Consider the following 55,583-nt stretch of genomic DNA (forward strand, 5'->3'; position numbering starts at 1 on the left):
ACGCCTCTACGACGACCTGGTCGCCGCCGACAAGGGCAAGTCCGGGCTGTTCGGCAAACTGCTGGGCAAGAAGTCCCAGGAGCCGGTGAAGGGCCTGTATTTCTGGGGCGGTGTCGGCCGCGGCAAGACCTACCTGGTGGACACCTTCTTCGAAGCGCTGCCCTTCAAGCAGAAGATGCGCACGCACTTCCACCGCTTCATGAAGCGCGTCCACGAGGAAATGAAAACCCTCAAGGGCGAGAAGAACCCGCTGACCATCATCGGCAAGCGATTCGCCGACGAGGCCCGGGTGATCTGCTTCGACGAATTCTTCGTCTCCGATATCACCGACGCGATGATCCTCGCGACCCTGCTGGAAGAGCTGTTCAAGAACGGCGTCAGCCTGGTGGCGACCTCCAACATCGTGCCGGATGGCCTTTACAAGGACGGCCTGCAGCGCGCCCGCTTCCTGCCGGCCATCGCGCTGGTCAAGAAGTACACCGAAGTGGTCAACGTCGACAGCGGCGTGGACTACCGCCTGCGCGCCCTGGAACAGGCCGAGCTGTATCACTGGCCGCTGTCCGAGCAGGCCGACCAGGCCATGACCCGCGACTTCAAGGCGCTGACCCCGGAGTGCGCTGCAGCGACCCGCGATGACGCGTTGATGATCGAGAACCGCGAAATCCGCGCGCGCATCACCTGCGATGACGTGGCCTGGTTCGAGTTCCGCGAGCTGTGCGATGGCCCGCGCAGCCAGAACGACTACATCGAGCTGGCGAAGATCTTCCACGCGATCCTGATTTCCAACGTCGAGCAGATGGGCGTGGCCAAGGACGACATGGCGCGCCGCTTCATCAACCTGGTGGACGAGTTCTACGACCGCAACGTCAAGCTGATCCTCTCCGCCGAGGTGGAGCTCAAGGACCTGTACACCGGTGGCCGCCTGGAGTTCGAGTTCCAGCGCACCCTGAGCCGCCTGCTGGAAATGCAGTCCCACGAATACCTGAGTCGCCCGCACCGTCCCTGACGGCTCGATGAATGAAAAAGGCTGCCTTTGGGCAGCCTTTTTTGTTCTGGTTCTTCTGTGGGAGCGAGCTTGCTCGCGAACATTTTGCCGGTAGCACGGAAGCTGGGCGGTTCGCGAGCAGGCCGGCTTCTACAAAACCAGTCAGCGCTGGGCCATCTCCTGCTGCGCTTTCTTCAGTAGTTGCTGGGCGTGGGCGACTTCCAGCGCCTCCATGGCATTGATCGGCTTGATTGCCACCGCTTTCTTCAGCTGCTCCAGCGCCTTCTGCTGTTCATCTTCGCCGTACACATAACCCAGCGCGTTGGCGTACTCGTAGTGACCGATAGGCAGGTCGTCGGCGGCGCGGAAGGAGCGGGCGAAGTACTGCTCCATTTTGTCCGCGCTGACGCCGTAGGTCATCTTGCCCACCAGCTTGCCGACCTTGCGGATCACGCCGGCTTCGTAGCCACCGTAGAGTGCCAGGGCGAACGGCTGGTTCGGCTGCTTCGCCAGCAGGGCGTCCAGTTCCTTGGGAATCTCGCTGGTGTAGCCGCGCTTGAGCACCACCGGCACCGGCAGGTCCTCTGCCAGGCGAGCCTTGGCGTAGGCGCGGCCGAACTGGGCGATGGGGTCGGCGTTGAGCAGCGGGCCGGCTTCGTCGGTGTAGCTGATCACTTCTTCCAGCAGGCGTTGCTTATCGTCCTGGTTCGGTGCGAGGAACATGGCGTAGAGCACCTGGGCGAACATCCCCGGCACCTGGCCGCCGACACCCAATGCCAGGCCGTCCTTCTTGGCCTGGGCGAAGTCGCCGCGGAACACCTTGCGCCACACGTCCTGCAGCTTCTCGGCGTAGACCTGTGCTTCTTCCGGCTTGCCGCTGAAACCGGTGCCGGCGGCGACAGTCTTCTCCAGGGCTTCGGGATGCCGGGTGGCCATGGTCACTACCCAGTCCGCGTCCGGGAACGGGTAGTTGGCGCCGAAGCCTCGGGTCAGTCGCGGCCAAGCCTCGCGCAGCTTGTCGCCGCTGTAGTCGAAGGCTTTCTGGTCGTAGGGGAAGGGTTTCCAGGTGTCGTCCGCCACAGCGTTGAGGCTGAAGACGGTCAGGAGGGCAAGCAGAAAGCGGCGCATGGCGATATCCCGTGAAGTTCTTGTTGTCGGAAGCTGCCCCGATCATAGGGCCGCCCCCGAGTCCGTGAACCCATCCTAGGGATGGCCTGTTTCAGCCTTCCTTCTGCTCGTACTGGCGCCGGTAATGATTCGGCGACAGCCCGGTGTGCTGGCGGAAAAGCCGAGCGAAAAAGCTGGCGTCGTCGTAGCCGACCTCGTAACTGATGGTCTTGATGCTCTTGCGGGTCGTGGACAGCAGGTTGCGCGCGGTCTCGATACGCAGACGCTGCAGGTAGTGCAGTGGCTTGTCGCCGGTCGCCGCCTGGAAGCGCCGCATGAAGTTGCGGATGCTCATGCCGTGCTCGCGGGCCACATCCTCGAAGCGGAACTTGTCGGAGAAGTGCTCCTCCAGCCAGTGCTGGATCTGCAGGATCGCCGGGTCGTGGTGCAGTTTCTGTCCGCCGAAGCCCAGGCGCCCTGGCGTGTAGTTGCGCTGCACCTCGTAGAGAATGTCGCGGGCCACGCCCTGGGCGACGGTGGCGCCGCAGAAGCGTTCGATCAGGTAGATGTACAGGTCGCGCACCGACGTCAGGCCACCAGCGCTGTAGATGTTGTCAGCGTCGGCGATGTGCTTGTCCTGGTTGAGCAGTACCTTGGGGTAGCGCTCGGCGAACTCGCGGAAGAAGCGCCAGTAGGTGGTGGCTTCCTTGCCGTCCAGCAGGCCCGCCTCGGCGAGCCAGAACACCCCCGAGACCTCACCGCAGAGCACGCAGCCGGCGGCGTGACGCTCGCGCAGCCAGGCCGTTACCTGTGGGTAGAGGGTCAGCAGTTCGTCGAAGTCGCCCCAGAAGGCGGGGAGAATGATCAGTTCCGGCTCGTCCAGGGCGCCGTGCACCGGTAGCAGGTCGCCGCTGAAGCTCATTACCGGCTGGCCGTCGGGGCTGACGATGCGGGTCTCGAAGCTGGGCTGCAGGCCGAGGCCCTGTTGGCGGCCGTGGCGCAGGGCGGCCATGTGGAAGAAGTCCTTGGCCTGCATCAGGGTGGAGCCGAAGACGCCATGGGTGGCGAGGATGCTGACGCGGCGCAGCACCTGGGAAACTGAATTGGGCATCGATTCTTGTACTTCTTATGGATGTCTTTGCATGACGCTAAAGCGGTCATGATGCGGCTGGATCGTCTTATTTTTTGGCGAAAGTGTCCAGTGCAGAGCGGTTCGGGCTGGCCTACAGTCGGCCTTCCAATAATTCCTACAACCGATTCGCAGGTGCACCGCATGATTCCCAGAACCCTGTTCAGTTCCGATCACGAACTGTTTCGCGACAGCGTCCGCAAGTTCCTCGAACAGGAGGCGGTGCCCTTTCACGCCCAGTGGGAAAAGGACGGCCATATCGACCGTCAACTGTGGAACAAGGCCGGGGAGGCCGGAATGCTCTGCTCGCACCTGCCCGAGGCGTATGGCGGCATGGCGGCGGACTTCCTCTACAGCGCGGTGGTGATCGAGGAGATCGGCCGTCTCGGGCTGACCGGCATTGGCTTCTCGTTGCACTCGGACATTGTCGCTCCGTACATCCTTCATTACGGCAGCGAGGAATTGAAGCAGCGCTACCTGCCCAGGCTGATCTCCGGCGAGATGGTCTCTGCGATCGCCATGACCGAGCCGGGTGCCGGCTCCGACCTGCAGGGCGTGAAGACCACCGCTGTACTGGACGGCGACGAGTACGTGATCAATGGGTCGAAGACCTTCATCACCAACGGCTGGCTGGCCGATCTGGTGATCGTGGTCGCCAAGACCGATCCGAAGGCCGGCGCCAAGGGCACCAGCCTGTTCCTGGTGGAAGCCGGCACACCGGGCTTCAGCAAGGGCAAGCGCCTGGAAAAGGTGGGCATGAAGGCTCAGGACACCTCCGAGCTGTTCTTCCAGGACGTGCGTATCCCCAAGGAGAACCTGCTGGGCAAGGAAGGACAGGGCTTCATCTACCTGATGCAGGAGCTACCCCAGGAACGCCTGACGGTCGCCCTCGGCGCCCTGGCATCGGCCGAGGCAGCGTTGAAGTGGACGCTGGAATACACCCGCGAGCGCAAGGCTTTCGGCAAGTCCGTGGCGGACTTCCAGAACACCCGTTTCAAGCTGGCCGAGATCGCCACCGAGGTGCAGGTGGGGCGTGTCTTCGTCGATCGCTGCCTGGAGCAGCACCTGGAAGGCAAGCTGGATGTGCCGACAGCGGCCATGGCCAAATACTGGACCACCGACCTGCAGTGCAAGGTGCTCGATGAATGCGTACAGCTGCATGGCGGTTATGGCTACATGTGGGAATACCCGATCGCCCGCGCCTGGGCGGATGCGCGCGTGCAGCGCATCTATGCAGGCACCAACGAGATCATGAAGGAAATCATCGCTCGCGCGCTGTAAGCGGCAGCGGCAAGAGAAAAGCCCGGCGATTGCCGGGCTTTTTTCTTTGCGCGCGGTCAGGGTGCCGGATTCGGCTGATCCTTGTGGATCGCCTCGATGCTGGCCAGTATCTCGTCAGAGAGCTTGAGGTCGAAGCTGCCGAGGTTGGCCTCCAGTTGCTCCAGGTTGGTCGCGCCAATGATGTTGCTGGTCACGAACGGTCGGCTGGTGACGAAGGCCAGAGCCATCTGTGCCGGGTCCAGGCCATGCTCGCGGGCCAGGGTTACATAGCGGTCGCAGGCGCTGGCGGTCTGCGGATTGGTATAGCGGGTGAAGCGGCTGAACAGGGTGATCCGCGCATTGGCCGGGCGCGCGCCGCCGAAGTACTTGCCCGAGAGCATGCCGAAGGCCAGGGGCGAGTACGCCAGCAGACCGATCTGCTCGCGGATGGCGATTTCCGCCAGGCCCACCTCGAAGCTGCGGTTGAGCAGGTTGTAGGGGTTCTGGATCGACACTGCGCGTGGCCAGCCTCGCTCCTGGGCGATCTGCAGGAAGCGCATGGTGCCCCAGGGCGTTTCGTTGGACAGGCCGATATGGCGGATCTTGCCGGCGCGGACCTGCTCGTCGAGTGCTTCCAGGGTGTCTTCCAGCGCGGTGAAGCTCTCTTCCTTGTGCTGGTAGCCCAGTTGGCCGAAGAAATTGGTGCTGCGCTCGGGCCAGTGCAGTTGGTAGAGGTCGATCCAGTCGGTCTGCAGGCGCTTGAGGCTGCCATCCAGTGCCGCCACGATGTTCTTGCGATCGAGTTTTGGCTGGCCGTCCCGGATGTGGCTGATGGAGTTGCCGGGGCCGGCAACCTTGCTGGCCAGTACCCAATCGGTGCGATCACCGCGCTGGGCGAACCAGTTGCCGATGATCTGCTCGGTGCGGGTGTAGGTTTCCGCACGTGGCGGGACGGGGTACATCTCGGCGGTATCGATGAAATTCAGACCGGCGGCCTTGGCCCGCTCGATCTGGGCGAAAGCCTCGTCCTGCGTATTCTGCTCGCCCCAGGTCATGGTTCCCAGGCAGAGGGCGCTGACTTTCAATTCGGTGCGGCCGAGCGGGCGGTACTCCATGCGGGTCTCCTCATGAAAACAAGTGCGTCATACAGTTGAAAATTCTGCCGGAATCTGCATAATTCCGCAGCCTTTCATCGGTGGGGGATGCCAAAGCCTGCCGATTGATACATCTAGTCGTTACGGACGCACACCGACCCGAGCCCCAATTCGTGTCTGTCTTCGGCTGTCCTTGACTTGTCAAGGCAACCACTGTCCAGTAAGATTCGCCGTCTTATTTTCAGGCGGCCCCTGAGGCTATAACGAATGAAAACTTATACCGCGAAACCAGAAACTGTTAAGCGCGACTGGTTCGTCGTCGACGCTGCTGGCCTGACCCTGGGTCGTCTGGCTACCGAGATTGCTACCCGCCTGCGCGGCAAGCACAAGCCGGAATACACCCCGCACGTTGACACCGGCGACTACATCGTCGTGATCAACGCCGAGCAGGTTCGTGTCACTGGCGCCAAAGCTACCGACAAGATGTACTACCATCACTCGGGCTTCCCGGGCGGTATCAAGTCGATCAACTTCGAGAAGCTGATCGCCAAGGCTCCTGAGCGTGTTATCGAGACTGCCGTCAAAGGCATGCTGCCGAAGAACCCGCTGGGCCGCGACATGTACCGCAAGCTGAAAGTGTACAAGGGTGCCAACCACCCGCACACCGCTCAGCAGCCTCAAGAACTGAAGATTTAACGGGATAGCTCATTATGTCGGCGACTCAAAATTACGGCACTGGCCGTCGTAAGACCGCTACCGCTCGCGTCTTCCTGCGTCCGGGCACTGGCAAGATCTCCATCAACAACCGCTCCATCGAGCAGTTCTTCGGTCGTGAGACCGCTCGCATGGTTGTTCGTCAGCCGCTCGAGCTGACCGAGAACACCGAGAAGTTCGATATCTACGTGACCGTCGTTGGCGGTGGCGTAAGCGGTCAAGCTGGTGCAATCCGCCACGGTATCACCCGCGCACTGATCGAGTACGACGAGACCCTGCGCAGTCCGCTGCGTAAAGCCGGCTACGTCACTCGCGATGCCCGCGAAGTTGAACGTAAGAAAGTCGGTCTGCGTAAAGCGCGTAAGCGTCCGCAGTACTCCAAGCGTTAATACGACGCTTCGAAAAAAACGCCCAGATCCTTTGGACTGGGCGTTTTTTTATGTCTTCAATAAGTTCGTGCGGCAAGGTGTCGCATCCGCGCAGGCCGCGTCGTTCAAGGGTTTCAGGGGTTGTGTGACAGGCTATTACCTTGTCATCACAAGGGCTTTTCTTTACCATTTGGCGAATTTTTTGCGCGGCTCGAATTTTTACTTAAAAGCCTGATTTGAACAGGCTTGAAGCTGATGGGAGACGACTGAATGAGTAATGACGGCGTGAATGCAGGCCGGCGTCGCTTCCTTGTCGCGGCCACTTCGGTGGTAGGTGCGGCAGGAGCGGTCGGAGCTGCGGTCCCGTTCGTGGGGTCATGGTTCCCCAGTGCCAAGGCGAAGGCCGCTGGCGCGCCGGTTAAGGTCAACGTAGGGAAGATCGAGCCGGGCCAGCAAGTCGTGGCCGAATGGCGCGGCAAGCCGGTGTTCCTGGTGCACCGCACCAAGGAAATGCTGGACGCGCTGCCGACGCTCGAAGGGCAACTGGCCGACCCCGAGTCGAAGGCTTCGGAGCAGCCCGCTTACGTCGATCCCAAGGTTCGCTCGATCAAGCCTGAGCTGGCGGTGATCGTCGGTATCTGCACCCACTTGGGCTGCTCGCCGACTTTCCGCCCGGAAGTCGCCCCTGCTGACCTCGGTCCGGACTGGAAGGGTGGCTATTTCTGCCCCTGCCACGGCTCCCATTACGACCTCGCCGGCCGCGTTTACAAGGGGCAGCCTGCGCCTCTGAACCTGCCGATTCCGCCCTATACGCTGGATGGTGATGAGTTGACCATCGGTGTGGACCAGGAGAAAGCCTGATGAACAAGTTCATGGCTTGGGTCGATGCCCGCTTCCCCGCGACCAAGATGTGGGAAGACCATCTGAGCAAGTACTACGCCCCGAAGAACTTCAACTTCTGGTACTTCTTCGGCTCGCTCGCACTGTTGGTCCTGGTTAACCAGATCCTCACCGGTATCTGGTTGACCATGAGCTTCACCCCGTCGGCGGAAGAGGCTTTCGCCTCCGTCGAGTACATCATGCGAGATGTGGATTACGGCTGGATTATCCGCTACATGCACTCCACCGGTGCATCGGCGTTCTTCGTGGTCGTCTACCTGCACATGTTCCGTGGCCTGCTGTACGGCTCCTACCAGAAACCGCGCGAACTGGTGTGGATCTTCGGCATGCTGATCTACCTCGCCCTGATGGCCGAGGCCTTCATGGGCTATCTGCTGCCCTGGGGGCAGATGTCCTACTGGGGTGCCCAGGTGATCATCTCGCTGTTCGGTGCCATTCCAGTGGTCGGCGAAGACCTGGCCCAGTGGATCCGCGGTGACTTCCTGATCTCCGGCATCACCCTGAACCGCTTCTTCGCCCTGCATGTGATCGCTCTGCCGATCGTCCTGCTCGGCCTGGTCGTGCTGCACATCCTGGCGCTGCACGAAGTCGGCTCGAACAACCCGGACGGCGTGGACATCAAGAAGAAGAAGGACGAGAACGGCATCCCGCTGGATGGCATCCCGTTCCACCCTTACTACACCGTGAAGGACATTGTCGGTGTCGTGGTCTTCCTCTTTGTCTTCTGCACCGTGATCTTCTTCTTCCCGGAAATGGGTGGTTTCTTCCTCGAGAAGCCCAACTTCGAGATGGCGAACCAGTTCAAGACCCCGCCGCACATTGCTCCGGTGTGGTACTTCACGCCCTTCTACGCCATTCTGCGTGCCGTTCCGGACAAGCTGATGGGCGTTGTCGCCATGGGCGCCTCCATCGCTGTGCTGTTCGTGCTGCCGTGGCTGGATCGTAGCCCGGTGCGCTCGATCCGCTACAAGGGTTGGCTGAGCAAGATCTGGCTGGTGATCTTCGCGGTGTCCTTCGTCGTTCTCGGCTACTACGGCTCGCAAGCACCGTCGCCGCTGGGGACTACCCTGTCCCGCCTGTGCACCATTCTGTACTTCGCCTTCTTCATCCTGATGCCGTTCTACACCCGGATGGAGAAAACCAAACCGGTTCCGGAAAGGGTGACTGGCTGATGAAAAAGCAATTCGCAGCATTGATTCTGGCTTTCCTGCCGGTATTCGGATTTGCCGCCACTGAGGCCGGTCCTGAGTTGGATCGCGTCGATATCGACCTGACTGACAAGGCCGCCATGCAGGACGGCGCGCGTACCTTCGCCAACTACTGCATGGGCTGCCACAGCGCCAAGTTCCAGCGTTATGAGCGTGTTGGTCGTGATCTGGGTATTCCGGAAGAGCTGATGATGAGCCACCTGGTGTTCACCGGTGCGAAGATCGGTGACCACATGGACATCGGCATGAAGCCTGCTGACGCCAAGGTATGGTTCGGTGCTGCTCCGCCGGACCTGACCCTGGTAGCCCGCGTGCGTGGCGCCGACTGGCTGTACACCTACCTGCGCTCGTTCTACGAAGATCCCAAGCGTCCTTGGGGGGTGAACAACACCATCTTCCCGAACGTCGGTATGCCGAACGTGCTGGTGAGCCTGCAGGGCCGCCAGGTCGTCGGTTGCAAGCAGGTTCAGGTCGTCGAGGATGGCAAGAAGCAGTACGATCCTCTGACCGGTACCCCGCTGACCCACGAGGCCTGCGACCAACTGACCGTCGTTCCGAAGACCGGTCAGCTGACCGAGGCTCAGTTCGACGAGAAGGTGAAGAATCTGGTGACCTTCCTGGCTTATTCGGCTGACCCGAACAAGCTGGACTCCCACCGCATCGGCACCTACGTCCTGCTGTTCCTGGCCTTCTTCTTCGTGTTCGCCTACCTGCTCAAGCGCGAATACTGGAAGGACGTGCACTAAGCACCATCCGTCGTAGTAACAAGCGCGCGCCCTACGGGGCGCGCGTGCGTTTTTCTACCTCCCACAAGAAAGTCCTGCGAGGAGGCGCGCGGCATGGCCGCTATCAACAAGCTCACCTGCTTCTCCGATCCTGCCTGCCACTACAGCCATCGCGTACGCCTGGTGCTGGCTGAGAAGAGCGTCGTTGCCGACATCATCGACGTCCCTGCCGGCAATATCCCGGCCAAACTCGCTGAAGTGAACCCCTACGGCAGCTTGCCGACCCTGGTGGATCGCGATCTCGCGCTCTACGAGTCGACGGTGGTCATGGAGTACCTCGATGAGCGTTATCCGCATCCGCCGCTGCTTCCGGTCTACCCGGTGGCCCGCGCGAACAGCCGTCTGCTGATGCATCGCATCCAGCGCGACTGGTGCAGTCTGGTGGATAGAATCCTCGATACCCGCCGCAAGGACACCGAACGCGCCTTGGCGCGCAAGGAATTGCGTGAGAGCCTGACGGGTGTATCGGCGCTGTTCGCCGACAAGCAGTTCTTCCTCAGCGACGAGCTGAGCCTGGTGGATTGCTGCCTGCTGCCGATCCTCTGGCGACTGCCGATCCTGGGCATCGAGCTGCCGCGGCCGGCAAAGCCCCTGCTGGATTACATGGAGCGACAGTTTGCACGGGAAACTTTCCGTGCCAGCCTGTCCTCTATCGAACGTGATATGCGCTAAGGAGCCCGATGATGAACTCCAGTCGTCCCTACCTCGTGCGAGCCCTCTATGAGTGGATCGTCGATAACGGCTGCACGCCGCATATCCTGGTGAATTCCGAGTATCCCGGCGTGCGGGTGCCGCCGGGTTATGCCAGCGACGGGCAGATCGTGCTCAACGTCTCCCCGACCGCTGTGCGCCACCTGCAGATGGACAACGAGGCGGTCAGCTTCGAGGGTCGCTTCGGTGGTGTTGCCCAGGGTCTGTACATCCCGTCTCAGGCTGTAATGGCCATCTATGCGCGGGAGAACGGCCAAGGCATGGTGTTCGATCTGGAGCCGCCGGTGCCCACCGATGACGAGGAGCTGCCGGATGACGGCCCGTCCGACGAGCCGCCACGCCCCAGTGGCCGCCCGAGTCTCAAGGTGGTGAAGTAATAAAAAAAGGCGACCCGAGGGTCGCCTTTTTCATGCCTGCAATAAATGGCCCGGTCAGTCGATGTACTCGAACAGGCGGACGATCTTCTGCACGCCGTCCACGCCCTGGACCACCTGGGTGGCCAGGTCGCCTTCCTTGCGGGTCACCAGGCCGAGCATATAGACGATGCCGTTCTCGGTCAGCACCTTGATGCGGGTGGACGGCACGTTTGCGTCAGCGAGCATCTGGCTTTTGATCTTGGTGGTCAGCCAGGTGTCGTTGCTGCGCGCGGCCAGGGAAGAGGGCTGCAGGATCTGCAGCTCGTTGTGCACGGTCTTGACCTTCTGCACTTCCTTGGCGGCCTGCTCGGCCTTGTTCTTCAGGTCGGCTCGTGGAGTCTGGCCGGCGAGCAGTACCACGCCGTTATAGCTGATCACTACGATGTGGGAATTGCGGTCGAGGTCCGGATCGGCCTTGGCGACGTTCACCGCCACCTTGGTTTCGATCAGCGAGTCGTCGATCTTGCTGCCCAGGGTACGGGTACCCTTGTCATCGTCGATCGGCTTGTCGCGGGTGGCGCTGACGAAGCTGCTGCAGCCACCCAGTGCCATGGTCACGGCCAGTGTGGCTGCGATCAGAGGGGTACGGGTCATTCTTCACTCCCGAACAGTTGACGGTCGATAAGGTCGCAGAGGCAATGGATGACCAGCAGGTGGACTTCCTGGATGCGTGCGGTGACCTTGGCCGGAACGCGGATCTCCACGTCTTCGGGCAGCAGCAATGATGCCATGTTGCCGCCGTCACGGCCGGTCAGAGCTACGACAACCATTTCGCGATCATGTGCGGCCTGGATCGCCTGAATGACGTTGGCCGAGTTGCCGCTGGTGGAAATCGCCAGCAGCACGTCGCCCGGTTGGCCCAGGGCACGGATCTGCTTGGAGAAGACTTCGTTGTAGCTATAGTCGTTGGCGATCGAGGTGATGGTCGAGCTGTCGGTGGTCAGGGCGACCGCCGGCAGGCTCGGGCGTTCGCGCTCGAAGCGGTTCAGCAGTTCGGAGGAGAAGTGCTGAGCGTCGCCAGCGGAGCCGCCATTGCCGCAGGAGAGAATCTTGCCCTCGTTCAGCAGGGCATTGACCATGACCATGCTGGCCTGCTCGATATGCGGGATGAGCACCTCGGTAGCCTGTTGCTTGGTCTCGATGCTGGCATGGAAGAGCTGGCGGATACGGGATTGCATGTCCATCAGGTGTGACCTTTCGTCGGGCGTCTGATCAGGTGTCAAAAGCGTTGGGAATCCAGTTCAAGTGCCCTGCGGAGCTGGGGGTGCGAATGTCGATGGCGACGATGTCGAACCGGCAGGGGTGGCTGCTCCAGCGGGCGTTCTGTTGCAGGAAGAGTTCAGCGGAAATGGCCAGGCGTTGACGCTTGCGCATGTCCACGCTCTCCAGTGCTCCTCCCCAGGCAGAATGCCGGCGGGAGCGAACTTCGACGAATACTACTGTATCGCCGTCCAGCATGACCAGATCGAGCTCGCCTCGGCGGCACGTCCAGTTCTGCGCCAGGAGGCGCAATCCATGCTGTTGCAGGTGGGCCAGGGCGGCGGCTTCGGCTCGCTGCCCGGCCTTCTGGGTAGGGCTGTTGCCGATCAAATACCGCTGTTCTCCAGCGGCTGGACCTGGCCGTTCTTGAACTCTGCCCAGGGCAGGCGGCGCTCTACGCGCTGGCTGGCGCTGACGCTCAGGGTGCCGGTCAGGCCATCTAGCTGCATGCTTGGCACCGCCTTGAGCTCCGGCAGGCGCGGGGCCAGTTGGTAGGCGTCGGCGCCCATGGCGTACAGGCGGCCGAGGCTGCCGTTGGCGGCCGGCCACTGCGTGGCGACCTGCTGGCGCAGGGTGTTGTTGGGGTTCAGTAGCCAGGGGGTTTCGCAGAAGCGAATGCCGTTCAGGTCCTGGTCCTGCGCCGGGTTGTTTACGCCGGTGTACAGGTTGGAGGTGGCGTAGACCGGCAGGTCGCCAGCGTACTGGAAGGCCAGGGTCGGCTTGATCTGGCGGGCCTGCTGAGGGGTGGCGGCGAGGAAGATGAAATCGATGTCCTGGCGGCGCGACGGCTGGGTGTCGACGCTACTGTCGAGCACGCCCTGCAGGCGCTTGGCGCGGCCTTCGCTCTGGCGCAGTTGTAGCAGGTCGGCGATCTGGCGCGCCAGCTCGACCGGCTGGTCGACGTGTTCGGCGGCGATCAGGGTGCCGCCGGCGGCCTGCCAGTTGCGGCTGAACGAGGCGAGTACACGGTCGCCCCATTCGCCGCGCGGCACCAGGGCCACGGCGCGGCGCATGCCGTCGTTCCAGGCGCGGTTGGCGACTTCGCGGGCTTCGTCCTCGGCGGACAGGCCGAACTGGAACAGCTGGGCAGGGCCTTCCTGATTGCCATCGGCGTAGTTCAGGGCCAGGGTGGTGATGGGCAGTTGCGGTTGACTGCTCATCTGCTTGACCAGGTTCTTCTCCAACGGGCCAACGACCAGTTGCACGCCGTCGGCCTGGGCCTGGCGGTAGAACTCATCCAGCGAGCGTACCTGGGTGCTGTCGTAGAGCTTGATATCCGGCTGCTGGCCGCCGTTGTGCTGGGCCTGGTAGTGGGCGGCGAGGAAGCCGTCCTGCAGGGCACGGGCGACGGAGGCCAGCTGGCCTTGCTGGGGCAGCAGCAGGCCGATCTTGTTCAGCGGCTGGGCAGCCAGGGATTTCAGCTTGGTCAGCGCGTCGGGCAATTGCTTGGCGGCCGGGTGGTCGGGGTTCTGCGCGACCCAGTTGTCGATGTTCGACTGCTGTTCTTTGAGAGTTGACGAGGATTTGGTGATGCGCGCCAGTTCCAGCCAGCCGTTCAGGTCGCCTTCGTTGCTGCTGGCCTGCATCTGCTCGAGTGGGAGGCTGGAAACCAGTTTCCAGATCTCCTCGTGGTTGGCCTTGCTCGCCTCTGCATTGAGTAGCGGGTCGATGAAGACGCGTTCGCGGGCGGCGCTCAGGGCCTGACCGTCGGCGGCCAGGGCGAGTGACTTGACCATGCCGGCGCGCGCCTGCAGGTCCACGGGCATTTCGCTCAGGCGCTGGAAGCTGGGATGGTCGAAAGCCTTCAGGGCGGCCTTGGTCTTGTTGCGCGCCAGTTCGAGCTGGGCGCGCAGGGTGCTGGCGAAGACCTGCTGGGCGGGCTTCAGGCTTTCCAGCGGAATCTGGTCGAGGATCTGCGTCGAGCGGCCAAGATCTTTCTGCTTGTAGGCCTGATCGGCGGCGGAAAGGCGCAGGACTGCGGCTTCATCTGGCTTGGCGGTGGAGGCCTGCTGCAGCAGCTGTTCGATGCTGGCGTCCGGGGTGCGCGGCAGTTCGCCGAGAGTGGACGACGGGGAGGACGCACAGGCGGCGAGCATGCCGGCCAGGAACAGAGCGGATAGCGGACGCAGGCGAGCGATCATATCGGGCTTCTCGTGACGCATTCAAAGAACTGCCGATTGTACCGAAGCGGCAAGGGGGACGCGATGGCGGCTGGCGGAATCGGGATACAATGCGTCTTTTCCGACACTTCCGGTGAGGTTCTCCCGCGTGACCCTAGGCACTCTCTATGTGGTGGCCACTCCTATTGGCAACCTGGACGACATCAGCGCCCGGGCGCTGAAGGTGCTGGCCGACGTGGCCTTGATCGCGGCCGAAGACACCCGTCACTCCGTGCGTCTGCTGCAGCACTTCGGCATCCAGACGCCATTGGCGGCTTGTCACGAACACAACGAGCGAGAGCAGGGCGGCCGCTTCCTTACCAAGCTTCAGGCTGGCGAGGATGTCGCGCTGATCTCTGATGCGGGCACGCCGCTGATCTCTGATCCGGGCTATCACCTGGTGCGCCAGGCGCGCGCCGCGGGCATCCCGGTGGTGCCGGTGCCGGGAGCCTGCGCGCTGATTGCCGCACTTTCCGCGGCGGGCCTGCCGTCGGATCGCTTCGTCTTCGAAGGCTTCCTGCCGGCCAAGGCCGCCGGACGTCGTGGGCGCCTGGAGGCGCTGGTGGATGAGCCGCGTACCCTGATCTTCTACGAGGCGCCGCACCGCGTGCTGGAGTGCATCGAGGATATGGTGGCGATCTTCGGCGACGAACGGCCGGCGCTGCTGGCCCGTGAACTGACCAAGGCCTTCGAGACCCTCAAGGGGTTGCCGCTGGGGGAACTGCGTGAATTCGTGGCGTCCGACAGCAATCAGCAGCGGGGAGAGTGCGTGCTGCTGGTGGCCGGCAAGCCTGCGCCCGAGGGCGATGAAGCGGTCGATGCGCACACCCTGCGGGTGCTCGACCTGCTGCTGGCGGAGATGCCGATCAAGCGCGCGGCGGCGCTTGCCGCGGAGATCACCGGGGCGCGCAAGAACCAGCTTTATCAGATCGCGTTGGAGCGCCAGGGCAAGGCTTGAGCTTGTCCTGGGCGTTGACAGCCGCTAACCTTGCAGCCTGAGAGTCGATTGGACAGTCGCTGTTCCGTGGTGTTCCATCACGGGATGGAGGAAAGTCCGGGCTCCACAGGGCAGAGTGCCAGGTAACGCCTGGGAGGCGTGAGCCTACGGAAAGTGCCACAGAAAATAACCGCCTAAGCGCGCAAGCGCCGGTAAGGGTGAAAAGGTGCGGTAAGAGCGCACCGCACGGCTGGCAACAGTTCGTGGCTAGGTAAACCCCACTCGGAGCAAGATCAAATAGGAACCCATTGGCGCGGCCCGCGTTGGGTTCGGGTAGATCGCTTGAGGCATGCAGTGATGTATGTCCCAGAGGAATGGCTGTCCTCGACAGAACCCGGCTTACAGATCGACTCTCACCACTTTTCCGCCACTTCTTCCCACATGACCATTTGTCGCTGACCGGAAGAAGTGTAGAACTTAAGAAATCACTTTAAGTATGAAGGCCCAGTGTTTTGAAAACACTGGGCTTTTCTCTTTTCTAGCGCGTCAAATTCCCTCCCCGAACCTCGCAAAAGCACGCTAAATCTCGGTCCTGTAAGGATTTTTCCCCTCCGGCTTACCTTGACGGTGGGGAGCGCGGATTTCTATAGTGTGCAGAAGTGGTATGAAGTGGGTAAAAGTGGGATCAACAGGCATGGATAGCCAACCACAGGGGAAGCGCTGACGTGTTTCGCGGAGCTAACGCCATCAGTCTCGACGCCAAAGGGCGCCTCGCGATGCCGAGTCGGTATCGTGACGAGCTCGTTTCGCGTTGCAATGGCCAGCTCATCGTCACTATCGATGCCGTCGACACCTGCCTCACCGTCTACCCCCTCCCTGAATGGGAACTCATCGAAGCCAAACTGCGCGAGCTGCCCTCGCTGCGTGAAGAAACGCGGCGTCTGCAGCGTTTGCTGATTGGTAATGCCGTTGACCTGGAGCTCGATAGCGCCGGGCGTTTTCTCGTTCCGCCGCGCCTGCGCGAGTACGCCGGCCTGGACAAGAAGGCGATGCTGGTCGGCCAGCTGAACAAGTTCCAGCTGTGGGACGAAGACAAGTGGAATGCGGTTGCCGAGGCCGACCTCGCAGCCATCAAAGAGCCCGGCGGCCTGCCGGATGAATTGCGCGACCTTATTCTGTGAGCCTGCCTGTGACCAGTACCTTCCAACACATCACCGTTCTACTCGAGGAGGCCGTCGAAGCGCTGGCCCCCCTGGAGGACGGCCGCTATGTGGACGGAACCTTCGGAAGGGGAGGGCACAGCCGGGCCTTGCTCGGGAAGCTCGGCCCGGGCGGTCAACTGCTCGGGTTCGACAAGGACCCGCAAGCCATCGCGACGGGAAAAACACTGGCGGCCGAAGACGGCCGCTTCGTCATTGTGCAAAGGTCCTTCGCCGAGATGGGCGAAGAGTTCTCCGCACGCGGCCTGCAGGGCAGCGTGAACGGCGTTCTGCTGGACCTGGGTGTGTCCTCGCCGCAGCTGGATGACCCGGAGCGTGGCTTCAGCTTCCTCAATGATGGCCCGCTGGACATGCGCATGAACCCGGATCAGGGCGTCAGCGCTGCGCAGTGGATCGCCACGGCCGCGGAAGATGAGATCGCCCGTGTATTCAAGGATTACGGTGAAGAGCGCTTCGCCAAGCGCATGGCTCGCGCCATCGTGCAGCGTCGTGCGGAAGCGCCGTTCGAGCGTACCGCCGACTTGGCGGCCGTCATCACCGAGGCCAACCCGGCCTGGGAAAAGGGCAAGAACCCGGCTACCCGTGCCTTCCAGGGGCTGCGCATCTTCATCAACAACGAGCTGGGCGATCTGGAGCGTGGCCTTGAGGCCGCGCTGGAAGGCCTGGCTGTGGGCGGTCGTCTCGTGGTGATCAGCTTCCACTCGCTGGAAGATCGCATCGTCAAGCAGTTCATGCGCAAGCAGGTGAAAGGCGAAGCGGACAACCTGCCGCGCAACCTGCCGATCCAGGTCAAGCCGTTCGATCCGCGCCTCAAGCTGATCGGCAAGCCTGTCTACGCCTCCGAGGCGGAGCTCAAGGCCAACCCGCGCTCGCGCAGCGCGGTCATGCGCATTGCGGAGAAGCTCAGATGAGCCGTCTCTTCTCCAAGCGCCTGCCCACCGGCAGCTTCTTCATGCTGCTGCTGTTCATCGGCGTGCTGTTGTCGGCCATCTCCGTTTCCTACAGCGCTTACTGGAATCGCCAGTTGCTCAACTCGCTGTATACCGAGCTCAACGTGCGCGACAAGGCGCAGGCTGAGTACGGTCGGCTGATCCTCGAGCAGAGCACCTGGACGGCCCATAGCCGCATCGAAGGCCTGGCGACCGACCAGTTGAAGATGCGCGTGCCCGATCCGACCGAAATCATCATGGTGGCACCATGAGAGACCTGGCCGGCGCTCGCTACCCCTGGCGCTTCCGCGTCGTCATCGCCCTGCTGCTGGCGATGGTGGCGGCGATTGCCTGGCGGATCGTCGACCTGCACGTGATCGACCATGACTTCCTCAAGGGGCAGGGCGATGCGCGCAGCGTGCGTCACATCACCATCCCCGCGCACCGCGGCCTGATCACCGATCGCAATGGTGAGCCGCTGGCCGTCAGTACGCCGGTCGCCACCCTCTGGGCCAACCCCAAGGAACTGGTGCTCGAGCGCGAGAAGTGGGACTTCCTCGCCGACGCGCTTGGCCAGCCCAAGGCCGCGCTGTCCGAGCGACTGGAGGCGAACGCTGACAAGGAATTCATCTATCTGGTCCGGGGCCTGACCCCGGAACAGGGCGAGGCGGTGATGGCTCAGGTGAAGGCCCATCGCATCCCCGGCGTCTATTCGGTCGAGGAATTCCGCCGCTTCTATCCGTCGGGCGAGGTTGCTGCACAGGTCGTGGGCTTCACCGATGTCGACGACCGCGGCCGTGAAGGTGTCGAGCTCGCCTTCGACAGCTGGCTGGCCGGCGTGCCGGGCAAGCGCCAAGTGCTCAAGGATCGCCGTGGCCACCTGATCCGCGACGTGCAGGTCACCCGCAATGCCAAGGCCGGCAAGACCCTGGCGCTGTCCATCGACCTGCGTCTGCAGTACCTGGCCAACCGCGAACTGCGTAACGCGCTGGTGGAGAACGGGGCCAAGGCCGGCAGCCTGGTGATCCTCGACGTGAAGACTGGCGAAGTGCTGGCCATGGCCAACCAGCCGACCTACAACCCGAACAACCGCCGCAACCTGCAGCCGGCGATGATGCGCAACCGCGCGATGATCGACGTGTTCGAGCCCGGCTCGACCATGAAGCCGTTCTCCATGAGCGCGGCGCTGGAAACCGGCCGCTGGAAGCCCACCGACAAGGTCGAGGTCTACCCCGGCACCCTGCAGATCGGCCGCTACACCATTCGCGACGTTTCCCGTACCGAGGGCCCGGTGCTGGACCTGACCGGCATCCTGATCCGCTCCAGTAACGTGGGCATGAGCAAGATCGCCTTCGACATCGGCGGCGAAGCCATCTACAGCGTGATGCAGAAGGTCGGCCTGGGGCAGGACACCGGCCTGGGCTTCCCGGGCGAGCGCGTCGGCAACCTGCCGAACTACCGTGAGTGGCGCAAGGCCGAGACCGCGACCCTGTCCTACGGCTATGGCCTGTCGGTAACCGCCATCCAGTTGGCCCATGCCTATGCGGCGCTGGCCAACAATGGTCGCAGCGTGCCGCTGACCATGGTGCGTGCCGATCGCCCGGCCGACGCCGTCCAGGTTATCCCCGAGCCGGTCGCCAAAACCATGCAGGGCATGCTGCAGCAGGTCATCGAGGCGCCGAACGGCGTGTACCGCGCCCAGGTGCCGGGTTATCACGTGGCCGGCAAGTCCGGCACCGCGCGCAAGACCGCGACCGGGACCAAGGGCTACGCCGAGAACTCCTACCGTTCCCTGTTCGCCGGGTTCGCGCCGATGAACAACCCACGCTATGTCGCCGTGGTGGTGATCGATGAGCCCAGCAAGGCCGGTTACTTCGGTGGCCTGGTTTCCGCGCCGGTGTTCAGCAAGGTGATGTCCGGGACGTTGCGCCTGATGAACGTGCCGCCAGACAACCTGCCGACAACCCCGCAGCAACAGGCCGATGCTGCGCCCGCTGCCAAAGGAGGGCGTGGCTGATGCCGATGAGCCTGAATCAACTGCTGCCGCAAGCTGAAAGCGGCGAGCTGATCCGTGAGCTGACCCTGGACAGTCGCACCGTCAAGCCGGGCGACCTGTTCCTGGCCGTGCCGGGTGGCCGTCAGGATGGCCGCGCGCACATTGCCGCTGCGCTCTCCCTGGGCGCTGCCGCGATTGCCTACGAAGCGGAAGGTGCTGTCGACCTGCCACCCAGCGATGTGCCGATGATCGCCATCAAGGGCCTGGCCAAACAGCTTTCCGCCATTGCCGGGCGCTTCTATGGCGAGCCTAGCCGTGCCGTCGAGCTGGTCGGCGTGACCGGCACCAATGGCAAGACCAGCGTCAGCCAACTGGTGGCCCAGGCGCTCGACCTGCTGGGCGAACGCTGCGGCATTGTCGGAACCCTCGGCACCGGTTTCTATGGCGCGCTGGAAAGCGGCCGCCACACCACGCCCGACCCGCTCGCCGTGCAGGCGACCCTGGCACGCCTCAAGCAGGCCGGCGCCAAGGCCGTGGCGATGGAAGTGTCGTCCCATGGCCTGGAGCAGGGCCGCGTCGCCGCCCTGGGTTTCGATGTGGCGGTATTCACCAACCTGTCCCGCGACCACCTGGACTACCACGGCTCGATGGAAGCCTACGGCGCCGCCAAGGCCAAGCTGTTCGCCTGGCAGGGGCTGCGTTGCCGGGTGATCAACCTGGACGATGACTTCGGTCGCCAGCTGGCTGCCGAGTCCCACGAGTCGCGACTGATGGGTTACAGCCTGAGCGACTCGTCTGCCTATATCTATTGCCGCGAAGCGAAGTTCAGCGATGCCGGCGTGCAGGCGCACATCGTCACCCCGCAGGGCGAAGGCCTGCTGCGCAGTTCGCTGCTGGGCAAGTTCAACCTGAGCAACCTGCTGGCCGTGGTCGGTGCACTGCTAGGACTGGACCACCCGCTGGGCGACGTCCTCAAAGTGCTGCCGCAACTGGAAGGCCCCATCGGCCGCATGCAGCGTCTGGGTGGCGGCGACAAGCCACTGGTGGTTGTCGACTACGCCCACACCCCGGATGCGCTGGAAAAGGTCCTGCTGGCCCTGCGCCCGCATGTGCACGGCCAACTGCTGTGCTTGTTCGGCTGCGGCGGTGATCGTGACCGCGGCAAGCGTCCGATCATGGCGCAGATTGCCGAGCAGCACGCCGACCGCGTGCTGGTCACCGACGACAATCCGCGTACCGAGCAGAGCGGGGCGATCATCGCGGATATCCGCGCCGGTTTCGCCAAGCCCGATGCCGTCGAGTTCGTCCCGGGCCGTGGCGAGGCTATCGCCCGCCTGATTGCCTCCGCCGGTGTCGACGATGTCGTGCTGCTGGCTGGCAAGGGACACGAGGATTACCAGGAGATCGACGGCGTACGGCATCCGTTCTCCGATCTTGATCAAGCCGCCAAGGCGCTGGCTGACTGGGAGGTGAAGCGTGCTTAAGCCCCTGTCGCTCAACGAAGTCGCTGGCGCACTGCAAGGCCGGGTGGTCGGTGCCGATGTCACTTTCGCCGCCGTGAGCACCGACAGCCGCGCCATCGAGCCGGGCCAACTGTTCATTGCCCTGACCGGTCCGCGCTTCGACGGCCACGACTATCTGGCCGACGTCGCCGCCAAGGGCGCTGTCGCTGCGTTGGTCGAGCGTGAAGTCGCCGGTGCGCCGCTGTCGCAGTTGGTCGTGAAAGACACCCGCATCGCGCTGGGCCAGCTCGGCGCGCTGAACCGTGCTGCCTTCACCGGCCGCGTCGCTGCCGTGACCGGCTCCAGCGGCAAGACCACCGTGAAGGAAATGCTCGCCAGCATCCTGCGGACCCAGGGCGACGTCCTGGCGACCCGCGGCAACCTGAACAATGATCTCGGCGCGCCGCTGACCCTGTTGCAGCTGGCCCCCCAGCACCAGAGCGCAGTCATCGAGCTGGGCGCCAACCGTGTCGGCGAGATTGCCTATACCGTCGCGCTGACCCGTCCGCAGGTGGCGATCATCACCAACGCCGGCACCGCCCATGTGGGCGAGTTCGGCGGGCAGGACAAGATCGTCCTGGCCAAGGGCGAAATACTCGAAGGCCTGGTGGCCGATGGGGTCGCCATTCTCAATCGTGACGACAAGGCCTTCGATACCTGGCAGGCCCGTGCTGACGGCCGTCGCGTCTCCAGTTTCGGCCTGCACGATGTTCGCGCCGACTTCCACGCCAGCGACGTCAAGCGTGACGCCCGTGGCTGCCCGGGATTCACCCTGCAGGGCCCTGCCGGCGAGGCTGCCATTCAGCTGAATCTGCTGGGTGAGCACAACGTCGCCAATGCGCTGGCCGCCGCCGCAGCCGCTCACGCTCTTGGCGTGCCGCTGGTCGGGATCGTTTCCGGGCTGCACAACCTGCAGCCGGTCAAGGGGCGCGCCGTAGCCCAGTTGGCGACGAACGGCATGCGTGTGATCGACGACAGCTACAACGCCAACCCGGCTTCAATCTGCGCGGCGATTGATATACTCGCCGGCTTTTCCGGCCGGACCGTCCTGGTCCTCGGGGACATGGGCGAGCTGGGTGCCTGGGCGGAATCTTCCCACCGCGAAGTGGGAACCTATGCCATTGGCAAAGTCGCCGCCCTGTATGCGGTCGGACCGCTGATGAGCCACGCCGTGCAGGCGTTCGGTTCCGCGGGCCGGCACTTCGCCGATCAGGCCAGCCTGATCCAGGCCCTGGCCGAAGAAGCTTCGACAACCACCATTCTGATCAAGGGTTCCCGCAGCGCGGCGATGGACAAGGTCGTCGCGGCGCTCTGTGGTTCCTCCGAGGAGAGTCACTAAATGCTGCTGCTGCTCGCCGAGTACCTGCAACAGTTCTACAAGGGCTTCGGCGTTTTCCAGTACCTGACCCTGCGCGGCATCCTGAGCGTGTTGACCGCGCTCGTCCTGTCGCTCTGGCTGGGGCCGTGGATGATCCGCACCCTGCAGATCCGCCAGATCGGCCAGTCCGTGCGCAACGACGGCCCGCAATCGCACCTGTCCAAGAAAGGCACGCCGACCATGGGCGGCGCGCTGATCCTCACGGCCATCGCCATCAGCACCCTGCTGTGGTCCGACTGGTCGAACCGCTACGTGTGGGTCGTGCTGGTAGTGACCCTGCTGTTCGGCGCCATCGGCTGGGTGGATGACTACCGCAAAGTGATCGAGAAGAACTCCCGCGGCCTGCCGAGCCGCTGGAAGTATTTCTGGCAGTCGGTATTCGGCCTGTGCGCGGCGATCTTCCTCTTCATGACCGCCGAGACGCCGGTGGAGACCACGCTGATCGTGCCAATGCTGAAGAACGTCGAGATCCCGCTGGGGATCGGTTTCGTGGTGCTGACCTACCTCGTGATCGTCGGCTCCAGCAACGCGGTGAACCTCACCGACGGCCTCGACGGCCTGGCCATCATGCCCACCGTGATGGTCGGCGGCGCGCTGGGGATCTTCTGCTACCTGTCGGGCAACATCAAATTCGCCGAATACCTGTTCATCCCGAGCGTGCCTGGCGCGGGTGAGCTGATCATCTTCTGCGGCGCCATCGTCGGTGCCGGGCTGGGCTTCCTCTGGTTCAACACCTACCCGGCCCAGGTCTTCATGGGTGACGTCGGCGCGCTGGCCCTCGGCGCCGCGCTGGGCACCATCGCGGTGATCGTCCGCCAGGAAATCGTGCTGTTCATCATGGGCGGCGTGTTCGTCATGGAAACCCTGTCGGTGGTGATCCAGGTCGCCTCCTTCAAGCTAACCGGCAAACGCGTGTTCCGCATGGCGCCGATCCACCACCACTTCGAACTCAAAGGTTGGCCTGAACCGCGCGTGATCGTGCGTTTCTGGATCATCACGGTAATTCTCGTGCTGATCGGCCTAGCCACGTTGAAACTGCGTTGAGGACTGATCGAGCATGAGCCTGATCGCTTCCGACCAATTCCGCATCGTTGTCGGCCTCGGCAAGAGCGGCATGTCCCTGGTGCGCTTCCTGGCGCGCCAGGGTGTGCCGTTTGCCGTGGCCGATACGCGCGCGAATCCGCCGGAGCTGGCGACCCTGCGCGAGCAGTACCCGCAGGTCGAGGTGCGCTGCGGCGACCTCGACGCCGATTTCCTCTGCCGCGCCCAGGAGCTCTACGTGAGCCCCGGCCTGTCGCTGCGCGTGCCTGCGCTGGTGGAGGCTGCGGCTCGCGGCGTACGCCTGTCCGGCGATGTCGACCTGTTCGCGCGTCATGCGAAGGCGCCGATCGTCGCCATCACCGGTTCCAACGCCAAGAGCACCGTCACCACCCTGGTAGGCGACATGGCCAAGGCTGCCGGCAAGCGCGTCGCCGTGGGCGGTAACCTCGGCACTCCGGCGCTGGACCTGCTGGCCGATGACGTCGAGTTGTATGTGGTGGAGCTGTCCAGCTTCCAGCTGGAAACCTGCGAGCGCCTCAACGCCGAAGTCGCCACCTGCCTGAACGTCAGCGAAGACCACATGGACCGCTACGACGGCATGGCCGACTACCACCTGGCCAAGCACCGCATTTTCCGTGGCGCGAAGCAGGTCGTGGTGAACCGCGCCGACGCGCTGAGCCGCCCGCTGATCGCCGACAACGTGCCGTGCTGGACTTTCGGCACCAACAAGCCGGACTTCAAGGCCTTCGGCCTGATCGAAGAAGACGGCGAAAAGTGGCTGGCCTTCCAGTTCGACAAGCTGATGCCGGCCCGCGAGCTGAAGATTCGCGGCGCGCACAACCAGTCCAATGCCCTGGCCGCGCTGGCCCTGGGTCATGCCGTTGGCCTGCCGTTCGAACCGATGCTGCAGACCCTGCGTGAATTCGCCGGCCTTGCCCACCGCTGCCAGTGGGTGCGCGAGCGCAACGGCGTGAACTACTACGACGACTCCAAGGCCACCAATGTCGGCGCCGCCCTGGCCGCCATCGAAGGCCTGGGCGCCGATATCGACGGCAAGCTGCTGCTGATCGCCGGAGGCGACGGCAAGGGCGCCGACTTCAATGACCTGCGTGGCCCCGTTGCCCAGCACTGCCGTGCTGTGGTGCTGCTGGGCCGCGATGCCGAGCTGGTGAGTGCCGCCATCGGCAATGCCGTACCCAAGGTTCGTGTGAATACCCTCGAGGAAGCCGTCGAGCACGCTGCCGACCTCGCCCTGCCGGGCGACGCCGTGCTGCTGTCGCCGGCCTGCGCGAGCCTGGACATGTTCAAGAACTACGAAGAACGCGGACGGCTGTTCGCCAAGGCCGTGGAGGACCTCGCCTGATGTTCTCCTTCCTGCGCCCGTACCCGTCCCCGCTGATCAGCCGCAACGGCATCGATATCGATTTCCCGTTGCTGGCAGGTTGCCTGGCGCTACTCGGCCTGGGGTTGGTGATGGTCACTTCGGCATCCTCCGAAGTCGCCGCGGCGCAGTCCGGCAACCCGCTGTACTTCTCGGTCCGCCACCTGATCTACCTGGCCATCGGCTTCGTCGCCTGCGGCGTGACCATGATGGTGCCGATGGAAACCTGGCAGCGCTGGGGCTGGAAACTGCTGGCCGTGGCCTTCGTGCTGCTGGTCATGGTGATCACCCCCGGCATCGGCCGCGAGGTGAACGGCTCCATGCGCTGGATCGGCTTCGGTCTGTTCAACATCCAGCCCTCGGAGATCGCCAAGGTCTTCGTGGTGATCTTCATGGCCGGCTACCTGGTTCGTCGTCAGGAAGAAGTGCGCGAGAGCTGGCTGGGCTTCTTCAAGCCGTTCGTGGTGCTGCTGCCCATGGCCGGCCTGCTGCTGCGCGAGCCGGACTTCGGCGCCACCGTGGTGATGATGGGCGCTGCCGCCGCGATGCTGTTCCTCGGCGGCGTGGGCCTGTTCCGCTTCGGCCTGATGGTCGCGCTGGCGGTCGGTGCCGTGGTGCTGCTGATCCAGACCCAGCCCTACCGGATGGCACGCCTGACCAACTTCACCGACCCCTGGGCCGACCAGTTCGGCGCGGGCTACCAGCTCAGCCAGGCGCTGATCGCCTTCGGCCGTGGCGGCTGGACCGGCATGGGCCTGGGCAACAGCATCCAGAAGCAGTTCTACCTGCCCGAAGCGCACACCGACTTCGTGTTCGCCGTGCTCGCCGAAGAGCTGGGCATCGTCGGCGCCATGGCCACCGTGGCCCTGTTCGTCTTCGTCAGCCTGCGCGCGCTGTACATCGGCATCTGGGCCGAGCAGTCGAAACAGTACTTCTCCGCTTACGTCGCCTACGGCCTGGCCTTCCTGTGGATCGGCCAGTTCCTGATCAACGTGGGTGTGAACGTCGGCCTGCTGCCGACCAAGGGCCTGACCCTGCCGTTCCTCAGCTATGGCGGTTCGTCCCTGGTGATCTGCTGCGCCCAGCTGGGAATGCTGCTGCGCATCGAATGGGAACGCCGCACCGTGATGGGCAGCGAGGAATATGAATTCAGCGAAGAGGACTTTGCCGATGAAAGGTAACGTCCTGATCATGGCGGGTGGCACCGGCGGACATGTGTTCCCGGCCCTGGCCTGCGCCCGTGAGTTCCAGGCGCGCGGTTACAGCGTGCACTGGCTGGGCACTCCGCGCGGCATCGAGAACGACCTGGTACCCAAGGCCGGCCTACCGTTGCACCTGATCAACGTCAGCGGCTTGCGTGGCAAGGGCCTGAAGTCGCTGCTGCGCGCGCCGTTCGACCTGCTCAAGTCGCTGTTCCAGGCTATCGGCGTGGTTCGCCAGCTCAAGCCGGTGTGCGTGCTCGGCCTGGGTGGCTACGTCACTGGTCCGGGCGGACTGGCCGCCAAGCTGTCCGGCGTGCCGCTGGTGATCCATGAACAGAATGCCGTCGCCGGCACCGCCAACCGCAGCCTCGCGCCGCTGGCCAAGCGCGTCTGCGAAGCCTTCCCGGACACCTTCGACAGCAGCGCCAAGCGCCTGACCACCGGCAACCCGGTGCGCGCCGAATTGTTCCTGGAAGAGGGCGCCCGCGCACCGCTGGCCGGTCGTCGTGTCAACCTGCTGGTACTGGGCGGCAGCCTGGGCGCCGAGCCGCTGAACAAGCTGTTGCCTGAAGCGCTGGCGCAGGTGCAGGCACAGATTCGCCCGGCCATTCGCCATCAGGCCGGTCGTCAGCACGACGAAATCACGGCGGAGCGTTATCGCGCCGCGGGTGTCGAAGCGGACGTAGGTCCGTTCATCGCCGACATGGCCGCGGCCTACGCCTGGGCCGATCTGGTCATCTGCCGCGCCGGTGCACTGACCGTCAGCGAGCTGACCGCCGCCGGCCTGCCGTCCTTCCTGGTGCCGCTGCCCCACGCGATCGACGACCACCAGACCAAGAACGCCGAATTCCTGGTGCGGGAGGGCGCTGCCCACCTGCTGCCGCAGAAATCTACCAGCGCTGCCGAACTGGCCGCGCAGTTGTCCGAGGTATTGATGCATCCCGATTCCCTGACCCGCATGGCCGCTCGCGCCCGCAGCCTGGCCAAGCCCGAGGCTACCCGCACGGTAGTCGATGCCTGCCTGGAGGTGGCCCGTGGTTAAAGAACCCACCGGCGTCACCCGTACCATGCGGCGCATCCGTCGCATCCACTTCGTCGGCATCGGCGGCGTGGGCATGTGCGGTATCGCGGAGGTGCTGCTCAACCTCGGCTACGAAGTCTCCGGCTCGGACCTCAAGGCTTCTCCGGTCACCGAGCGCCTGGAAAAGTTCGGCGCGGAAATCTTCATCGGTCACCGCGCGGAAAACTCCGATGGCGCTGATGTGCTGGTGGTGTCCAGCGCAGTGAACAAGTCGAACCCGGAAGTTGCCGCCGCGCTGGATCGCCGCGTGCCGGTGGTGCCGCGCGCCGAGATGCTCGCCGAGCTGATGCGCTACCGCCACGGCATCGCCGTCGCCGGTACCCATGGCAAGACCACCACCACCAGCCTGATCGCCTCGGTATTCGCCGCCGGCGGGCTGGACCCGACCTTCGTCATCGGCGGCCGCCTGAACGCTGCCGGCACCAACGCGCAGCTGGGCACCAGCCGCTACCTGGTGGCCGAGGCCGACGAGAGCGACGCCAGCTTCCTGCACCTGCAGCCGATGGTCTCGGTGGTCACCAATATCGACGCTGACCACATGAGCACCTACGGCGGCGACTTCAACAAACTCAAGCGCACCTTCGTCGACTTCCTGCATAACCTGCCGTTCTACGGCCTGGCCGTGGTCTGCGTGGACGACCCGGTGGTGCGTGAGATCCTGCCGCAGGTGGCGCGTCCGACCGTGACCTACGGCCTGAGCGAGGACGCGGACGTCCGCGCCATCAATATCCGCCAGGAAGGCATGCGCACCTACTTCACCGTACTGCGCCCCGAGCGCGAGCCGCTGGACGTCTCGGTGAACATGCCCGGCCTGCACAACGTGCTGAACTCCCTGGCGACCATCGTCATCGCTACCGACGAAGGTATCTCCGACGAAGCCATCGTCCAGGGCCTGTCCGGCTTCCAGGGCGTGGGCCGGCGCTTCCAGGTCTATGGCGACCTGCAGGTGGAAGGCGGCAGCGTGATGCTGGTCGACGACTACGGCCACCACCCGCGCGAAGTCGCGGCAGTGATCAAGGCCGTGCGCGGCGGTTGGCCGGAGCGTCGCCTGGTGATGGTCTACCAGCCGCACCGCTTCAGTCGTACCCGCGATCTGTATGACGACTTCGTACAGGTGCTCGGCGAGGCCAATGTGCTGATGCTGATGGAGGTCTACCCGGCCGGCGAAGAGCCGATCCCCGGCGCCGACAGCCGTCACCTGTGCCACAGCATCCGCCAGCGCGGCCAGCTCGATCCGATCTACCTGGAGCGCGGTGGCGACCTCGCCTCGCTGCTAAAGCCGCTGCTGCGTCCGGGCGACATCCTGCTTTGCCAAGGCGCCGGCGACATCGGCGGGCTGGCTCCGGCACTGATCAAGAATCCGATGTTCGGCGCCGCTGCTGCGGGCGCCGAGGGGAAGAAGCAATGAGTGACGCCCTCAAATCCGCCCTCGAGCCCCGCGCCTTCGGTCGCGTCGCCGTGCTGTACGGCGGCAAGAGCGCCGAGCGCGAGGTGTCGCTGAAGTCCGGCGCCATGGTGCTGCAGGCCCTGCAGGGCGCGGGCGTGGCTGCCTTCGGCATCGACGTGGGCGACGATCTGCTGGAACGTCTGACCCGCGAGAAGATCGACCGCGCCTTCATCATCCTCCACGGTCGTGGCGGTGAAGATGGGACCATGCAGGGCCTGCTGGAAATCGCCGGCATCCCCTACACCGGCAGCGGTGTGCTGGCGTCCGCCCTGGCCATGGACAAGCTGCGTACCAAGCGCGTGTGGCTGAGCCTCGGTCTGCCGACGCCTGACCACGCCGTCCTCGCCAGCGAGGAAGATTGCCGCGCGGCTGCGGCGAAACTGGGCTTCCCGCTGATCGTCAAGCCGGCCAGCGAGGGTTCGAGCATCGGCATGGCGAAGGTGAACAGCGAGCAAGAGCTGATTGCCGCCTGGGCCGGTGCCGCGAAATACGATCCGCAGGTGCTCGTCGAGCAATGGATCAGCGGCCCCGAGTTTACCGTCGCGATCTTGCGTGGCCAGGTGCTGCCGCCCATTCGCCTGGGCACCCCGCACACCTTCTACGACTACGACGCCAAGTACCTGGCCAACGATACCCAGTACCAGATTCCCTGCGGCCTGGATGCCGACAAGGAACAGGAACTCAAGGACCTGACCGCGCGCGCCTGCGATGCCCTCGGCATCCAGGGCTGGGGCCGGACCGACGTGATGCAGGACGCCCAAGGGCGCTTCTGGCTGTTGGAAGTGAACACCGCACCGGGCATGACCGACCACAGCCTGGTGCCCATGGCCGCGCGCGCGGCCGGCCTGGATTTCCAGCAGCTGGTGCTGGCGATCCTCGCCGACAGCGTCGAGGCAAGGGGGTAAGTCATGAACGGCGCGCAGCTTCGTCACCAGAATCCCGGAATCGGCCGTGCTCCCGCACGCAAGCCGGTGCCGCGCGGCGCCAGCCGTCTGGTGGCCAAGGAGCCGCTCAGCGCTCGCATGCCCAAGCCCAGCTTCGGCTTCCTGAAGGTGCTGCTGTGGCCGCTGGTGCTGGGCGTGCTCGGCGCTGGTGCCTACTACGGCGCGCAGTACGTGCTGCCTTATGCAGACCGTCCGATCGCCAAGGTCAGCGTGGAAGGCGACCTCAGCTACATCAGCCAGGCGGCAGTGCAGCAGCGGATCAGCCCCTACGTGTCGGCCAGCTTCTTCACCATCGACCTGGCCGGCATGCGCCAGGAGCTGGAACAGATGCCCTGGATCGCTCATGCCGAGGTGCGCCGTGTATGGCCTGATCAGGTGGTTATCCGCCTGGACGAGCAATTGCCCATCGCCCGTTGGGGTGACGAAGCCTTGCTGAACAATCAGGGTCAGGCTTTTGCACCGCGGGAAGTGGCCAACTACGAGCACCTGCCGCGCCTTTCCGGCCCGCAGCGCGCTCAGCAGCAAGTGATGCAGCAGTACCAGATTCTCAGCCAGATGCTCCGCCCGCTGGGCTTCACCATCGCCAGCCTGGACATGAGTTCGCGCGGCGCCTGGACCCTGGGCACCGCGCAAGGCGTGGAGATCATGCTGGGCCGCGACCACGCGGTAGAACAGATTCGCCGGCTCGTGACCATCTACGACAAGGCGCTGAAAGAACAGATTACGAAAATTGCCCGCATCGACATGCGCTACCCCAACGGCCTGGCCGTGGCATGGCGTGATCCGGTGCCGGAAGCGACGATGGCTCAGACCACCGCCGCGCAGTGAGTTGAGGAGACTTCTATAAACATGGCAAGCGTGCAGAGCGGCAAAATGGTCGTTGGCCTGGACATCGGCACCTCCAAGGTGGTGGCGCTGGTGGGCGAGGTAGCGGCTGATGGCAAGCTGGAAATCGTTGGCATCGGGACGCACCCGTCCCGTGGCCTGAAAAAAGGCGTGGTGGTCAACATCGAGTCCACTGTGCAATCGATCCAGCGCGCCATCGATGAAGCCCAGCAGATGGCGGGCTGCCGTATCCACTCGGCCTTCGTCGGCATCGCCGGCAACCATATCCGCAGCCTGAACTCCCACGGCATCGTGGCGATTCGTGATCGCGAAGTCAGCGGCGCGGACATCGAGCGCGTGCTGGACGCGGCCCAGGCCGTGGCCATCCCGGCCGACCAGCGTGTGCTGCACACCCTGGCCCAGGACTACGTGATCGATAACCAGGAAGGCGTGCGCGAGCCGCTGGGCATGTCCGGCGTGCGCCTGGAAGCCAAGGTGCACGTGGTGACCTGCGCGGTGAACGCTGCGCAGAACATCGAGAAGTGCGTGCGCCGCTGCGGCCTGGAAGTCGACGACATCATCCTCGAGCAACTGGCGTCGGCCTACTCCGTGCTCACCGAGGACGAGAAGGAACTGGGCGTTTGCCTGGTGGACATCGGCGGCGGCACCACCGACATCGCGATCTTCACCGAAGGCGCCATCCGCCACACGGCTGTCATCCCGATCGCCGGCGATCAGGTCACCAACGATATCGCCATGGCGCTGCGCACCCCGACTCAGTACGCTGAGGAAATCAAGATTCGCTACGCCTGCGCGCTGGCCAAATTGGCCGGTCCGGGCGAAACCATCAAGGTACCCAGCGTCGGTGATCGTCCGCCGCGGGAACTGTCGCGCCAGGCGCTTGCCGAAGTGGTCGAGCCTCGTTACGACGAGCTGTTCACCCTGGTCCAGGCCGAGCTGCGCCGCAGCGGTTACGAAGACCTGATTCCAGCCGGAATCGTCATGACCGGCGGCACCGCCAAGATGGAAGGCGCTGTCGAACTGGCCGAAGAGATCTTCCACATGCCGGTACGCCTGGGCGTACCGCATAGCGTCAAGGGACTGGCCGACGTCGTGCGCAATCCCATCTATTCCACGGGTGTGGGGCTGCTCCTGTACGGACTGCAGAAACAGTCCGACGGCATCTCCATGTCCGGCAGCAGTTTCAGCAGTGACGAACCCAAGACACCGGTACTGGAAAAGCTTAAACGCTGGGTCCAGGGCAATTTCTGATTTACCACCGCGGTAAACGTAGGCGACACAACTAGAAAGGAAGGAGAGGGGAAATGTTTGAACTGGTAGATAACGTCCCGCAAACAGCAGTCATCAAGGTGATCGGCGTAGGTGGTGGTGGCGGCAACGCCGTGAACCACATGGCCAAGAACAACGTTGATGGCGTCGAATTCATTTGCGCCAACACCGATGCGCAGGCGCTGAAGAACATCGCCGCGCGCACCGTGCTGCAGCTCGGCCCAGGCGTGACCAAGGGCCTGGGCGCTGGCGCCAACCCTGAAGTAGGCCGCCAGGCCGCCATCGAGGACCGCGAGCGTATCGCCGAGGTTCTGGAAGGCGCCGACATGGTCTTCATCACCACCGGCATGGGTGGCGGTACCGGTACCGGTGCTGCGCCGATCATCGCCGAAGTGGCCAAGGAGATGGGCATCCTCACCGTTGCGGTGGTGACCCGTCCGTTCCCGTTCGAGGGTCGCAAGCGCATGCAGATCGCCGATGAAGGCATCCGCTCGCTGGCTGAAAGCGTCGACTCGCTGATCACCATCCCGAACGAAAAGCTGCTGACCATCCTGGGCAAGGACGCGAGCCTGCTGGCCGCCTTTGCCAAGGCTGACGATGTTCTGGCCGGTGCCGTTCGCGGTATCTCCGACATCATCAAGCGCCCGGGCATGATCAACGTCGACTTCGCCGACGTGAAAACCGTCATGAGCGAAATGGGCATGGCCATGATGGGCACCGGCTGCGCCAGCGGCCCGAACCGTGCTCGCGAGGCGACCGAAGCCGCGATCCGCAACCCGCTGCTGGAAGACGTCAACCTGCAGGGCGCCCGCGGCATCCTGGTGAACATCACCGCCGGTCCCGACCTGTCCCTGGGCGAGTACTCCGACGTGGGTAACATCATCGAGCAGTTCGCTTCCGAGCACGCCACCGTGAAGGTGGGCACCGTGATCGACCCGGACATGCGCGACGAGCTGCACGTCACCGTCGTTGCCACCGGCCTGGGCGCTCGCCTGGAAAAACCGGTCAAGGTCGTCGACAACACCGTCCAGACCCAGGCCGTCAGCACCCAGGCTCCGGTTCAGCGTGAGCAGCAGTCGGTGAACTACCGCGACCTGGACCGCCCGACCGTCATGCGCAATCAGAACCACGGCGGCGCTGCCACCGCGGCCAAGCTGAACCCGCAGGACGATCTGGACTACCTGGACATCCCGGCCTTCCTGCGTCGCCAGGCCGATTGAGTCGATTTATCAGGAGTATCAATGTGATTGGTGTTCAGCAAAGGGCGGTTCTGCTATCATCGCCGCCCATTGTTGACAACAGTTCGCAACTTGCGCGAAAGCGGCCAAAGCCATGATCAGACAACGCACCTTGAAGAACATCATCCGGGCGACCGGTGTCGGCCTGCACTCCGGGGAGAAGGTTTACCTGACCCTGAAGCCGGCTCCCGTCGATACTGGCATCGTGTTCTGCCGGGCTGACCTCGACCCTGTGGTGGAAATTCCTGCCCGGGCCTCGAACGTCGGCGAAACCACCATGTCGACCACCCTGATCAAGGGTGACGTCAAAGTGGATACCGTGGAGCATCTGCTTTCGGCCATGGCCGGCCTGGGTATCGACAACGCCTATGTCGAGCTGTCCGCGTCGGAAGTACCGATCATGGACGGCAGCGCAGGTCCATTCGTATTCCTGATCCAGTCCGCTGGCCTGCAAGAGCAGGACGCGGCCAAGAAGTTCATCCGCATCAAGCGCGAAGTGACGGTGGAAGAGGGCGACAAGCGCGCCACCTTCGTTCCGTTCGACGGCTTCAAGGTGAGCTTCGAGATCGATTTCGATCACCCGGTCTTCCGTGGTCGCACCCAGAAAGCCGTGGTGGATTTCTCCAGCACTTCCTTCGTGAAGGAAGTCAGCCGCGCCCGTACCTTCGGGTTCATGCGCGACATCGAGATGCTGCGTTCGCAGAACCTGGCTCTGGGTGGCAGCGTGGAGAACGCCATCGTGGTCGACGAGTATCGAGTGCTCAACGAAGACGGTCTTCGTTACGAGGACGAGTTCGTCAAGCACAAGATCCTGGACGCCATTGGTGACCTGTACCTGCTGGGTAACAGCCTTATCGGCGAGTTCATCGGCTACAAGTCCGGTCACGCCCTGAACAACCGTCTCCTGCGTACCCTCATCGCAGACAAGGATGCTTGGGAAGTGGTGACCTTCGAGGACGCCAAGACCGCGCCGATCTCCTATATGCGACCCGCTGCGGCCGTATAAGGAACCTCCTCCTTTCAGCTACAACTTTTAAAGGCCACCCTTGGGTGGCCTTTTTTTATGCCCCGCTGTTTACTCTTCGCCCGGTTCCGGTGGTTTGCGGCTACGGCTGGCGAGCCGCTCGAGCGCGGCCTTGAGTTGCGGATTGCTGATGCCTTCGGCCGCTTCGTGCAGGGTGGCAGAGGCGGACTCGCTGATGCGGTTGGTGTTCACCCGGGTCGGCGCCTGGATCGTCGGCTGCACTTTGAACAGAATGCGCGCCAGGCCCCTGAATTCCTCGAACGCGGCCAGTTGCCGCAGCAGGCGGTTCTGCTGGTAGCGCAGGCGCGTAGCCCAGTGACCATCGGTGACCACTAATAGCAGGCTGCCTTCACGCCAGGAGGCGACGCGGCAATAGGGGCGTGCGGCGGGTTGCAATTGTGAGTCGAGCAGTTCCTGCAGGCGCGAGAGGCGTTGCGCCTCGGCGAACAGCGACTGCAGCGGCTTGGCTTCGCGCAGCAACTTGGTCATCGCCTTGGCGGGCAGGGGGCGGAAGGCCATGGAGAGCAACCGGGAGTGAATGAAGAAGGATGGTAACAGATGCACCCAGGGCCAGACGCCACTGTCCGCCCTTGAAGTTGCCTGTCTGCGTCACCATATCACTCACTCGGACTCAAAGTTGTCCGCCCATGCATTGCCCCGAGGCTCGCAGAATGCGAAGCTTCGGAGGATGACTTCGGCACTTTTTTCCCGGAAGTTTCCGGGTAGAATGCCCGCTTCATTGCCGTTCCGCGCCGCGGCCAGCCAGTCGGGCAGCCCTCCAATTCTCCAGTTCGGATGACCCAGTCGATATGTTTGCGCCTTTGTTGAAAAAACTCTTTGGAAGCAAGAACGAGCGCGAAGTGAAGCGCATGGCCAAGCAGGTCCAGGCCATCAATGCACTCGAGCCCCAGATGGTCCCGCTTTCCGATGAGCAACTGAAGGCCAAGACCGAAGAGTTCAAGGCACGCGTCGCCAAGGGCGAGACCCTCGACCAGATCCTTCCAGAGGCTTTCGCCGTCGCCCGCGAGGCCGGCAAGCGCGTGATGGGCATGCGTCACTTCGATGTCCAGCTGATCGGCGGCATGACCCTGCACGAAGGCAAGATCGCCGAGATGCGTACCGGTGAGGGCAAGACCCTCGTCGGTACCCTGGCTGTCTACCTGAACGCCCTGTCCGGCAAAGGCGTGCACGTGGTCACCGTGAACGACTACCTGGCCCGCCGCGACGCCAACTGGATGCGCCCGCTGTATGAGTTCCTCGGTCTTTCCGTCGGCATCGTCAGCCCGTTCCAGCCGCCGGAGGAGAAGCGTGCCGCGTATGCCTCCGACATTACCTACGGCACCAACAACGAATTCGGCTTCGATTACCTGCGCGACAACATGGCGTTCAGCCTGGAAGACAAGTTCCAGCGCGAGCTGAACTTCGCCGTGGTCGACGAAGTGGACTCCATCCTCATCGACGAGGCGCGGACTCCGCTGATCATCTCCGGCCAGGCCGAAGACAGCTCCGAGCTGTACATCAAGATCAACAAGCTGATCCCGCGCCTGAAGCGCCACATCGAGGAAGTTGAAGGCCAGGTGACCCAGCAGGGCCATTACAGCATCGACGAGAAGACCCGTCAGGTCGAACTCAACGAGCAGGGCCATGCCTACGTCGAGGAACTGCTGACCCAGAATGGCCTGCTGGCCGAGGGTGAGAGCCTCTACTCCGCTCACAACCTCAGCCTGCTGACCCACGTCTACGCCGCGCTGCGCGCCCACACCCTGTTCCACCGCAACGTGGAATACATCGTCCAGGGCGACCAGGTCCTGCTGATCGACGAGCACACCGGCCGTACCATGCCGGGCCGTCGCCTCTCCGAGGGCCTGCACCAGGCCATCGAGGCGAAGGAAAACTTGCCGATCCAGGCCGAGAGCCAGACCCTGGCCTCGACCACCTTCCAGAACTACTTCCGCCTGTATACCAAGCTGGCCGGCATGACCGGTACCGCCGACACCGAGGCCTTCGAATTCCGCCAGACCTACGGCCTGGACGTGGTGGTGATCCCGACCCACCGCCCGGTCGCCCGTAAGGACTTCAACGACCTGGTCTACCTGACCCAGGACGAGAAGTACGCCGCCATCATCACCGACGTGCAGCAGTGCCAGGCTCTGGGCCGTCCGATCCTCGTGGGTACCGCCTCGGTCGAGACCTCCGAGTACGTCTCGCAGCTGCTGCAGAACGCCGGCATCGAGCACAAGGTACTGAACGCCAAGTACCACGAGAAGGAAGCCGAGATCATCGCCCAGGCCGGTCGTCCGGGCTCGGTCACCATCGCCACCAACATGGCCGGTCGGGGTACCGACATCCTGCTGGGCGGCAACTGGGAAGTGGAAGTCGCCGCGCTGGAAAACCCCACCGACGAGCAGGTCGCGCAGATCAAGGCCGACTGGCAGAAGCGTCACCAGCAGGTCATCGAGTCGGGTGGCCTGCATGTGATTGCCTCCGAGCGCCACGAGTCCCGCCGTATCGACAACCAGTTGCGCGGTCGTGCCGGTCGTCAGGGTGACCCGGGTTCCAGCCGTTTCTACCTGTCGCTGGAAGACCACCTGATGCGCATCTTCGCCTCCGACCGGGTGAAGAACTTCATGAAGGCGCTCGGCATGCAGCCGGGCGAGGCGATCGAGCACCGCATGGTGACCAACGCCATCGAAAAGGCCCAGCGCAAGGTCGAAGGCCGCAACTTCGATATCCGTAAGCAACTGCTGGAGTTCGACGACGTCGCCAACGAGCAGCGCAAGGTGATCTACCACATGCGCAACACCCTGCTTGCGGCCGACAACATCGGCGAGACCATCGTCGAGTTCCGCGAAGAGACCCTGAACAACACCGTCAGCGAGCACATTCCGCCGCAGTCGCTGCCCGAACAGTGGGACGTCGCCGGTCTGGAAGCCGCGCTGTACAGCGATTTCGGTCTGAAGCTGCCGATCCAGCAGTGGCTGGACGACGACGAGAAGCTCTACGAGGAAACCCTGCGCGAGAAGATCCTCACCGAGCTGGTCGCGGCCTACAACGAGAAGGAAGACATGGCGGGCGCCGAAGCCCTGCGTACCTTCGAGAAGCAGATGCTGCTGCGCGTGCTGGACGACCTGTGGAAGGACCACCTGTCCACCATGGATCACCTGCGCCACGGTATCCACCTGCGTGGTTACGCGCAGAAGAACCCGAAGCAGGAATACAAGCGCGAGTCCTTCAACCTGTTCCAGGAACTGCTGAACTCCATCAAGCGCGACACCATCCGCGTGCTGTCCTTCGTCCAGGTTCGCCGCGAAGACCCGGCCGAAGAAGAAGCCCGCCTGCGCCGCGAAGCCGAGGAAATGGCCAAGCGCATGCAGTTCCAGCACGCCGCTGCGCCGTCCATGGACCAGGTCACCGACGAGCCGGAAGAAGAAGGCGAAGTACCGTCTGACAACGTGGTGCCGATGGAGCCCATCCGCAACGAACCGAAGATCGGCCGCAACGAGCCGTGCCCCTGCGGTTCGGGCAAGAAGTACAAGCACTGCCACGGTCAGGTGGAATAACGCCTCCCGACCCTGATACCGACGCCGCGACCGGCCCTGCCGCTCGCGGCGTTTTTCTCATCTGAATCGCTGATTCGTTTCACTGACTAGATTCACTGACTAGATAGGAGCGCGCCACATGGCTGTTGGTCTCGGCCCCATGTCCACCCTGCACCCGGTCCCCGGTTTCGAACTCGGCATCGCCTCCGCCGGCATCAAGCGACCCGGCCGCAAGGACATCGTGGTGATGCGCTGCGCCGAAGGCTCCACCGTGGCCGGTGTGTTCACCACCAACGCCTTCTGCGCCGCTCCGGTGATCCTGGCGCGCAAGCGCTTCCTGGGGCCGGTGCGCTACCTGCTGACCAATACCGGTAACGCCAACGCCGGCACCGGCGAGTCGGGCCTGGCCAACGCCATCCGTACCTGCGCCAAGCTGGCCGAGCTGGCCGGTGTTGCGGAAAACGCCGTGCTGCCATACTCCACCGGTGTGATCGGCGAGCCGCTGCCGGTCGAGAAGATCGAAGCCGCGCTGCCCGCCGCGCTGGCCAACCTGTCCGTGGACAACTGGGCCGACGCTGCCGCTGGCATCATGACCACCGACACCCTGCCCAAGGGCGCCAGCCGCCAGTTCGAGCATGACGGCGTGACCATCACCGTCACCGGCATCAGCAAGGGCGCGGGCATGATCAAGCCGAACATGGCCACCATGCTTGGCTACATCGCCACTGATGCCAAGGTCGCCCAGGCTGTGCTGCAGGATCTGTTGCGCGATGCAGCGAACAAATCGTTCAACCGTATCACCATCGATGGCGACACCTCGACCAACGACTGCTGCATGCTGGTCGCCACCGGCCAGGCCGCGCTGCCGGAAATCACCGCTGCCACCGGCGCGTTGTTCGCCGCGCTGAAGCAGGCCGTGCTGGAAGTCTCCATGGAACTGGCCCAGGCCATCGTTCGCGACGGCGAAGGCGCCACCAAGTTCGTCACCGTGCAGGTGAATGGCGGCGCCACTCACCAGGAGTGCCTGGACGTCGGCTACGCCGTATCCCACTCGCCACTGATCAAGACCGCCCTGTTCGCCTCCGACCCGAACTGGGGTCGCATCCTCGCTGCCGTTGGCCGCGCCGGTGTGCCGGACCTGGATGTCAGCCTGATCGACGTGTACCTGGACGACGTCGCCATCGCCAGCCGCGGCGGCCGTGCTGCCAGCTACACCGAGGACCAGGGCGCGAAAGTCATGGCCCAGGAGGAGATCACCATCCGCATCGATCTCGGCCGCGGCACCTGCAGCGAGACCATCTGGACCACCGACCTGTCCCACGAGTACGTGAAGATCAACGCGGAATACCGCACCTGATCCGGCGCCGGCCCGGTGCCGGCGCGTCATTTCACTCGGATTCCCGATTTTCATGGATCGATGAAAATCGGGAATTTGTTTTCATGGCTGCCGCACTCTAAGGTCTCCTGACTGACCTTCAAGAGCATCGCGTCCATGTCCCTCACCCTGATCATCGGCAGCAAGAACGTCTCCTCCTGGTCCCTGCGCGGCTGGCTGGCCATGCAGCTCACCGGCGCCGAGTTCGAGGAAGTCCTCATTCCCCTGGGTGGCCAGGACACCGCGCGGCGCATCCGCGAGCATTCGCCCAGCGGCAAGGTGCCGGCGCTCAAGTGCGAGCACGGGCTGATCTGGGATTCCCTGTCGATTGCCGAGTACCTCGCCGAACGCTTCCCCGAAGCCCATCTCTGGCCCCGCGGTGAAGCGGCCCGCGCCCTGGCACGTACGGTCTGCGCCGAGATGCACAGCGGCTTCATGGCGCTGCGCTCGAACATGCCCATGGACATCCAGCGCAACCAGCCGCTGGCCGAAGTGCCCGAAGCGGTGGCGGCCGATATCGCCCGAATCGTCGAGCTCTGGGCGCTGTGTCGCCAGCAGTTCGGCCAGGACGGCCCGTTCCTGTTCGGCCACGCCAGCATCGCCGATGCGTTCTACGCGCCTGTCGCCACGCGCCTGCGCAGCTACTGCGTAACCCTGCCCATCGAGGCACAGAACTACGTCGACGCCATCTACGCCTGGCCGGCGTTCCGCCCGTGGCTGGACGCGGCGATGGTCGAACGCGCCTGAACCCGGCCGCCAATGACGGTAGAATGCCCGTCTGCGCGGGCCCTGCCTGAATCGGATTGAGGAGTAGCACTGTGAAACGAGTACATGTCGCCGCCGCCGTGATTCGCGGACTCGATGGCCGGGTGCTGATCGCCCGCCGTCCGGACGACAAGCACCAGGGCGGCCTCTGGGAGTTTCCCGGTGGCAAGGTGGAGGAGGGCGAAGCGGTACAGGTTGCCTTGGCCCGCGAGCTGAAGGAAGAGCTGGGCATCGACGTCGAGCAGGCGCGCCCGCTGATCCGGGTGCAGCACGACTATAGCGACAAGCACGTGCTGCTGGATGTCTGGGAAGTCTCGGCCTTCTCCGGCGCGCCCCACGGCGCCGAGGGCCAGCCGCTGGCCTGGGTTGCCTCGCGCGATCTGCCGGACTATGAGTTTCCAGCGGCCAATGAGCCCATCGTGCAGGCCGCGCGACTGCCCGATCGCTACCTGATCACCCCCGACGGCCTGGAAATTCCTCAGCTGGTGCAGGGCGTGCGCGCCGCAGTGGCCAGTGGTATCCGCCTGATCCAGTTGCGCGCGCCCAACATGTACAGCCCCGAGTACCGCGACCTGGCGGTGGATGTTCAGGGCCTGTGCGCCGGCAAGGCGCAGTTGATGCTCAAGGGGCCGCTGGAGTGGTTGGGAGACTTTCCGGCGGCCGGCTGGCACCTGACCTCCGAGCAACTGCGCAAATACGCGCCCAATGGTCGCCCGTTCCCGCGTGAGCGTCTGCTCGCGGCTTCCTGCCACAGCGCCGAGGAACTGGAGCTGGCGGCGCGCATGGGGGTGGATTTCGTCACCCTGTCGCCGGTGCAGCCCACCGAGAGCCATCCGGGCGAGCCTGCGTTGGGATGGGAAGCGGCAGCGGAGCTGATCGATGGCTTCAACCAGCCGGTGTTCCTGCTCGGCGGTGTCGGCCCGCACGACCTCGAACGCGCCTGGCAGACCGGAGCCCAGGGCGTGGCGGGTATTCGAGCGTTCTGGCCGAAGAACGAAGGCTGACAGGCATTTTGCGTGGGGCGGCGATGGGTATCGCTCCGCTCCACGCCATCCTACGATGCTCCCTGTAGGAGCAACTGTGTTCTTCAGGTGAGTCCGTACCAGCGCCTTCCTCTCACCCCAGCCCTCTCCCAGGGGGAGAGGGAGCCGCCCGTGCCGGCGAACGACAAGGTTTCATCCTGCACCGAACAGTCCCCTCTCCCCCTGGGAGAGGGTTAGGGTGAGGGCTGATCCGAGCACAGGACTATCGAGTAGGGGCGGGCCATGCCCGCGATCGCGCGCACAGCGCGCTCCTACGAGTCGACTCTCGACCGATCAGGCGGGCTTCTCAGCGGCTTGCCAGAGAATCTCTTCCACGCCCTGGCGCCGGGCTATAAAGCGCGCAGCGACGAACAGCAGGTCGGATAGCCGGTTCAGGTAGCGCAGGCCTGCGCCTTCCAGCGGCTCCTCGGCATTCAGCTGCTGGCAGCGGCGCTCGGCATTGCGCGCCTGGGCGCGGCACAGGTGGGCGAGAGCGACCAGGCGCGAACCGCCGGGCAGGATGAAGTTCTTCAGCGGCCCAAGTTCTTCATTCCAGCGGTCGATCACCGTTTCCAGGCGTTCCACTTCGGCATCGTTCAGCGCACGGTACTCCGGCATTGCCAGCTCACCGCCGAGGTCGAAGAGGCGGTGCTGGATCGGCGCCAACACCCCGATCACTTCTTCCAGCGCACTGCTGCGCGCCTCGTGCAGCCCAGCCAGCAGCAGGCCGAGGTGGCTGTTCAGCTCGTCCACGGCGCCCATGGCTTCCACGCGGGGGTGGTGCTTGGGCACGCGACGGCCATCGGCCAGGCCAGTTTCCCCGGCATCGCCGGTGCGGGTGTAGATCTTCGACAGGCGGTTGCCCATGCTCAATGCTCCTTGTCGTCGCGCGCCAGCAGCGGCAGCGGCGGGGAAATTTCGGCCGCCAGCGGCAGGCGGATGGTGAAGCAGGTGCCGACACCCAGCTCGGACTGCACCTCCATCTGCCCCTTGTGGTTGTTGGTGACGATGAAGTACGAGACCGACAGGCCCAGCCCTGTGCCCTGGCCGACTTCCTTGGTGGTGAAGAAAGGCTCGAAGATGCGCTTGCGCACGTTCTCCGGCATGCCGCAGCCGTTGTCTTCCACGTGGATTTCCGCCCAGGGCGGATTGAGCCGGGTACGCAGGGTGATGCGGCCGTACTCGCCTTCCTCTTCGTCGTCGCGCAGGTGGATGGCCTGGGCGCCGTTCTTCAGCAGGTTGAGCAGCACCTGCTCGATTTCGTTGGCGATCACCGGCACCGGGCCCAGGCGCGGGTCGTACTCGTGGACGATCTCCAGCGACTTGAAGTCGAAGCCGCCGGTGAGGTCGAAGTCGTTACCGGCAATCTCCACGGCTTGCTCCAACAGCGCTGGCAGCTCGCAGGCGGCCATCTGCCGGTGGCTGCGGCGGCTGAAGGAGAGCATGTGGGTGACGATCTTCGCGGCGCGGGAGCCGGCGTACTGGATGCCATCCATCAGCTTGGGGATCTCCCGCGCCTCCAGGTAGTGGTTGAGGTCGTCCAGGCGCACGCCCACTTCGCCGGCTACCTCCAGGTTCTTCGGCAACTCCGGCGACAGTCGCCGGCGGATGTTCTGCACGTTGTGCAGGATGGCGCCCAGCGGGTTGTTGATCTCGTGAGCCATACCGGCCGCGAGGCCGCCGACGGAGAGCATCTTCTCCGACTGCACCATCATCTCTTCCATTCCCAGGCGGTCGGTGATGTCGTCGATACGGATCACCGCGCCACGGCCGGTGCCGCCCATCAGCGGGTAGAAGGTCAGGGCGTAATGGCGCGGCGCGTCAGTGAGGGCCCAGGTGACGCGTTCGACGCGTTCGACCTTGTGCTGCTCGGCGGCGCGGGTGAGCTGCGGCAGGAATGGCTTGAGCGACGGGAAGGCGAGGAATACCGGCTGGTTCACCGCGTCGTCCAGGCTGGTGCCGGAGAGCAGGCTGGCTTCCTGGTTCCACTGGGTGACGTAGAGCTGCTCGTCCACCGCGATCAGCGCCGAGGGCATCGAGTCGATGATGCTGTTGAGGTAGTGCTGGAAGCCGGTGAGCTTCTTCTCGATCTTGCTGCGTACCTGGACTTCCAGTTCCAGCTTGCGGTTCGAGCGGCGGGTTTCCTCGGCCAGCGACTGGGCCTGCTCCACGGCTTCCTGGGCATCGTCGCGGGCGCGCTTGAGCTGCTGCTCGCGGGCTTCGATGCGGGTCAGCATGGTGTTGAAGGCGTCGGCCAGCCGGCCGATCTCGTCGGCATTGCCGCGCTCGGCGCGCAAGGCGTAGTTCTCCTCGCGGGTGACCTGGCGTGAGAGCTCCTCCAGGCTGCGGATCGGCCGGGTGATCAGGCGGCGGATCTGCTGGGCGATCAGCAGCCAGAGCAGCACCGAGACGGCGAGGATCACCAGGCTGGCAGTCAGGGTGCCGGTGTAGAAGGCGCCGGGCAGCTCGCTGCTCGCCACCAGCAGCAGGTAGCCGCTGTTGCGGCCGGCCTGGGGCAGTTCGAACAGCGCGTTGAGGCGGTATTCGTGCTGGCGCCAGCGCTCCAGGTGATCGAGGCGCTCGGGCAGGGCAATGGGGCCGTTGCCCGGCGTCTGGGCGATACGTTCGCCGTTGCTGTCATAGAGTGCGGCGGCGCGCAGCGGTTGGTAGTCGTCCAGCTGGCGCAGCAGCACCTGGGCCTGGGTGGGCGAGGACAACGCCGGCTCGCTGAGCGCCGGGTTGGCGATCAGCCGTCCGATGGTCTGCAGCGCCTGGGGCGCGACGCTGTCCTGGGAAATCCAGTAGGCCGCGCTGATGAAAGCCAGGTTGGCCACCAGCATCACGGTCGCCAGCAGCACCAGCAGGGCGGCGAGGATTTTCTGGCCGACCGGCAGGTCTTCCAGGCGCTGGCGCAGGTTCATGGGTGAAGGCATGGGCGCTTTCTTGGAAAAACAGGAGAGGCGGGCAGGGTAGCCCGCGATCAGGTGTCGGGCAATCCGCGCGCCACCAGGTAGGCGCGCAGGCGCTCGTGTACGGCTCGCAGTCGCGGCAGGGCGAGGTGCAGGCGGTCACCTTCGCGGCAGGCGTGGCCGAGCAGGTAAGCGATCTCGCTGCGCCGGCCCTGGGCGACGTCCTGGTACATGGAGGAGAAGTTTGCCGCAGTGGCGGCAATCACGCGCTCCACGTCGCCCTGCAATTCCTGCGCAGCGGCGGGGTAGTTGCAGGCGTGCAGCAGTTGGCCCAGTTCGTCGCACAGCGCGGCCACTTCGTCGGGGTGCCCGGCCAGTTCGCCATTGCGGCATTGGTGCAGCACGGTCAGCGGGTTGATCGCGCAGTTCAGGGCCAGCTTGCGCCACAGGCGTTCGAGGATGTTCTCGCTCCACTGGGCGGGAATCCCGGCTTGCTCCAGCTCGGTCAGCCAGGCCGGAGTGGGCCCGCCGTGCTCGTCGCCCAGCCAGGTCTGGCCATGGCCTGCGAATACCACGCGGAAGTCGGATTCGCGGAATGCGCCTTCGGTGCTGGAAGCATAAAGACAGCGTGCGCGCGGCAGGTGGGCGCTGACCGCCTGCTGGCTGCCCAGACCGTTCTGCAGCAGGATCAGTTCGGTTCCGGGGGCCAGGCGCGCCGCCACGCTGGCGGCGGCAGACTCGGCGTCGTAGGCCTTGCAGGCCAGCAGCAGGCGCTGGATCGGCGCGCCTTGCGCAGCGGTTTCGGCTGGTATCGGGTAGAGGCTCTCGCGACCGTCTTCGATCAGGGTGACGCCACCGAGGGCGCGGTAGGCGTTGAGGCGCTGGCGGTCGCGCAGCAGCAGGCGCACCGGCAGGCCTGCGCGGGACAGGCGGGCGGCCCACAGGCAACCGAGGCTGCCGGCGCCGAGGATAGACCAGGTCATGGGAGAAACTTCGCGGGTTCGGGGGCTTACCGCGAAGTTTAGCGCAGGCCGGTCAGGCGACTGGCGTTGATTCGCCCGCTGGCGAAGGCATCGGGCAGCAGGGCACGGCCCTGCTGCATCAGTTGCTCGACTTCCACGGGCAGCGCCTTGGCGTCCAGGCCCACCAGGCTGATGCCGGCCTTGAGGGTGATGAAGCCTTCGCTGGTCTTGAACGCCTTGAGGTTCAGGCCTTCGTGCAGGCGGCGGAAGCTGCTGGGGGAGCATTCCTGCAGGTCTTCGAGCAGGGTGATCAGGGCGAAATGCTGGCCGTCGATGCGCGCCAGGACGTCCAGCGGTCGTACCAGTTGCTGCAGGCGCCGGGCGACGCCGTGGAGCAGTTCGTTCTGGAACGACTGGCCACGCTTCTGCCCCAGTTCGGCCAACTCCGGCAGGCCGATGAGCATGTAGCACACGGCGCCACCACGGGATTCCACCTGGCGGATGCTGTCGGCCAGCTTCTGCTTGAGGTAGCGCTGGTTGCCCAGGCCCGTGGCACTGTCCACCAGGTTGCGTTCTTCCAGGCTGGTGATGTTCTCGGTGAGCAGGCGGTTTTCCATCAGCAGGCGCTGCAGGGTATTGCTCAGGCGGTCGGCGGCCAGTACGCGGGGCACCAGTTGCTCGTTCATCGCCGATTTGCTGACGAAGTCGTCCACGCCACGGTCGAAGGCTTCGGCCAGGGCGTTGTCGCCCTCCTTGCCGGTGAGCAGGATGATGTAGGTGTAGTGGTCGCCGCTCTCGTCGAGCTGGCGCACTCGGGCGGTGAGCTCCAGGCCGTCCATCTCGGGCATCAGCCAGTCGGCGAGGAGGACGCTCACCGGCTGCTTTTCCAGCAGGTCGAGCGCTTCGCTGGCACTGCTGGCGAAGCGCACGTTCAGGTAGCCGGCCTGGCTCAGCGCGCGGCCGATCATGGCGCTGGAGAACTTGGCATCGTCGACTACCAGGATGCTGAGATGGTTGGTTGGCATGGAATGTCTCGGAAACGGGTAGGAAATGCCGGCTAACGACGTCAGAGGCCGGGCGCGGTCTTGTCTGTCAGTTATAATGACCGCGCATTTTTATCGTCAAGCCAGGCGTCGTCCCGTCTGTGAACCGGGTCGCGCCGTCCATCTGGAGAGATGTCATGCCTTCGTTCGACGTGGTGTCCGAACTGGACAAACACGAACTGACCAACGCCCTGGATAATGCTGCCAAGGAACTGGACCGCCGTTTCGACCTGAAGGGCAAGTGCAGCTTCGAGACCAAGGACAAGTCCGTCACCCTGACCGCCGAGGCGGATTTCATGCTTGAGCAGATGCTCGACATTCTTCGCTCCAGCCTGGTCAAGCGCAAGATCGATGTGCAGTGCATCGAAACCAAGGACCCCTTCCCGTCGGGCAAGGTGGTCAAGCAGGAAGTGACCTTCCGCGAGGGCATCGACAAGGATCTGGCGAAGAAGATCGTCGCCCTGATCAAGGACAAGAAGCTCAAGGTGCAGGCTGCCATCCAGGGTGAGCAGGTGCGTGTCACCGGCAAGAAGCGCGATGACCTGCAGGAAGCCATCGCGCTGCTGCGTGGTGAATCCCTCGGTATGCCGCTTCAGTTCAACAACTTCCGCGACTGATGCGCGCTGCTCTGTAAGCGCTGCGGAACCTCAGCGCCCGCGCGACGTCGCAGTAATAGAGTCGCTCGGCGAACTCCCGACCGCCATGGCTTGCCATGGCGGTTTTGTTTTAGGCAATGGCAACAGACAAGGGGCCTGCATCCATGGATATGAATTACGAGCAGATCATGAACAGTGCGGAGGCCTGGACGCCGGTCGTCCTGGCTTACCTGGGCAATGCCGTGCTGGCGCTGTTGACCCTGCTGATCGGTTGGTGGGTGATCAACCTGTTCACCCGTCGTATCGGCGGGTTGCTGTCCACCAAGCATGTGGACAGGACGCTGCAGGGCTTCATCGGCAGCATGGTGAACATCATCCTGAAGATCCTGCTGATGGTCAGCGTGGCGTCGATGATCGGCATCCAGACCACCAGCTTCGTCGCTGCCATCGGTGCCGCCGGCCTGGCCATCGGCCTGGCGCTGCAGGGCAGCCTGTCGAACTTCGCCGGCGGCGTGCTGATCCTGCTGTTCCGCCCGTTCAAGGTCGGCGACTGGATCGAAGCCCAGGGCGTTTCCGGCACGGTGGACCACATCATGATCTTCCACACCGTGCTGCGCACCGGTGACAACCGCACGGTGATCGTGCCCAATGGCGCGCTGTCCAACGGCATCATCACCAACACCTCGACCCAGACGACCCGCCAGGTGACCTTCGATGTGAAGCTGGCCTTCGACGCCGATCTGGAGGGTGCTCGTGCCATCCTCAAGGAGCTGGCGGAGGATTCGCGCGTACTCAAGTCGCCGGCGCCGGTGGTGGTGGTCGCGGGCCTGGGGGAGAACTCGGTGACCCTGTCGCTGCGCCTGTGGACCGCCAACTCCGATTACTGGGCGGTCACCTTCATGCTCAACGAGCAGGTGCGTCAGCGCCTGCGCGACGACGGCATCGACCTTGCGCCGAACAAGGTGGTGCGTGTGGTCAAGGGTGAAGAGGACGCCGTCCTGGCGGACTGATCCCTCACGCGGAACGAAAAAGGCCGGCATTTGCCGGCCTTTTTCATGGGCGCTGCTTCATCAGCCAGTTCAGGGGCGTTCGGCGCTGGCTGGCTGCGTTGGGGCTTCGCTGGCTTCCTCGGCGGCGCCGTTGGTCATGTCGTTCTTGCGCTGCAGCCACAGCCAGCCGATCAACAGCAGCGTCGGCACGCCGAGCAGGGCGGTGAAGAAGAAGAACCGCTCATAGCCCATGCCCTCGACCATGGCGCCGGAGTAGCCGCCGATGAAGCGCGGCAGCAACAGCATGGTGGAGCTGAGCATGGCGTACTGGGTCGCGGAGAACTTCAGGTTGGTCAGGCTCGACAGGTAGGCGACGAAGGCCGAGGTCGCCAGACCGCCGCTGAAGTTGTCGAGCATGATGGTCACCACCAGCATGGTGACGTGGGGCTCCAGCACCTTGAGCAGGGCAAAGACGTTTTGCCCCATGAGATGCGGATCGTCGATCGCGCCCATCTGCGCAAGGAGGGCGAACAGCAGGTTGGTCGCCGCCGAGGCCGCGCCACCGATGAACAGGATCGGCAGGATGCTGAAGCGGGCGATCAGCACACCGCCGGCCGCCGCGCCCACCAGGGTCATGACCACGCCGAACAGCTTGCTGACGGTGGCGATGGTGTCCTTGGTGAAGCCCATGTCGATGTAGAACACGCTGGCCATGGTGCCCATGACGGTGTCGGACATGCGGTAGGTGGAGATCAGCCCGAGCAGCAGCAGGGCCTGCCAGCGGTAGCGGCGGACGAACTCGGTGATGGGTGTCAGCACCGGGGCCATCAGCAGCCGACCCGGTGCGGAGATGCAGCTCAGGGCGATCAGCAGGTAGAGGAGGGCGAGCCACCACTTGCCGGCCTCGGTCATGTTGATGAATGCGGTGCCGGTCACCAGCAGGATGATCAGCACGATCACCGAAACCGCCTGGTGGACGAAGTCGAACTGCGGCAGGCCGCGCCCGTGTACGGCCAGCAGCAGCGGGCGGCGCACCTTCGACAGCAGCTCGCGGACCGGGCGGATCTGCCGGCGACCGTGGGGCGTCATGCAGATGCCGATGAAGATTCCATAGAGCGCGGCGCGCGGCCAGGCCTGTGCGGTCAGCGCGGTGAGCATGGCCGGCACGGAGATCAGCAGCACCAGCAGGGTCAGCACCGAGAGTAGCTGGTGGTTGAAGGCGAAAGCCGAGCTGCCGGCCTGTGGTTGCACGTTCACCGGCGGCTCTTTCATCAGCAGGGTGGTGATCAGACCGGGCAGGATGGCCAGCGAGCACACCGCGTAGGTCAGCGCCCAGGCCGACTGGCTGTAGTGCAGGGCACTGGAGCCGGCCCATTCGGCGAGGAACAGCACGCCGGCGGTGGCGAACAGGACGGCGACCCGGTAGCCGGTCATGTAGCACGCGGCCAGCGCGGCCTGGCGGGTGTTCTCGGCGATTTCCAGGCGGTAGGCGTCGATCGCGATGTCCTGGGTGGCCGAGGCAAAGGCCACGACCATCGCCAGGGCGATCAGCCAGTTCAGATGCGACTGCGGGTTGCACAGAGCCATGCCGAGCAGGCCGATGGCGATCAGGCCCTGGGAGAACACCAGCCAGGAGCGGCGACGGCCCAGCCGGCCGATGAAGGGCAGGCGCCACTGGTCGAGCATGGGCGACCAGACCCACTTGAAGGCGTAGACGAGCCCGATCCAGCTGGCGAATCCGATGGTTTCCCGGGCAACACCCGCTTCACGCAACCACACCGAGAGGGTGGAAAGCACCAGCATGTAAGGCAGGCCGGCGGCGAATCCCAGCAGCAAAAGCGCGAGGCTGGCGGGAGACTTGTAGGCAATCCATGCCTCTCGCCAGGAATGCTCTTTCATGGGGTGTTTTCCAGCAGGTCAAAAATTCTCGCGAACTTTACTAGGACTGCTCGCCGCTAGGCCAGCCGTGCCGACGTATGTCCACCCGATCGTTATGGATTCTGACACCCTCTGCACGCAATCGTGCGCGCTGTTCGTTCCCCGAAACAGTGCCGATGGGCAGGCTGATGCGGCCACCGGCGGCGATCACCCGGTGCCAGGGCAGGCGGGTGCCATCGGGCAACTGGCTGAGGATGCGTCCTACAAGCCGCGCAGAACGGCCCAGCCCGGCCAGTTTGGCCACATCGCCGTAGGTGATCACGTGCCCTTCCGGCACTTCGGCGACCACCAGGAAAATGGCCTCGCGGCGAGTCTGCAGGCTTTCCTGCGTCAGATCCGCGGAGGAGGCGGAGACTTTGCGCTCGGGCATGGGTGATGGTCGCTTCAGTGAAGGCCAGGTCAGGATATAGCGAAGCCTGTGGTAGGCAAATGCGTGTGGCTAAATGAAGGAAGTTTCCCGTCATTCTGTCAGTAATGATGAACTCTGTACCGCCAGGTCTGTCATTCGTTGCTCTAGCGTCGGGTATCTGGATAATGCCCGGCTTTTTGCCCACCTTGTCCAGTTGAATCAGGCTCATGTTGTCTAGAACCCTGCTCTCCATTGCCCTGGCTTCCTGTTCCCTTTCCGCTGTCGCCGATACCGTCTGGTTGAAGAATGGCGACCGCCTGACCGGCACCATCAAGCTGTTCGACGGCGGCAAGCTGTTGCTGGCGACTGATTATGGCGGGGAGATCACCCTGAAATGGGACAAGATCAAGACCCTCGAGACCGACCAGAACCTGCTGGTGAAGTACGACGAGGAAACCGGCGAGCATTCCAAGGGCATCAAGGCATCGGACGATGGCAAGGTCACGCTGGTCAACGGTCAGCCGCGCACCGTGGAGCTGGCGAAGATCGAGCAGATGATGCCGCCCAAGCCGATCCTCGAAGACTGGGTATGGACTGGCAACGTCGACTTCTCCCTGGACCACAAGCAGGCCGAGAACGATGTCGAGGACTACGACATCGATTTCAAGACCAACGCCCGCCACGGCCGTTGGCGCCACAACCTGCAGGGCGAATACAACCGCGAGAAGAAGAACGACCAGGTCAGCACCAACAATTATTCTGCCGAGTATGCGTTGGACCGCTTCCTCGATGAGCACTGGTTCTGGCAGGGGCAGGCGCAGTACAAGCGCGACTGGATCGAGGACCTGAAGAAGAAGCGCACTGTCGGTACCGGCCCCGGCTACCAGTTCTGGGATAATGAGCTGGGCGCGTTCTCCCTGGCCACGCTGGTCAACCGCAACGACTACGAGTTCGTCGACGACGAGAAGTCCCACTTCTACAGCACCAGCCTGAAGTGGGACTACAACCGTTACCTGCTGGCCAAGCAGTTCGAGCTGTTTACCAACGGCGAAGTCAGCAAGCCACTGGAGTCCAACGTGGACTACGAGCTGGAGAGCGAGGCGGGCATCCGCTACAAGCTGACCTCCTGGGCGTCCCTGAGCCTGAAGGCCGAGTGGGACAAGCTCAGTGGCAACGATGGCGACGTCAACGAGCGTCGCTATACCGTTGGCCTGGGGGTCGGCTGGTAACGTCGACTCAGGCAGGAGCGAGCAGGCTCGTTCCTGCAAGGCACATAAAAAAGCCCCGCACATGGCGGGGCTTTTTCAAGGGGAGAGTGTTACAGGCGCAGGCCGCCGTCCAGCTCCAGCACGCGGCCGGTGTAGTAGTCGTTCTCGAGGATGTAGGCCACCGAGTGGGCGATTTCCAGGGGCTTGCCCAGGCGCTTGAGCGGGATGCCGGAGGTCATTTTCTCCAGCGCTTCGGGTTTCATGCTGGCGACCATGTCGGTCTCGATGAATCCAGGTGCCACGCCGGCCACGCGGATGCCGTAGCGTGCCAGTTCCTTCGCCCAGACCACGGTGTCGGCGGCGACGCCGGCCTTGGCTGCGGAGTAGTTGGCCTGGCCCATGTTGCCGGCGCGGGAGATGGAGGAGATGTTGACGATCGCGCCTTCGTTCTTCAGCTCGATCATCTTCGCCGCCACTTCACGAGTGCAGAGGAACACGCCGGTCAGGTTGACGTCGATCACGGCCTGCCATTGGGCCAGACTCATCTTGCTCAGCTCGCCGTCCTTGACCTTGATGGTCAGGCCGTCGCGCAGGATGCCGGCGTTGTTCACCAGGCCGTTGATGGCGCCGAAGTCGCTGGCGACCTGGGCCACCATATGGGTAACCTGTTCTTCATTGGCGACGTTGCACAGATAGGCGCGGGCGTCACCGCCGGCGGCCTTGCAGGCGGCCACGGCTTCGTCCAGTTTTTCGGCATTGAGGTCAACCAGCGCGACGCGCGCGCCCTTGCCGGAGAGGTATTCGCCCATGGCGCGGCCCAGGCCCTGGCAGCCACCGGTGATGATGATGACCTTGTCTTTCAATTGCATCGGAACAACCCCACGAACAGTTTCTGGTGAAAGGCCCCGCCGGCAGCTGTGCACAGAGTCAGTCCTGCCCGTCCGTTTGCGACGGATTCTTTGCGAGGAGTCATAAGTTGAGCGTGAAAGCTGCCAAGCATGCCCGAGAACTGCTGCTCAAGGAATACCGCGGCGTCCTCTCCACCCACTCGAAGAAGTGGTCCGGGTTTCCCTTCGGCTCCGTGGTGCCCTACTGCCTGGACGAGGCGGGCCGGCCGCTGATCCTGATCAGTCGCATCGCCCAGCACACCCACAACCTGCAGATGGATGGCAAATGCTCGTTGCTCATCGGCGAGCGTGGCGTCGACGACATCCAGGCCGCCGGCCGCCTGACCCTGCTGGCCGAGGCGCTGATGATCGAGGATGTCGACGCCATCGCGGGTGCCGCCGAGCGCTACTACCGCTATTTCCCCGGTTCGCAGGACTACCACATCGTCCACGACTTCGATTTCTGGGTACTCGAGCCGGTGCAGTGGCGCTTCATCGGCGGCTTCGGCGATATCCACTGGCTGGGCGCCGACAGCGTGCCGCTGGCCAATCCCTTCGTCGGCGAGGCGGAAAGGAGCATGGTCGAGCACATGAACAGCGACCATGCCAGTGCCATCGAACACTACGTCGAGCTGGCCGGGCTGCTCGCGGGCAAGGATCCGCAGCTGGTGGGAATTGATACCGAAGGTTTCCACCTGCGCATCGGCCAAGGCCTGCACTGGCTGCCGTTCCCCGCGCCCTGCAGTAATCCTGGTGCGGTGCGCCAGGCGCTGGTGCAGTTGGCCAGGGCGGACGTCTGGCCGGGTAGTGAGGTTATCCGGGCTTGAACAATCCCCGGGCATTCCCTTGAAATTGGCGCGGGACGTCGCCACCTTTCCCGTTATCTGGGTAAATGCCCCGCCAAGGAAACATCGATGCGAGTTCCTCTTTTCCTGATTCTTCTCTTCCCGCTGATCGAGTTGGCCGTGATGATCAAGGTCGGCAGCGTGATCGGCGTGGGCTGGACCCTGCTGCTGATCATTGCCGGTGCCTTCATCGGTGCCGCCGTTCTGCGTGTCGCTGGCGTGGCGACCGCTCTGCGTGCCCGCGAGCGCCTGAATCGTGGCGAGCTACCCGAACAGGAAATGCTCGAAGGTCTGGTCATCGCCCTGGGTGGTGGCCTGCTGATGCTGCCGGGCTTCATCAGCGACGCCATCGGCCTGCTCTGCCTGATCCCCTTCACCCGCCGCCTGATGCTTGGCCGCGTGCGCCAGCGCATGCAGGAACAGGCCGAGCGCCGTCGGGCCTTCGCCGACGATCCGGCCGCTCAGCAACGTGGCGGCCCGAGCGTGATTGAAGGCGAGTACCAGCGCCGTGAGGAAGATCGCGACCGCTTGCGCTGAGCCTCGGACGGTTTCGGCCGTCCTGAGCACCCTCCGTTTGCAAAATTTTTTTCGTCACACCCTTGAAATGCCTTGTAGCGACCTTATGTACCGGTCACCGCAAGGTCCCTGTCGCATGGACAGGCTGCTCTTTACGCGTCTCGCCAGCCGGGACGCAAACCGGCAACGCCGGATTCAATAAAACCTGCCGGGCATCGATCTGGCTGTTGGAAATCACAGTTTGGGAGAGTTACGACTATGAAGCTTCGTCCTCTGCATGACCGCGTCGTCATCCGTCGCAGCGAGGAAGAGACCAAAGCCGCAGGCGGCATCGTGCTGCCGGGTTCCGCCGCCGAAAAGCCGAACCGCGGTGAAGTGGTCGCTGTTGGTGCCGGCCGTGTCCTGGACAACGGCGAAGTTCGCGCTCTGGCCGTCAAGGTCGGTGACAAGGTGGTGTTCGGTCCTTACTCCGGCAGCAACGCCATCAAGGTCGACGGCGAAGAACTGTTGGTGATGGGCGAGTCCGAGATCCTCGCCGTCCTGGAAGACTGATTTCAGTCCGTCCACTCCCCACCGAATTCGATTTAGAGGAAACAGAACATGGCTGCCAAAGAAGTTAAGTTCGGCGATTCCGCTCGCAAGAAAATGCTGGTCGGCGTAAACGTCCTGGCCGACGCGGTTAAAGCGACCCTCGGCCCGAAAGGCCGCAACGTCATCCTGGACAAGAGCTTCGGTGCTCCGACCATCACCAAGGACGGCGTTTCCGTCGCCAAGGAAATCGAACTCAAAGACAAGTTCGAGAACATGGGCGCCCAACTGGTGAAAGACGTTGCCTCCAAGGCCAACGACGCTGCCGGTGACGGCACCACCACCGCTACCGTTCTGGCCCAGGCCATCGTCAACGAAGGCCTGAAAGCCGTCGCTGCCGGCATGAACCCGATGGACCTCAAGCGCGGCATCGACAAGGCCACCGTGGCCATCGTTGCTCAGCTCAAGGACCTGGCCAAGCCGTGCGCCGACACCAAGGCCATTGCCCAGGTCGGCACCATCTCCGCCAACTCCGACGACTCCATCGGCAACATCATTGCCGAAGCCATGGAAAAAGTCGGCAAAGAAGGCGTGATCACCGTTGAAGAAGGCTCGGGCCTGGAAAACGAACTGTCCGTCGTAGAAGGCATGCAGTTCGACCGTGGCTACCTGTCCCCCTACTTCATCAACAAGCCGGACACCATGGTTGCCGAGCTCGACGGCCCGCTGCTGCTGCTGGTCGACAAGAAAATCTCGAACATCCGCGAAATGCTGCCGGTCCTGGAAGCCGTTGCCAAAGCCGGCCGTCCGCTGCTGATCGTGGCTGAAGACGTCGAAGGCGAAGCCCTGGCTACCCTGGTCGTCAACAACATGCGTGGCATCGTGAAAGTCGCAGCCGTCAAGGCTCCGGGCTTCGGCGACCGCCGCAAGGCCATGCTGCAGGACATCGCCATCCTGACCGGCGGTACCGTCATCTCCGAAGAAGTCGGTCTGAGCCTGGAAGGCGCCACCCTGGAGCACCTGGGTAACGCCAAGCGCGTCGTACTGAGCAAGGAAAACACCACCATCATCGATGGCGCTGGCGCTCAGGCCGACATCGAAGCTCGCGTCCTGCAGATCCGCAAGCAGGTCGAAGAGACTTCCTCCGACTACGACCGTGAGAAGCTGCAAGAGCGTCTGGCCAAGCTGGCCGGCGGTGTTGCCGTGATCAAGGTTGGCGCTGCCACCGAAGTCGAGATGAAAGAGAAGAAAGCCCGCGTTGAAGACGCCCTGCACGCTACCCGTGCTGCGGTCGAGGAAGGCGTGGTTCCTGGCGGCGGCGTCGCTCTGGTTCGTGCTCTGCAAGCCATCGAAGGCCTGAAGGGCGACAACGAAGACCAGAACGTCGGTATCGCCCTGCTGCGTCGCGCTGTCGAAGCTCCGCTGCGCCAGATCGTTGCCAACTCCGGTGACGAGCCGAGCGTGGTGGTCGACAAGGTCAAGCAAGGCTCGGGCAACTACGGCTACAACGCTGCTACCGGCGTGTACGGCGACATGATCGAGATGGGTATCCTCGATCCGGCCAAAGTCACCCGTTCGGCCCTGCAAGCCGCTGCTTCCATCGGCGGCCTGATGGTCACCACCGAGGCCATGGTTGCCGAAGTGGCTGACGACAAGGCTGCTCCGGCCATGCCGGACATGGGCGGCATGGGTGGCATGGGCGGCATGATGTAAGCCACCCGGCACCTGCTGTAAGAAAAAGCCCCGCCTAGGCGGGGCTTTTTCATGGGCGCGGGTTGTGCCAGACTGCGGTGCAGGAGATGGCATTCCTCCTTCAACCGCCCTTGTGGCTGATGATGCCTACGCATTGACCTGGAAAGGCGCGTAGGCGTTCGCCTGCAGCCTGTCCAAGACACTTTTCCCAGGACAGGACCATGTGGAAATCCATTCTTGCCGTCTCTCTCGGAGCCGCCCTCGGTGCACTGCTGCGCTGGGTGCTCGGGCTCAAGCTCAACACCCTCCTGCCTTCCATGCCACCGGGCACGGTGGTCGCCAACCTGGTTGGCGGCTATATCATCGGCGCGGCCATCGCCTTCTTCGCCAACACGCCGGGCGTGGCGCCGGAATGGCGGTTACTGATCATCACCGGCTTCTGCGGTGGTCTCACCACATTCTCGACCTTCTCCGCCGAAGTCGTCATGTTGCTGCAGCAGGGCCGCCTGGCCTGGGCGATGGGTACAGTCGCCACGCACCTGGCCGGTTCTCTGTTGATGACCCTGGCCGGGCTCTGGTCGGTGAACTGGATGATGGGCCGTTAAGCGACCGCTGATAGTGATGCCTCGGCAAGAATGAACGGGACCCCGTTGGGGTGCTTCCCCCTGCAGGATCGCAACGACAGCCTAAGGACCGCCAGTGGCTGCTGGATATCCAGCGCTACGAGCACGATGGACTCCGGGTGTGCGCTGCTATCTTGAGAATGCGATGAAGTGTGAAAAAACCGTCAAAGGCGCTTAAGTTCCATTTAAGCCAGTTAGGCTAGAGTGCTGTTCGCGAAAGGAGAGCACATGCGCATTCTGTTGGTTGAAGACAATCGGGACATTCT

The 55,583-nt window shown here is 63.8% G+C and carries 54 protein-coding genes, 1 other RNA gene and 1 riboswitch (2 of these 56 cut by a window edge); of the genes, 40 read left to right on the forward strand and 15 right to left on the reverse strand.

What is annotated here, in order from left to right; translation table 11 throughout:
- A protein-coding gene (gene zapE / locus PNI01S_RS11420; protein ID WP_037009786.1) for a cell division protein ZapE crosses the window boundary here: on the forward strand, positions 1-1,006 show its 3' portion. It extends 89 nt beyond the left edge of the window; only the last 1,006 of its 1,095 coding nucleotides appear in the window; its start codon lies beyond the left edge, outside the window; its stop codon occupies positions 1,004-1,006.
- Between the two features lie 141 nt (positions 1,007-1,147).
- On the opposite strand, the gene PNI01S_RS11425 is transcribed toward zapE, so the two are convergent.
- The gene (locus PNI01S_RS11425; protein ID WP_065083915.1) at positions 1,148-2,113 is read right to left on the reverse strand and encodes a hypothetical protein; all 966 of its coding nucleotides are present in this window, start codon (positions 2,111-2,113) and stop codon (positions 1,148-1,150) included.
- A 91-nt stretch (positions 2,114-2,204) separates the two neighbouring features.
- Positions 2,205-3,104, reverse strand: coding sequence for a GlxA family transcriptional regulator (locus PNI01S_RS11430; protein WP_162484002.1), 900 nt, complete (start codon positions 3,102-3,104; stop codon positions 2,205-2,207).
- Between the two features lie 252 nt (positions 3,105-3,356).
- On the opposite strand from PNI01S_RS11430, the gene PNI01S_RS11435 reads away from it, so the two are divergent.
- Positions 3,357-4,502: an acyl-CoA dehydrogenase family protein gene (locus tag PNI01S_RS11435; RefSeq protein ID WP_169888205.1), complete on the forward strand. Its 1,146-nt coding sequence runs from the start codon at positions 3,357-3,359 to the stop codon at positions 4,500-4,502.
- A 56-nt stretch (positions 4,503-4,558) separates the two neighbouring features.
- On the opposite strand, the gene PNI01S_RS11440 is transcribed toward PNI01S_RS11435, so the two are convergent.
- On the reverse strand, positions 4,559-5,596 hold the full coding sequence (locus tag PNI01S_RS11440) for an NADP(H)-dependent aldo-keto reductase (RefSeq protein ID WP_024764048.1): 1,038 nt from the start codon (positions 5,594-5,596) through the stop codon (positions 4,559-4,561).
- 246 nt (positions 5,597-5,842) lie between these two features.
- Here PNI01S_RS11440 and rplM point away from each other — a divergent pair, with 246 nt between their 5' ends.
- From rplM to PNI01S_RS11475, 7 genes are all read left to right on the forward strand, one after another.
- A complete protein-coding gene (gene rplM, locus PNI01S_RS11445; protein WP_015475857.1) occupies positions 5,843-6,271 on the forward strand; it encodes a 50S ribosomal protein L13 in 429 nt (142 codons plus the stop codon).
- Between the two features lie 14 nt (positions 6,272-6,285).
- Positions 6,286-6,678, forward strand: coding sequence for a 30S ribosomal protein S9 (gene rpsI / locus PNI01S_RS11450; protein ID WP_017518120.1), 393 nt, complete (start codon positions 6,286-6,288; stop codon positions 6,676-6,678).
- Positions 6,679-6,927: 249 nt separating this feature from the next.
- Positions 6,928-7,518, forward strand: a complete 591-nt coding sequence (gene petA, locus PNI01S_RS11455; protein WP_024764049.1) for a ubiquinol-cytochrome c reductase iron-sulfur subunit — start codon at positions 6,928-6,930, stop codon at positions 7,516-7,518.
- Positions 7,518-8,729, forward strand: coding sequence for a cytochrome b (locus PNI01S_RS11460; protein ID WP_017518118.1), 1,212 nt, complete (start codon positions 7,518-7,520; stop codon positions 8,727-8,729). The genes petA and PNI01S_RS11460 overlap by 1 nt, the downstream gene beginning before the upstream one ends.
- Positions 8,729-9,511, forward strand: coding sequence for a cytochrome c1 (locus PNI01S_RS11465; RefSeq protein ID WP_084358267.1), 783 nt, complete (start codon positions 8,729-8,731; stop codon positions 9,509-9,511). Before PNI01S_RS11460 ends, PNI01S_RS11465 begins: the two co-directional genes overlap by 1 nt.
- A 93-nt stretch (positions 9,512-9,604) precedes the next feature.
- Positions 9,605-10,222 (forward strand): glutathione S-transferase N-terminal domain-containing protein, encoded by a 618-nt coding sequence (locus PNI01S_RS11470; RefSeq protein ID WP_024764051.1) that lies wholly within the window; start codon positions 9,605-9,607, stop codon positions 10,220-10,222.
- Between the two features lie 11 nt (positions 10,223-10,233).
- Complete coding sequence (locus PNI01S_RS11475; RefSeq protein WP_024764052.1) at positions 10,234-10,638, forward strand: ClpXP protease specificity-enhancing factor; 405 nt, start codon at positions 10,234-10,236, stop codon at positions 10,636-10,638.
- A 54-nt stretch (positions 10,639-10,692) separates the two neighbouring features.
- On the opposite strand, the gene PNI01S_RS11480 is transcribed toward PNI01S_RS11475, so the two are convergent.
- From PNI01S_RS11480 to PNI01S_RS11495, 4 genes are read right to left on the reverse strand one after another with little or no spacing between them, the layout of a single operon-like run.
- Complete coding sequence (locus tag PNI01S_RS11480; RefSeq protein WP_084358268.1) at positions 10,693-11,271, reverse strand: BON domain-containing protein; 579 nt, start codon at positions 11,269-11,271, stop codon at positions 10,693-10,695.
- The gene (locus PNI01S_RS11485) at positions 11,268-11,861 is read right to left on the reverse strand and encodes a phosphoheptose isomerase (RefSeq protein WP_017518113.1); all 594 of its coding nucleotides are present in this window, start codon (positions 11,859-11,861) and stop codon (positions 11,268-11,270) included. The genes PNI01S_RS11480 and PNI01S_RS11485 overlap by 4 nt, the downstream gene beginning before the upstream one ends.
- Before the next feature lie 28 nt (positions 11,862-11,889).
- Entirely contained in the window at positions 11,890-12,267 is a 378-nt protein-coding gene (locus PNI01S_RS11490) for a YraN family protein (RefSeq protein WP_084358269.1), read from the reverse strand.
- Positions 12,264-14,078 (reverse strand): penicillin-binding protein activator, encoded by a 1,815-nt coding sequence (locus PNI01S_RS11495; RefSeq protein ID WP_084358270.1) that lies wholly within the window; start codon positions 14,076-14,078, stop codon positions 12,264-12,266. The genes PNI01S_RS11490 and PNI01S_RS11495 overlap by 4 nt, the downstream gene beginning before the upstream one ends.
- Positions 14,079-14,205: 127 nt before the next feature.
- Between PNI01S_RS11495 and rsmI the strand changes: the two genes are divergently transcribed.
- The 18 genes from rsmI (at position 14,206) to lpxC (ending at position 33,513) form a co-directional block, all read left to right on the forward strand.
- On the forward strand, positions 14,206-15,054 hold the full coding sequence (gene rsmI / locus PNI01S_RS11500) for a 16S rRNA (cytidine(1402)-2'-O)-methyltransferase (RefSeq protein ID WP_167632560.1): 849 nt from the start codon (positions 14,206-14,208) through the stop codon (positions 15,052-15,054).
- A gap of 40 nt (positions 15,055-15,094) precedes the next feature.
- Positions 15,095-15,451: RNase P RNA component class A (gene rnpB / locus PNI01S_RS11505), an RNA gene on the forward strand.
- 307 nt (positions 15,452-15,758) lie between these two features.
- Complete coding sequence (mraZ, locus tag PNI01S_RS11510) at positions 15,759-16,214, forward strand: division/cell wall cluster transcriptional repressor MraZ (protein WP_024764056.1); 456 nt, start codon at positions 15,759-15,761, stop codon at positions 16,212-16,214.
- An 8-nt stretch (positions 16,215-16,222) separates the two neighbouring features.
- Positions 16,223-17,164, forward strand: coding sequence for a 16S rRNA (cytosine(1402)-N(4))-methyltransferase RsmH (rsmH, locus tag PNI01S_RS11515; protein WP_089285828.1), 942 nt, complete (start codon positions 16,223-16,225; stop codon positions 17,162-17,164).
- Positions 17,161-17,454, forward strand: a complete 294-nt coding sequence (ftsL, locus tag PNI01S_RS11520) for a cell division protein FtsL (RefSeq protein WP_024764058.1) — start codon at positions 17,161-17,163, stop codon at positions 17,452-17,454. Before rsmH ends, ftsL begins: the two co-directional genes overlap by 4 nt.
- On the forward strand, positions 17,451-19,199 hold the full coding sequence (locus tag PNI01S_RS11525; protein ID WP_084358272.1) for a peptidoglycan D,D-transpeptidase FtsI family protein: 1,749 nt from the start codon (positions 17,451-17,453) through the stop codon (positions 19,197-19,199). The genes ftsL and PNI01S_RS11525 overlap by 4 nt, the downstream gene beginning before the upstream one ends.
- Complete coding sequence (locus tag PNI01S_RS11530) at positions 19,199-20,662, forward strand: UDP-N-acetylmuramoyl-L-alanyl-D-glutamate--2,6-diaminopimelate ligase (protein ID WP_084358273.1); 1,464 nt, start codon at positions 19,199-19,201, stop codon at positions 20,660-20,662. The genes PNI01S_RS11525 and PNI01S_RS11530 overlap by 1 nt, the downstream gene beginning before the upstream one ends.
- Entirely contained in the window at positions 20,655-22,019 is a 1,365-nt protein-coding gene (locus PNI01S_RS11535; protein ID WP_084358274.1) for a UDP-N-acetylmuramoyl-tripeptide--D-alanyl-D-alanine ligase, read from the forward strand. Before PNI01S_RS11530 ends, PNI01S_RS11535 begins: the two co-directional genes overlap by 8 nt.
- Positions 22,020-23,102, forward strand: a complete 1,083-nt coding sequence (mraY, locus tag PNI01S_RS11540) for a phospho-N-acetylmuramoyl-pentapeptide-transferase (RefSeq protein ID WP_037009773.1) — start codon at positions 22,020-22,022, stop codon at positions 23,100-23,102. It begins immediately after the preceding gene.
- Positions 23,103-23,115: 13 nt separating this feature from the next.
- Positions 23,116-24,462 carry a UDP-N-acetylmuramoyl-L-alanine--D-glutamate ligase gene (gene murD, locus PNI01S_RS11545; protein ID WP_084358275.1) on the forward strand — a complete coding sequence of 449 codons (1,347 nt, stop codon included), beginning with the start codon at positions 23,116-23,118 and terminating at the stop codon, positions 24,460-24,462.
- Positions 24,462-25,661, forward strand: a complete 1,200-nt coding sequence (ftsW, locus tag PNI01S_RS11550) for a putative lipid II flippase FtsW (RefSeq protein ID WP_017518101.1) — start codon at positions 24,462-24,464, stop codon at positions 25,659-25,661. Before murD ends, ftsW begins: the two co-directional genes overlap by 1 nt.
- The gene (murG, locus tag PNI01S_RS11555; protein WP_084358276.1) at positions 25,651-26,724 is read left to right on the forward strand and encodes an undecaprenyldiphospho-muramoylpentapeptide beta-N-acetylglucosaminyltransferase; all 1,074 of its coding nucleotides are present in this window, start codon (positions 25,651-25,653) and stop codon (positions 26,722-26,724) included. Before ftsW ends, murG begins: the two co-directional genes overlap by 11 nt.
- Positions 26,717-28,171 (forward strand): UDP-N-acetylmuramate--L-alanine ligase, encoded by a 1,455-nt coding sequence (murC, locus tag PNI01S_RS11560; protein ID WP_054906587.1) that lies wholly within the window; start codon positions 26,717-26,719, stop codon positions 28,169-28,171. The genes murG and murC overlap by 8 nt, the downstream gene beginning before the upstream one ends.
- Positions 28,168-29,115 (forward strand): D-alanine--D-alanine ligase, encoded by a 948-nt coding sequence (locus tag PNI01S_RS11565; RefSeq protein ID WP_024764063.1) that lies wholly within the window; start codon positions 28,168-28,170, stop codon positions 29,113-29,115. Before murC ends, PNI01S_RS11565 begins: the two co-directional genes overlap by 4 nt.
- A 3-nt stretch (positions 29,116-29,118) precedes the next feature.
- On the forward strand, positions 29,119-29,982 hold the full coding sequence (locus tag PNI01S_RS11570; protein ID WP_084358277.1) for a cell division protein FtsQ/DivIB: 864 nt from the start codon (positions 29,119-29,121) through the stop codon (positions 29,980-29,982).
- Positions 29,983-30,003: 21 nt separating this feature from the next.
- The gene (gene ftsA / locus PNI01S_RS11575) at positions 30,004-31,251 is read left to right on the forward strand and encodes a cell division protein FtsA (protein ID WP_024764065.1); all 1,248 of its coding nucleotides are present in this window, start codon (positions 30,004-30,006) and stop codon (positions 31,249-31,251) included.
- 53 nt (positions 31,252-31,304) lie between these two features.
- Positions 31,305-32,489, forward strand: coding sequence for a cell division protein FtsZ (gene ftsZ, locus PNI01S_RS11580; protein ID WP_017518095.1), 1,185 nt, complete (start codon positions 31,305-31,307; stop codon positions 32,487-32,489).
- A gap of 112 nt (positions 32,490-32,601) precedes the next feature.
- Positions 32,602-33,513 carry a UDP-3-O-acyl-N-acetylglucosamine deacetylase gene (gene lpxC / locus PNI01S_RS11585; protein ID WP_024764067.1) on the forward strand — a complete coding sequence of 304 codons (912 nt, stop codon included), beginning with the start codon at positions 32,602-32,604 and terminating at the stop codon, positions 33,511-33,513.
- A 69-nt stretch (positions 33,514-33,582) separates the two neighbouring features.
- Here the strand turns inward: lpxC and PNI01S_RS11590 are convergent, their stop codons facing one another.
- Positions 33,583-34,050, reverse strand: coding sequence for a DUF721 domain-containing protein (locus PNI01S_RS11590; RefSeq protein WP_084358278.1), 468 nt, complete (start codon positions 34,048-34,050; stop codon positions 33,583-33,585).
- A 290-nt stretch (positions 34,051-34,340) separates the two neighbouring features.
- Between PNI01S_RS11590 and secA the strand changes: the two genes are divergently transcribed.
- From secA to PNI01S_RS11610, 4 genes are all read left to right on the forward strand, one after another.
- Positions 34,341-37,091: a preprotein translocase subunit SecA gene (secA, locus tag PNI01S_RS11595; RefSeq protein WP_084358279.1), complete on the forward strand. Its 2,751-nt coding sequence runs from the start codon at positions 34,341-34,343 to the stop codon at positions 37,089-37,091.
- A 118-nt stretch (positions 37,092-37,209) separates the two neighbouring features.
- Positions 37,210-38,427 (forward strand): bifunctional glutamate N-acetyltransferase/amino-acid acetyltransferase ArgJ, encoded by a 1,218-nt coding sequence (gene argJ, locus PNI01S_RS11600; protein WP_024764070.1) that lies wholly within the window; start codon positions 37,210-37,212, stop codon positions 38,425-38,427.
- A 135-nt stretch (positions 38,428-38,562) separates the two neighbouring features.
- On the forward strand, positions 38,563-39,192 hold the full coding sequence (locus PNI01S_RS11605) for a glutathione S-transferase family protein (protein ID WP_084358280.1): 630 nt from the start codon (positions 38,563-38,565) through the stop codon (positions 39,190-39,192).
- Positions 39,193-39,263: 71 nt separating this feature from the next.
- A complete protein-coding gene (locus tag PNI01S_RS11610) occupies positions 39,264-40,214 on the forward strand; it encodes a Nudix family hydrolase (protein ID WP_084358281.1) in 951 nt (316 codons plus the stop codon).
- 312 nt (positions 40,215-40,526) lie between these two features.
- Here PNI01S_RS11610 and PNI01S_RS11615 read toward each other — a convergent pair whose 3' ends face one another.
- The 4 genes from PNI01S_RS11615 to PNI01S_RS11630 are packed head-to-tail and all read right to left on the reverse strand — an operon-like array spanning position 40,527 to position 45,128.
- Positions 40,527-41,099, reverse strand: coding sequence for a cob(I)yrinic acid a,c-diamide adenosyltransferase (locus tag PNI01S_RS11615; RefSeq protein WP_037009764.1), 573 nt, complete (start codon positions 41,097-41,099; stop codon positions 40,527-40,529).
- 2 nt (positions 41,100-41,101) lie between these two features.
- Entirely contained in the window at positions 41,102-43,153 is a 2,052-nt protein-coding gene (locus tag PNI01S_RS11620) for a sensor histidine kinase (RefSeq protein WP_024764074.1), read from the reverse strand.
- Between the two features lie 59 nt (positions 43,154-43,212).
- Positions 43,213-44,124, reverse strand: a complete 912-nt coding sequence (locus PNI01S_RS11625) for a putative 2-dehydropantoate 2-reductase (protein WP_084358282.1) — start codon at positions 44,122-44,124, stop codon at positions 43,213-43,215.
- Positions 44,125-44,162: 38 nt separating this feature from the next.
- Positions 44,163-45,128 carry a response regulator gene (locus PNI01S_RS11630; RefSeq protein WP_084358283.1) on the reverse strand — a complete coding sequence of 322 codons (966 nt, stop codon included), beginning with the start codon at positions 45,126-45,128 and terminating at the stop codon, positions 44,163-44,165.
- A 155-nt stretch (positions 45,129-45,283) separates the two neighbouring features.
- Between PNI01S_RS11630 and PNI01S_RS11635 the strand changes: the two genes are divergently transcribed.
- Positions 45,284-45,763, forward strand: coding sequence for a YajQ family cyclic di-GMP-binding protein (locus PNI01S_RS11635; RefSeq protein WP_037016362.1), 480 nt, complete (start codon positions 45,284-45,286; stop codon positions 45,761-45,763).
- Between the two features lie 143 nt (positions 45,764-45,906).
- The gene (locus PNI01S_RS11640; protein WP_024764078.1) at positions 45,907-46,752 is read left to right on the forward strand and encodes a mechanosensitive ion channel family protein; all 846 of its coding nucleotides are present in this window, start codon (positions 45,907-45,909) and stop codon (positions 46,750-46,752) included.
- Between the two features lie 69 nt (positions 46,753-46,821).
- Here the strand turns inward: PNI01S_RS11640 and PNI01S_RS11645 are convergent, their stop codons facing one another.
- Positions 46,822-48,630, reverse strand: a complete 1,809-nt coding sequence (locus tag PNI01S_RS11645; protein ID WP_024764079.1) for an AmpG family muropeptide MFS transporter — start codon at positions 48,628-48,630, stop codon at positions 46,822-46,824.
- A 40-nt stretch (positions 48,631-48,670) separates the two neighbouring features.
- Entirely contained in the window at positions 48,671-49,039 is a 369-nt protein-coding gene (locus PNI01S_RS11650) for an MGMT family protein (RefSeq protein ID WP_084358284.1), read from the reverse strand.
- A 206-nt stretch (positions 49,040-49,245) separates the two neighbouring features.
- On the opposite strand from PNI01S_RS11650, the gene PNI01S_RS11655 reads away from it, so the two are divergent.
- Entirely contained in the window at positions 49,246-50,247 is a 1,002-nt protein-coding gene (locus PNI01S_RS11655) for a DUF481 domain-containing protein (RefSeq protein ID WP_037016355.1), read from the forward strand.
- 89 nt (positions 50,248-50,336) lie between these two features.
- Here the strand turns inward: PNI01S_RS11655 and PNI01S_RS11660 are convergent, their stop codons facing one another.
- A complete protein-coding gene (locus PNI01S_RS11660; protein ID WP_024764082.1) occupies positions 50,337-51,095 on the reverse strand; it encodes an SDR family oxidoreductase in 759 nt (252 codons plus the stop codon).
- 107 nt (positions 51,096-51,202) lie between these two features.
- On the opposite strand from PNI01S_RS11660, the gene PNI01S_RS11665 reads away from it, so the two are divergent.
- From PNI01S_RS11665 to PNI01S_RS11690, 6 genes are all read left to right on the forward strand, one after another.
- Entirely contained in the window at positions 51,203-51,940 is a 738-nt protein-coding gene (locus PNI01S_RS11665) for a HugZ family pyridoxamine 5'-phosphate oxidase (RefSeq protein ID WP_084358285.1), read from the forward strand.
- 87 nt (positions 51,941-52,027) lie between these two features.
- Positions 52,028-52,495, forward strand: a complete 468-nt coding sequence (locus PNI01S_RS11670) for an FxsA family protein (protein WP_024764084.1) — start codon at positions 52,028-52,030, stop codon at positions 52,493-52,495.
- Positions 52,496-52,732: 237 nt separating this feature from the next.
- On the forward strand, positions 52,733-53,026 hold the full coding sequence (locus PNI01S_RS11675) for a co-chaperone GroES (protein WP_084358286.1): 294 nt from the start codon (positions 52,733-52,735) through the stop codon (positions 53,024-53,026).
- Between the two features lie 48 nt (positions 53,027-53,074).
- A complete protein-coding gene (gene groL / locus PNI01S_RS11680; protein ID WP_024764085.1) occupies positions 53,075-54,715 on the forward strand; it encodes a chaperonin GroEL in 1,641 nt (546 codons plus the stop codon).
- A gap of 73 nt (positions 54,716-54,788) precedes the next feature.
- Positions 54,789-54,851, forward strand: a riboswitch (Fluoride riboswitch).
- A 64-nt stretch (positions 54,852-54,915) separates the two neighbouring features.
- Entirely contained in the window at positions 54,916-55,299 is a 384-nt protein-coding gene (crcB, locus tag PNI01S_RS11685; protein WP_024764086.1) for a fluoride efflux transporter CrcB, read from the forward strand.
- A gap of 246 nt (positions 55,300-55,545) precedes the next feature.
- On the forward strand, positions 55,546-55,583 hold the start of the coding sequence (locus PNI01S_RS11690; protein WP_024764087.1) for a response regulator transcription factor. Its footprint extends 646 nt past the window's final position; only the first 38 of its 684 coding nucleotides appear in the window; its start codon is at positions 55,546-55,548; its stop codon lies off the right edge, out of view.

The sequence above is a fragment of the Pseudomonas nitroreducens NBRC 12694 genome, from assembly GCF_002091755.1.
GTDB classification, from domain to species: Bacteria; Pseudomonadota; Gammaproteobacteria; order Pseudomonadales; family Pseudomonadaceae; genus Pseudomonas; species Pseudomonas nitroreducens.

What these genes read in the sequence shown, in the direction of transcription:
- PNI01S_RS11615 (WP_037009764.1), bottom strand. Translation starts at nt 41,099, where the DNA reads ATGGGCAACCGCCTGTCGAAGATCTACACCCGCACCGGCGATGCCGGG.
- PNI01S_RS11650 (WP_084358284.1), bottom strand. Translation starts at nt 49,039, where the DNA reads ATGCCCGAGCGCAAAGTCTCCGCCTCCTCCGCGGATCTGACGCAGGAA.
- PNI01S_RS11460 (WP_017518118.1), top strand. Translation starts at nt 7,518, where the DNA reads ATGAACAAGTTCATGGCTTGGGTCGATGCCCGCTTCCCCGCGACCAAG.
- PNI01S_RS11620 (WP_024764074.1), bottom strand. Translation starts at nt 43,153, where the DNA reads ATGAACCTGCGCCAGCGCCTGGAAGACCTGCCGGTCGGCCAGAAAATC.
- ftsA (WP_024764065.1), top strand. Translation starts at nt 30,004, where the DNA reads ATGGCAAGCGTGCAGAGCGGCAAAATGGTCGTTGGCCTGGACATCGGC.
- PNI01S_RS11635 (WP_037016362.1), top strand. Translation starts at nt 45,284, where the DNA reads ATGCCTTCGTTCGACGTGGTGTCCGAACTGGACAAACACGAACTGACC.
- PNI01S_RS11570 (WP_084358277.1), top strand. Translation starts at nt 29,119, where the DNA reads ATGAACGGCGCGCAGCTTCGTCACCAGAATCCCGGAATCGGCCGTGCT.
- PNI01S_RS11475 (WP_024764052.1), top strand. Translation starts at nt 10,234, where the DNA reads ATGAACTCCAGTCGTCCCTACCTCGTGCGAGCCCTCTATGAGTGGATC.
- ftsW (WP_017518101.1), top strand. Translation starts at nt 24,462, where the DNA reads ATGTTCTCCTTCCTGCGCCCGTACCCGTCCCCGCTGATCAGCCGCAAC.
- PNI01S_RS11590 (WP_084358278.1), bottom strand. Translation starts at nt 34,050, where the DNA reads ATGGCCTTCCGCCCCCTGCCCGCCAAGGCGATGACCAAGTTGCTGCGC.
- ftsZ (WP_017518095.1), top strand. Translation starts at nt 31,305, where the DNA reads ATGTTTGAACTGGTAGATAACGTCCCGCAAACAGCAGTCATCAAGGTG.
- PNI01S_RS11465 (WP_084358267.1), top strand. Translation starts at nt 8,729, where the DNA reads ATGAAAAAGCAATTCGCAGCATTGATTCTGGCTTTCCTGCCGGTATTC.
- ftsL (WP_024764058.1), top strand. Translation starts at nt 17,161, where the DNA reads ATGAGCCGTCTCTTCTCCAAGCGCCTGCCCACCGGCAGCTTCTTCATG.
- PNI01S_RS11640 (WP_024764078.1), top strand. Translation starts at nt 45,907, where the DNA reads ATGGATATGAATTACGAGCAGATCATGAACAGTGCGGAGGCCTGGACG.
- PNI01S_RS11495 (WP_084358270.1), bottom strand. Translation starts at nt 14,078, where the DNA reads ATGATCGCTCGCCTGCGTCCGCTATCCGCTCTGTTCCTGGCCGGCATG.
- murD (WP_084358275.1), top strand. Translation starts at nt 23,116, where the DNA reads ATGAGCCTGATCGCTTCCGACCAATTCCGCATCGTTGTCGGCCTCGGC.
- PNI01S_RS11565 (WP_024764063.1), top strand. Translation starts at nt 28,168, where the DNA reads ATGAGTGACGCCCTCAAATCCGCCCTCGAGCCCCGCGCCTTCGGTCGC.
- PNI01S_RS11430 (WP_162484002.1), bottom strand. Translation starts at nt 3,104, where the DNA reads ATGGCCGCCCTGCGCCACGGCCGCCAACAGGGCCTCGGCCTGCAGCCC.
- PNI01S_RS11470 (WP_024764051.1), top strand. Translation starts at nt 9,605, where the DNA reads ATGGCCGCTATCAACAAGCTCACCTGCTTCTCCGATCCTGCCTGCCAC.
- PNI01S_RS11625 (WP_084358282.1), bottom strand. Translation starts at nt 44,124, where the DNA reads ATGACCTGGTCTATCCTCGGCGCCGGCAGCCTCGGTTGCCTGTGGGCC.
- PNI01S_RS11480 (WP_084358268.1), bottom strand. Translation starts at nt 11,271, where the DNA reads ATGACCCGTACCCCTCTGATCGCAGCCACACTGGCCGTGACCATGGCA.
- secA (WP_084358279.1), top strand. Translation starts at nt 34,341, where the DNA reads ATGTTTGCGCCTTTGTTGAAAAAACTCTTTGGAAGCAAGAACGAGCGC.
- PNI01S_RS11605 (WP_084358280.1), top strand. Translation starts at nt 38,563, where the DNA reads ATGTCCCTCACCCTGATCATCGGCAGCAAGAACGTCTCCTCCTGGTCC.
- mraY (WP_037009773.1), top strand. Translation starts at nt 22,020, where the DNA reads ATGCTGCTGCTGCTCGCCGAGTACCTGCAACAGTTCTACAAGGGCTTC.
- PNI01S_RS11485 (WP_017518113.1), bottom strand. Translation starts at nt 11,861, where the DNA reads ATGGACATGCAATCCCGTATCCGCCAGCTCTTCCATGCCAGCATCGAG.
- PNI01S_RS11425 (WP_065083915.1), bottom strand. Translation starts at nt 2,113, where the DNA reads ATGCGCCGCTTTCTGCTTGCCCTCCTGACCGTCTTCAGCCTCAACGCT.
- argJ (WP_024764070.1), top strand. Translation starts at nt 37,210, where the DNA reads ATGGCTGTTGGTCTCGGCCCCATGTCCACCCTGCACCCGGTCCCCGGT.
- PNI01S_RS11670 (WP_024764084.1), top strand. Translation starts at nt 52,028, where the DNA reads ATGCGAGTTCCTCTTTTCCTGATTCTTCTCTTCCCGCTGATCGAGTTG.
- PNI01S_RS11660 (WP_024764082.1), bottom strand. Translation starts at nt 51,095, where the DNA reads ATGCAATTGAAAGACAAGGTCATCATCATCACCGGTGGCTGCCAGGGC.
- PNI01S_RS11675 (WP_084358286.1), top strand. Translation starts at nt 52,733, where the DNA reads ATGAAGCTTCGTCCTCTGCATGACCGCGTCGTCATCCGTCGCAGCGAG.
- PNI01S_RS11440 (WP_024764048.1), bottom strand. Translation starts at nt 5,596, where the DNA reads ATGGAGTACCGCCCGCTCGGCCGCACCGAATTGAAAGTCAGCGCCCTC.
- PNI01S_RS11530 (WP_084358273.1), top strand. Translation starts at nt 19,199, where the DNA reads ATGCCGATGAGCCTGAATCAACTGCTGCCGCAAGCTGAAAGCGGCGAG.
- rpsI (WP_017518120.1), top strand. Translation starts at nt 6,286, where the DNA reads ATGTCGGCGACTCAAAATTACGGCACTGGCCGTCGTAAGACCGCTACC.
- groL (WP_024764085.1), top strand. Translation starts at nt 53,075, where the DNA reads ATGGCTGCCAAAGAAGTTAAGTTCGGCGATTCCGCTCGCAAGAAAATG.
- PNI01S_RS11655 (WP_037016355.1), top strand. Translation starts at nt 49,246, where the DNA reads ATGTTGTCTAGAACCCTGCTCTCCATTGCCCTGGCTTCCTGTTCCCTT.
- rplM (WP_015475857.1), top strand. Translation starts at nt 5,843, where the DNA reads ATGAAAACTTATACCGCGAAACCAGAAACTGTTAAGCGCGACTGGTTC.
- PNI01S_RS11630 (WP_084358283.1), bottom strand. Translation starts at nt 45,128, where the DNA reads ATGCCAACCAACCATCTCAGCATCCTGGTAGTCGACGATGCCAAGTTC.
- crcB (WP_024764086.1), top strand. Translation starts at nt 54,916, where the DNA reads ATGTGGAAATCCATTCTTGCCGTCTCTCTCGGAGCCGCCCTCGGTGCA.
- petA (WP_024764049.1), top strand. Translation starts at nt 6,928, where the DNA reads ATGAGTAATGACGGCGTGAATGCAGGCCGGCGTCGCTTCCTTGTCGCG.
- PNI01S_RS11645 (WP_024764079.1), bottom strand. Translation starts at nt 48,630, where the DNA reads ATGAAAGAGCATTCCTGGCGAGAGGCATGGATTGCCTACAAGTCTCCC.
- lpxC (WP_024764067.1), top strand. Translation starts at nt 32,602, where the DNA reads ATGATCAGACAACGCACCTTGAAGAACATCATCCGGGCGACCGGTGTC.
- murG (WP_084358276.1), top strand. Translation starts at nt 25,651, where the DNA reads ATGAAAGGTAACGTCCTGATCATGGCGGGTGGCACCGGCGGACATGTG.
- PNI01S_RS11525 (WP_084358272.1), top strand. Translation starts at nt 17,451, where the DNA reads ATGAGAGACCTGGCCGGCGCTCGCTACCCCTGGCGCTTCCGCGTCGTC.